At 54.6% G+C, this 56488-nt stretch carries 55 protein-coding genes, 3 tRNA genes and 1 other RNA gene (2 of these 59 cut by a window edge); 27 read left to right on the top strand and 32 right to left on the bottom strand.

Annotated elements, in window-relative coordinates:
• The 6 genes from btuC to HZZ01_RS05915 all read left to right on the top strand — a co-directional run.
• Positions 1-799: the 3' portion of a vitamin B12 ABC transporter permease BtuC gene (gene btuC / locus HZZ01_RS05940; protein ID WP_179895898.1), read on the top strand. The gene continues 185 nt to the left of window position 1, outside the view; 799 of the gene's 984 nt are visible here — the last part of the coding sequence; its start codon lies beyond the left edge, outside the window; its stop codon occupies positions 797-799.
• Between the two features lie 49 nt (positions 800-848).
• The gene (locus HZZ01_RS05935; protein WP_179895897.1) at positions 849-1394 is read left to right on the top strand and encodes a glutathione peroxidase; all 546 of its coding nucleotides are present in this window, start codon (positions 849-851) and stop codon (positions 1392-1394) included.
• Complete coding sequence (gene btuD, locus HZZ01_RS05930; RefSeq protein ID WP_179895896.1) at positions 1395-2144, top strand: vitamin B12 ABC transporter ATP-binding protein BtuD; 750 nt, start codon at positions 1395-1397, stop codon at positions 2142-2144.
• A gap of 68 nt (positions 2145-2212) precedes the next feature.
• Complete coding sequence (locus tag HZZ01_RS05925) at positions 2213-2671, top strand: C40 family peptidase (RefSeq protein ID WP_179895895.1); 459 nt, start codon at positions 2213-2215, stop codon at positions 2669-2671.
• 294 nt (positions 2672-2965) lie between these two features.
• On the top strand, positions 2966-3712 hold the full coding sequence (locus tag HZZ01_RS05920; protein ID WP_179895894.1) for an EAL domain-containing protein: 747 nt from the start codon (positions 2966-2968) through the stop codon (positions 3710-3712).
• A 79-nt stretch (positions 3713-3791) separates the two neighbouring features.
• Positions 3792-5243 carry a YdiU family protein gene (locus tag HZZ01_RS05915; protein WP_179895893.1) on the top strand — a complete coding sequence of 484 codons (1452 nt, stop codon included), beginning with the start codon at positions 3792-3794 and terminating at the stop codon, positions 5241-5243.
• A 6-nt stretch (positions 5244-5249) separates the two neighbouring features.
• On the opposite strand, the gene HZZ01_RS05910 is transcribed toward HZZ01_RS05915, so the two are convergent.
• Together HZZ01_RS05910 and HZZ01_RS05905 are read right to left on the bottom strand one after the other, a co-directional pair.
• Positions 5250-6296 (bottom strand): 3-deoxy-7-phosphoheptulonate synthase, encoded by a 1047-nt coding sequence (locus tag HZZ01_RS05910; RefSeq protein ID WP_179895892.1) that lies wholly within the window; start codon positions 6294-6296, stop codon positions 5250-5252.
• A gap of 152 nt (positions 6297-6448) precedes the next feature.
• Positions 6449-7276 (bottom strand): pyruvate, water dikinase regulatory protein, encoded by an 828-nt coding sequence (locus HZZ01_RS05905; RefSeq protein ID WP_179895891.1) that lies wholly within the window; start codon positions 7274-7276, stop codon positions 6449-6451.
• 437 nt (positions 7277-7713) lie between these two features.
• On the opposite strand from HZZ01_RS05905, the gene ppsA reads away from it, so the two are divergent.
• Entirely contained in the window at positions 7714-10098 is a 2385-nt protein-coding gene (gene ppsA, locus HZZ01_RS05900; protein ID WP_179895890.1) for a phosphoenolpyruvate synthase, read from the top strand.
• A gap of 69 nt (positions 10099-10167) precedes the next feature.
• Here the strand turns inward: ppsA and rprA are convergent.
• Both rprA and ydiK read right to left on the bottom strand, forming a co-directional pair.
• Positions 10168-10275: antisense sRNA RprA (gene rprA / locus HZZ01_RS05895), an RNA gene on the bottom strand.
• A 292-nt stretch (positions 10276-10567) separates the two neighbouring features.
• The gene (ydiK, locus tag HZZ01_RS05890) at positions 10568-11686 is read right to left on the bottom strand and encodes an AI-2E family transporter YdiK (RefSeq protein ID WP_370463416.1); all 1119 of its coding nucleotides are present in this window, start codon (positions 11684-11686) and stop codon (positions 10568-10570) included.
• 205 nt (positions 11687-11891) lie between these two features.
• Here ydiK and HZZ01_RS05885 point away from each other — a divergent pair, with 205 nt between their 5' ends.
• Entirely contained in the window at positions 11892-14945 is a 3054-nt protein-coding gene (locus HZZ01_RS05885; RefSeq protein WP_179895889.1) for an FAD-binding and (Fe-S)-binding domain-containing protein, read from the top strand.
• A 33-nt stretch (positions 14946-14978) separates the two neighbouring features.
• Here the strand turns inward: HZZ01_RS05885 and HZZ01_RS05880 are convergent, their stop codons facing one another.
• Positions 14979-15383: a hypothetical protein gene (locus HZZ01_RS05880; protein ID WP_179897069.1), complete on the bottom strand. Its 405-nt coding sequence runs from the start codon at positions 15381-15383 to the stop codon at positions 14979-14981.
• A 388-nt stretch (positions 15384-15771) separates the two neighbouring features.
• On the opposite strand from HZZ01_RS05880, the gene sufA reads away from it, so the two are divergent.
• From sufA to HZZ01_RS05845, 7 genes are read left to right on the top strand one after another with little or no spacing between them, the layout of a single operon-like run.
• On the top strand, positions 15772-16146 hold the full coding sequence (gene sufA / locus HZZ01_RS05875; protein ID WP_179895888.1) for a Fe-S cluster assembly scaffold SufA: 375 nt from the start codon (positions 15772-15774) through the stop codon (positions 16144-16146).
• A gap of 7 nt (positions 16147-16153) precedes the next feature.
• Positions 16154-17647: a Fe-S cluster assembly protein SufB gene (gene sufB / locus HZZ01_RS05870; RefSeq protein ID WP_010245634.1), complete on the top strand. Its 1494-nt coding sequence runs from the start codon at positions 16154-16156 to the stop codon at positions 17645-17647.
• 42 nt (positions 17648-17689) lie between these two features.
• Complete coding sequence (gene sufC, locus HZZ01_RS05865; RefSeq protein WP_090961543.1) at positions 17690-18436, top strand: Fe-S cluster assembly ATPase SufC; 747 nt, start codon at positions 17690-17692, stop codon at positions 18434-18436.
• Positions 18411-19691: a Fe-S cluster assembly protein SufD gene (gene sufD / locus HZZ01_RS05860; protein WP_179895887.1), complete on the top strand. Its 1281-nt coding sequence runs from the start codon at positions 18411-18413 to the stop codon at positions 19689-19691. Before sufC ends, sufD begins: the two co-directional genes overlap by 26 nt.
• A complete protein-coding gene (gene sufS / locus HZZ01_RS05855) occupies positions 19691-20914 on the top strand; it encodes a cysteine desulfurase SufS (RefSeq protein WP_136197886.1) in 1224 nt (407 codons plus the stop codon). The genes sufD and sufS overlap by 1 nt, the downstream gene beginning before the upstream one ends.
• A gap of 21 nt (positions 20915-20935) precedes the next feature.
• Entirely contained in the window at positions 20936-21352 is a 417-nt protein-coding gene (gene sufE / locus HZZ01_RS05850; protein ID WP_179895886.1) for a cysteine desulfuration protein SufE, read from the top strand.
• A gap of 58 nt (positions 21353-21410) precedes the next feature.
• Positions 21411-22436 (top strand): L,D-transpeptidase family protein, encoded by a 1026-nt coding sequence (locus HZZ01_RS05845; RefSeq protein ID WP_179895885.1) that lies wholly within the window; start codon positions 21411-21413, stop codon positions 22434-22436.
• Positions 22437-22516: 80 nt separating this feature from the next.
• Here the strand turns inward: HZZ01_RS05845 and HZZ01_RS05840 are convergent, their stop codons facing one another.
• From HZZ01_RS05840 to HZZ01_RS05815, 6 genes are all read right to left on the bottom strand, one after another.
• Positions 22517-22753: a major outer membrane lipoprotein gene (locus HZZ01_RS05840; protein ID WP_003853216.1), complete on the bottom strand. Its 237-nt coding sequence runs from the start codon at positions 22751-22753 to the stop codon at positions 22517-22519.
• 303 nt (positions 22754-23056) lie between these two features.
• The gene (pykF, locus tag HZZ01_RS05835) at positions 23057-24469 is read right to left on the bottom strand and encodes a pyruvate kinase PykF (protein WP_090961529.1); all 1413 of its coding nucleotides are present in this window, start codon (positions 24467-24469) and stop codon (positions 23057-23059) included.
• A 344-nt stretch (positions 24470-24813) separates the two neighbouring features.
• Positions 24814-24890 (bottom strand) — tRNA-Val (locus tag HZZ01_RS05830).
• Positions 24891-24910: 20 nt separating this feature from the next.
• Positions 24911-24987, bottom strand: a tRNA-Val gene (locus HZZ01_RS05825).
• Between the two features lie 3 nt (positions 24988-24990).
• Positions 24991-25067, bottom strand: a tRNA-Val gene (locus HZZ01_RS05820).
• A 152-nt stretch (positions 25068-25219) separates the two neighbouring features.
• Complete coding sequence (locus HZZ01_RS05815; RefSeq protein ID WP_179895884.1) at positions 25220-26593, bottom strand: MATE family efflux transporter; 1374 nt, start codon at positions 26591-26593, stop codon at positions 25220-25222.
• Between the two features lie 202 nt (positions 26594-26795).
• On the opposite strand from HZZ01_RS05815, the gene HZZ01_RS05810 reads away from it, so the two are divergent.
• The gene (locus HZZ01_RS05810; RefSeq protein ID WP_179895883.1) at positions 26796-27455 is read left to right on the top strand and encodes a riboflavin synthase subunit alpha; all 660 of its coding nucleotides are present in this window, start codon (positions 26796-26798) and stop codon (positions 27453-27455) included.
• 223 nt (positions 27456-27678) lie between these two features.
• Here the strand turns inward: HZZ01_RS05810 and cfa are convergent, their stop codons facing one another.
• Both cfa and punC read right to left on the bottom strand, forming a co-directional pair.
• Positions 27679-28827 (bottom strand): cyclopropane fatty acyl phospholipid synthase, encoded by a 1149-nt coding sequence (gene cfa / locus HZZ01_RS05805; protein ID WP_179895882.1) that lies wholly within the window; start codon positions 28825-28827, stop codon positions 27679-27681.
• 309 nt (positions 28828-29136) lie between these two features.
• Positions 29137-30339, bottom strand: coding sequence for a purine nucleoside transporter PunC (gene punC, locus HZZ01_RS05800; RefSeq protein ID WP_179895881.1), 1203 nt, complete (start codon positions 30337-30339; stop codon positions 29137-29139).
• A gap of 107 nt (positions 30340-30446) precedes the next feature.
• Here punC and punR point away from each other — a divergent pair, with 107 nt between their 5' ends.
• Complete coding sequence (gene punR / locus HZZ01_RS05795; protein ID WP_179895880.1) at positions 30447-31352, top strand: DNA-binding transcriptional activator PunR; 906 nt, start codon at positions 30447-30449, stop codon at positions 31350-31352.
• Here punR and purR read toward each other — a convergent pair.
• Positions 31349-32374: an HTH-type transcriptional repressor PurR gene (gene purR / locus HZZ01_RS05790; protein WP_179895879.1), complete on the bottom strand. Its 1026-nt coding sequence runs from the start codon at positions 32372-32374 to the stop codon at positions 31349-31351. The genes punR and purR overlap by 4 nt on opposite strands.
• A gap of 280 nt (positions 32375-32654) precedes the next feature.
• Here purR and HZZ01_RS05785 point away from each other — a divergent pair, with 280 nt between their 5' ends.
• A complete protein-coding gene (locus HZZ01_RS05785; protein WP_095707274.1) occupies positions 32655-32744 on the top strand; it encodes a YnhF family membrane protein in 90 nt (29 codons plus the stop codon).
• A 46-nt stretch (positions 32745-32790) separates the two neighbouring features.
• On the opposite strand, the gene HZZ01_RS05780 is transcribed toward HZZ01_RS05785, so the two are convergent.
• On the bottom strand, positions 32791-33600 hold the full coding sequence (locus tag HZZ01_RS05780; RefSeq protein ID WP_179897067.1) for a C40 family peptidase: 810 nt from the start codon (positions 33598-33600) through the stop codon (positions 32791-32793).
• A 365-nt stretch (positions 33601-33965) separates the two neighbouring features.
• On the opposite strand from HZZ01_RS05780, the gene HZZ01_RS05775 reads away from it, so the two are divergent.
• Positions 33966-34301, top strand: a complete 336-nt coding sequence (locus HZZ01_RS05775) for a Grx4 family monothiol glutaredoxin (protein WP_170933470.1) — start codon at positions 33966-33968, stop codon at positions 34299-34301.
• A 43-nt stretch (positions 34302-34344) separates the two neighbouring features.
• Here HZZ01_RS05775 and rnt read toward each other — a convergent pair whose 3' ends face one another.
• From rnt to HZZ01_RS05755, 4 genes are all read right to left on the bottom strand, one after another.
• Complete coding sequence (gene rnt / locus HZZ01_RS05770; protein WP_179895878.1) at positions 34345-35013, bottom strand: ribonuclease T; 669 nt, start codon at positions 35011-35013, stop codon at positions 34345-34347.
• Positions 35014-35133: 120 nt separating this feature from the next.
• Entirely contained in the window at positions 35134-35541 is a 408-nt protein-coding gene (gene gloA, locus HZZ01_RS05765) for a lactoylglutathione lyase (RefSeq protein WP_008926200.1), read from the bottom strand.
• 116 nt (positions 35542-35657) lie between these two features.
• Positions 35658-36755: an alkene reductase gene (locus HZZ01_RS05760; protein WP_179895877.1), complete on the bottom strand. Its 1098-nt coding sequence runs from the start codon at positions 36753-36755 to the stop codon at positions 35658-35660.
• A 50-nt stretch (positions 36756-36805) separates the two neighbouring features.
• Positions 36806-37402, bottom strand: a complete 597-nt coding sequence (locus HZZ01_RS05755; protein WP_179895876.1) for a TetR/AcrR family transcriptional regulator — start codon at positions 37400-37402, stop codon at positions 36806-36808.
• A gap of 174 nt (positions 37403-37576) precedes the next feature.
• On the opposite strand from HZZ01_RS05755, the gene HZZ01_RS05750 reads away from it, so the two are divergent.
• From HZZ01_RS05750 to HZZ01_RS05735, 4 genes are all read left to right on the top strand, one after another.
• Positions 37577-37816 (top strand): DUF1289 domain-containing protein, encoded by a 240-nt coding sequence (locus tag HZZ01_RS05750; protein WP_179895875.1) that lies wholly within the window; start codon positions 37577-37579, stop codon positions 37814-37816.
• Between the two features lie 68 nt (positions 37817-37884).
• Entirely contained in the window at positions 37885-38781 is an 897-nt protein-coding gene (locus HZZ01_RS05745) for an aldo/keto reductase family oxidoreductase (protein ID WP_179895874.1), read from the top strand.
• An 84-nt stretch (positions 38782-38865) separates the two neighbouring features.
• Complete coding sequence (gene sodC / locus HZZ01_RS05740; protein WP_179895873.1) at positions 38866-39384, top strand: superoxide dismutase family protein; 519 nt, start codon at positions 38866-38868, stop codon at positions 39382-39384.
• A gap of 130 nt (positions 39385-39514) precedes the next feature.
• Complete coding sequence (locus tag HZZ01_RS05735) at positions 39515-39982, top strand: hypothetical protein (RefSeq protein WP_179895872.1); 468 nt, start codon at positions 39515-39517, stop codon at positions 39980-39982.
• Here the strand turns inward: HZZ01_RS05735 and HZZ01_RS05730 are convergent, their stop codons facing one another.
• Genes HZZ01_RS05730 through HZZ01_RS05720 form a run of 3 tightly spaced genes read right to left on the bottom strand, consistent with a single transcriptional unit; the run spans position 39983 to position 43079 of the window.
• Positions 39983-41983 carry an FUSC family protein gene (locus HZZ01_RS05730; RefSeq protein WP_179895871.1) on the bottom strand — a complete coding sequence of 667 codons (2001 nt, stop codon included), beginning with the start codon at positions 41981-41983 and terminating at the stop codon, positions 39983-39985. It abuts the gene before it with no gap.
• Positions 41980-42837: an HlyD family secretion protein gene (locus tag HZZ01_RS05725; protein ID WP_179895870.1), complete on the bottom strand. Its 858-nt coding sequence runs from the start codon at positions 42835-42837 to the stop codon at positions 41980-41982. Before HZZ01_RS05725 ends, HZZ01_RS05730 begins: the two co-directional genes overlap by 4 nt.
• 5 nt (positions 42838-42842) lie before the next feature.
• A complete protein-coding gene (locus HZZ01_RS05720) occupies positions 42843-43079 on the bottom strand; it encodes a DUF1656 domain-containing protein (protein WP_010245554.1) in 237 nt (78 codons plus the stop codon).
• A 150-nt stretch (positions 43080-43229) separates the two neighbouring features.
• On the opposite strand from HZZ01_RS05720, the gene slyA reads away from it, so the two are divergent.
• On the top strand, positions 43230-43667 hold the full coding sequence (gene slyA, locus HZZ01_RS05715) for a transcriptional regulator SlyA (RefSeq protein ID WP_136198598.1): 438 nt from the start codon (positions 43230-43232) through the stop codon (positions 43665-43667).
• A gap of 40 nt (positions 43668-43707) precedes the next feature.
• On the opposite strand, the gene slyB is transcribed toward slyA, so the two are convergent.
• Positions 43708-44175 (bottom strand): outer membrane lipoprotein SlyB, encoded by a 468-nt coding sequence (gene slyB / locus HZZ01_RS05710; protein WP_179895869.1) that lies wholly within the window; start codon positions 44173-44175, stop codon positions 43708-43710.
• A 282-nt stretch (positions 44176-44457) separates the two neighbouring features.
• On the opposite strand from slyB, the gene anmK reads away from it, so the two are divergent.
• Complete coding sequence (gene anmK / locus HZZ01_RS05705; protein ID WP_179897065.1) at positions 44458-45579, top strand: anhydro-N-acetylmuramic acid kinase; 1122 nt, start codon at positions 44458-44460, stop codon at positions 45577-45579.
• Between the two features lie 47 nt (positions 45580-45626).
• Here anmK and HZZ01_RS05700 read toward each other — a convergent pair whose 3' ends face one another.
• The 3 genes from HZZ01_RS05700 to HZZ01_RS05690 all read right to left on the bottom strand — a co-directional run bounded on the left by HZZ01_RS05700 (position 45627) and on the right by HZZ01_RS05690 (position 47921).
• Positions 45627-45860 carry a DUF4060 family protein gene (locus HZZ01_RS05700; RefSeq protein ID WP_003850264.1) on the bottom strand — a complete coding sequence of 78 codons (234 nt, stop codon included), beginning with the start codon at positions 45858-45860 and terminating at the stop codon, positions 45627-45629.
• 226 nt (positions 45861-46086) lie between these two features.
• A complete protein-coding gene (locus tag HZZ01_RS05695; protein WP_179895868.1) occupies positions 46087-47298 on the bottom strand; it encodes a diguanylate phosphodiesterase in 1212 nt (403 codons plus the stop codon).
• 98 nt (positions 47299-47396) lie between these two features.
• Positions 47397-47921 carry a GNAT family N-acetyltransferase gene (locus HZZ01_RS05690; protein WP_179895867.1) on the bottom strand — a complete coding sequence of 175 codons (525 nt, stop codon included), beginning with the start codon at positions 47919-47921 and terminating at the stop codon, positions 47397-47399.
• Positions 47922-48217: 296 nt separating this feature from the next.
• Between HZZ01_RS05690 and HZZ01_RS05685 the strand changes: the two genes are divergently transcribed.
• Positions 48218-48451 carry a hypothetical protein gene (locus HZZ01_RS05685; RefSeq protein ID WP_179897064.1) on the top strand — a complete coding sequence of 78 codons (234 nt, stop codon included), beginning with the start codon at positions 48218-48220 and terminating at the stop codon, positions 48449-48451.
• A gap of 152 nt (positions 48452-48603) precedes the next feature.
• Here the strand turns inward: HZZ01_RS05685 and HZZ01_RS05680 are convergent, their stop codons facing one another.
• From HZZ01_RS05680 to HZZ01_RS05670, 3 genes are read right to left on the bottom strand one after another with little or no spacing between them, the layout of a single operon-like run.
• Entirely contained in the window at positions 48604-49752 is a 1149-nt protein-coding gene (locus tag HZZ01_RS05680) for a sugar MFS transporter (RefSeq protein ID WP_179895866.1), read from the bottom strand.
• Positions 49749-50291, bottom strand: coding sequence for a TetR/AcrR family transcriptional regulator (locus HZZ01_RS05675; RefSeq protein WP_179895865.1), 543 nt, complete (start codon positions 50289-50291; stop codon positions 49749-49751). Before HZZ01_RS05675 ends, HZZ01_RS05680 begins: the two co-directional genes overlap by 4 nt.
• 3 nt (positions 50292-50294) lie before the next feature.
• Positions 50295-50453 carry a hypothetical protein gene (locus tag HZZ01_RS05670; protein ID WP_179895864.1) on the bottom strand — a complete coding sequence of 53 codons (159 nt, stop codon included), beginning with the start codon at positions 50451-50453 and terminating at the stop codon, positions 50295-50297.
• Between the two features lie 381 nt (positions 50454-50834).
• Between HZZ01_RS05670 and HZZ01_RS05665 the strand changes: the two genes are divergently transcribed.
• Positions 50835-51110: a hypothetical protein gene (locus HZZ01_RS05665; protein WP_136198166.1), complete on the top strand. Its 276-nt coding sequence runs from the start codon at positions 50835-50837 to the stop codon at positions 51108-51110.
• Between the two features lie 116 nt (positions 51111-51226).
• Here the strand turns inward: HZZ01_RS05665 and HZZ01_RS05660 are convergent, their stop codons facing one another.
• From HZZ01_RS05660 to treY, 3 genes are all read right to left on the bottom strand, one after another.
• A complete protein-coding gene (locus HZZ01_RS05660) occupies positions 51227-51991 on the bottom strand; it encodes an SDR family NAD(P)-dependent oxidoreductase (RefSeq protein ID WP_179895863.1) in 765 nt (254 codons plus the stop codon).
• A 127-nt stretch (positions 51992-52118) separates the two neighbouring features.
• Positions 52119-54194 (bottom strand): glycogen debranching protein GlgX, encoded by a 2076-nt coding sequence (gene glgX, locus HZZ01_RS05655; RefSeq protein WP_179895862.1) that lies wholly within the window; start codon positions 54192-54194, stop codon positions 52119-52121.
• 57 nt (positions 54195-54251) lie between these two features.
• A protein-coding gene (gene treY / locus HZZ01_RS05650; RefSeq protein ID WP_179895861.1) for a malto-oligosyltrehalose synthase crosses the window boundary here: on the bottom strand, positions 54252-56488 show its 3' portion. The gene runs 292 nt beyond the window's last position; 2237 of the gene's 2529 nt are visible here — the last part of the coding sequence; the start codon falls outside the window, past its right edge; it ends in the stop codon at positions 54252-54254.

Below are 56488 nucleotides of genomic sequence, written 5' to 3'. Positions count from 1 at the left end.
CAGCCTGGCGGTGGTGCTGGTGGGCGCCTCTCTGGCGGTATGCGGTGTTGTGATGCAGGCGCTGTTCACCAATCCGCTGGCGGAGCCGGGCCTGCTTGGTGTCTCGAACGGAGCCGGTATCGGTCTGGTGCTTGGCGTGCTGCTGGGCAGTGGCTCACTGTGGAGCCTGGGACTGGCGGCGATGGCAGGTGCGCTGATTATTACACTGATTCTGCTGCATTTTGCGCATCGTCAGCTCTCGGTCGCCCGGCTGTTGCTGACCGGCGTGGCTCTGGGGATTATCTGCAGCGCCATCATGACCTGGGCGGTCTACTTCAGCACCAGTCTCGATCTGCGTCAGCTGATGTACTGGATGATGGGGGGATTCAGCGGGATTGACTGGCGCTACGGCTGGATGCTGCTGGCCCTGCTGCCTGTGATGCTGGCGCTGGGGGCGACCGGACCGATTCTTAATCTGCTGGCCCTGGGCGAGACCTCTGCCCGTCAGCTCGGGCTGTCACTCTTTTACTGGCGGAACCTCCTGGTGCTGGCGATGGGCTGGCTGGTAGGCATCAGCGTCGCGATGGCCGGTGCCATTGGCTTTGTCGGGCTGGTGATTCCGCATCTCCTGCGCCTGAGTGGCATCAGCGACCACCGTTATCTGCTGCCGGCCTCGGCGCTGGCGGGCGCGGCTGTGCTTTTGGCCGCCGATATCGTGGCACGTCTGGCGCTGACCTCGGCAGAATTGCCGATAGGTGTCGTCACAGCGACACTGGGCGCGCCACTGTTTATTATTTTACTGGTGAAATCTTCGCGCTAGCTTCGGCTGGTTATTCTGGATCCACAACAGCATCCACAAAGGAAATAGCATGAACATTTATGAGACTGAACTGGTTACGCTCGACGGAGAAAAAACTACGCTGTCACAGTGGCAGGGTCAGGTCCTGCTGGTGGTCAATGTTGCCTCGAAATGTGGCCTGACGGCGCAATATGAAGAGCTGGAGAATCTGCAGAAAGCCTGGCAGGATCAGGGCTTCAGCGTACTCGGTTTCCCCTGCAATCAGTTTCTGGAGCAGGAGCCGGGCAGCAGTGAAGAGATCAAAACCTTCTGTAGCACAACCTATGGCGTCACGTTCCCGATGTTTGCCAAAACCGAGGTCAATGGCGAAGGTCGTCATCCGCTCTATGCTCAGATGATTGCGGCCCGGCCAGAAGCCGTGCGTCCGGAAGGAAGCGGTTTTTACGAGCGTATGGAGAGTAAAGGGCGCGCCCCGAAAGCGCAGGGCGACATTCTGTGGAATTTCGAAAAATTCCTGATTGGCCGTGACGGCTGCGTGATTCAGCGTTTTGCACCTGACATGACGCCGGAAGATCCGATCATTCTGGAAACCATTAAGCAGGCGCTGGCAAAATAGATGCTGTTGCGCCTGCAACAGGCAGCCGTTGCCGGACGGCTGCTACCACTGACCGGTGAGCTTGCCGCCGGTCAGCTGTTGCACGTGGCAGGGCCGAACGGGGCAGGCAAAAGCACCTTACTTAGCGTACTTGCCGGACTGCAACCCGCCTCAGGCACAGTAAGGCTGGACGAAAAGCCACTGAGTGACTGGAACGGCGCGGCATTGTCCAGGATTCGCGGCTGGTTGCCACAACAGCAGGCGCCGCTGAGTCAGATGCCGGTCTGGCACTATTTGCGTCTGCATCTTAAACAGGCGGGCTCGCAGTCCGATGCCCGACTCACCACGCTGCTGGAACGGCTTCAGCTGCAGGATAAATTATCCCGTTCGCTGACCCGACTCTCCGGTGGTGAATGGCAGCGCGTCAGGCTGGCGGCAGTCTGTGCGCAAATTGATCCCCTCATCAATCCTCACGGGCGGCTACTGATCCTCGATGAGCCGCTGACGGCGCTGGATATCGGCCAGCAGAAAGCGGTCGACGATCTGATTGCGGAGCTGTGCGCGGCAGGTATCAGCGTAATCGCCAGTAGTCACGACCTTAACCACAGCCTGCAACAGGCCGATCGGGTCTGGCTGATGAACAGGGGCCAGGTGGTTGCGCAGGGCGAACCGGCTAAAGTCCTGACGCCGCAGCGCCTGACTCCGCTCTACCAGATAGCATTCCGGCAGATTCAACTCGAAGGACGTACGCTATTAACTGTGCTGCCCTGACACTTGCTACCTGGCGGGCTTTACCGCTACATTAAGCCGGTTGCAACTTCTGATAAGGACATTTGGCAATGCGCCTGGGTTTGCTGATTTTAGTTCTGCTGCTGACGGGATGCAGTCATCACGCTCCGCCGATAAATGGCCGTCTATCCGATTCGATCACCGTGATAGCGGAACTGAACGATCAGCTCGGCCACTGGCGTGGCACGCCTTATCGCTATGGCGGCATGAGTCGTAACGGTGTTGACTGCTCTGGCTTTGTCTATCTGACCTTCCGTGACAAATTTGCGTTGCAACTGCCACGCACCACCTCAGCCCAAAGCGATATTGGCACGCAAATCAGCAAAGATGACCTGCTGCCCGGCGATTTGGTGTTCTTCAAAACCGGTCGCGGCGAGAATGGCCTGCATGTGGGCATTTATGACACCGATAACGCCTTTATCCACGCTTCAACCAGCCAGGGGGTGATCCGCTCTTCGCTCGACAATGTCTACTGGCGAAAAGTGTTCTGGCAGGCGCGCCGTATTTAAACGCAGCCAGCCAAATCTGACTTAAGTCCAATTTTAAATAGAGTTAAAACAGAGAATAAAAGTATTATTTTAAATGACTGTTATTGAGCATGGATTTTAATAAACATAATTAATGCTTATTTAATTCCACTAATAACCGCTATTTTAGCGCGACTATTTGGCTTAAGCGTGATCGACGGTTGTCAAACGGCAGTGGAAGGGTAAAGAAGTTCGTCTCTTCAATGATTTGGCGCTCTTGCCTGCGCCTGACCATTACTATACGATATCTCCATCGCCGCTTATTCTGGCATTAAAATGAAAATTCATCTCTCGGCCGACTATCAGTCGGAAATCTGGTTTTATCCTGTCTGTGATGTTCACGGACGGTTGACCGCTGTCGAGCTGGTAACGCAATTTGTGCATGAAAATGCCCCCATCACTCTGCCGCAGGATCTGTTGCTGCCGCAGCTTGAGGAGTCGCAGCAGTTGCGCCTGCTGCAAAGTCAGATTGGACTGCTGGAGCAGAATCGTGCGTTATTTGAAGCGCATTCGGTGTCAGCATTTATCCGTATTGATGAAGGTATGGCCCGGACGCTCCTGGCGAGTGAATTAGTCATGCGCAAAATAAAGCAGCTGCCGTTCATTCTGTTGAATATCACTGAAACGTTTCCGCAACTGAAGCTGGGCAAAAATAATCCCCTGCTGGCTGACCTGCATGCTGAGTTTAATTTAGCAATTTCCCATTTCGGGGCGGGCAAGACTCCCTCGAATGCGGTCTACGATAATTTATTCAGCTGCATCTGCCTGGACAAAGAATTTATTCATTCGCTGGCAAAACGCGCTTCATTCGTGCCATTTATCCAGAGCATTATTGATAATTTCCGCGCTCACTGTGACCGCCTCATTATTTGTGGCGTTGACGATGAAATGCTGTTCGATAAAGTCAGCCAGCTTGACGGTGCCGACTTCCAGGGGGCACTTTTCTCCGTGGTTAAATCTGATGCACTGCGTTCGTTGCTCTGCGCCGACGATCGTATGCCATCCTCTCAGCATCCCGGCTGATACTTCCTGTTAATCCCCGCTATCAGCGTTACACTAGAGAACTAATCTACGTATCGCTGAGCAGCGCATGGGAGAAACAATGTCCTCAGACAAAGCCTCTTTTGACAACACCTGGTTCCGTGAACTGACAGGGTGTTACACCGCGCTTACCCCTACACCGCTGACAGGCGGACGCCTGCTGTATCACAACGCACCGCTTGCCACTTCAATGGGACTGGATAGCGCGCTCTTTGACGGTCGCGGTCATGATGTCTGGCACGGCGCGGCCCTGCTGCCCGGCATGCAGCCACTGGCGCAGGTGTACAGCGGCCATCAGTTTGGTGTCTGGGCAGGCCAGCTGGGCGACGGGCGCGGCATTTTGCTGGGTGAACAGCGTCTTGATAATGGCAGTAAGCTGGACTGGCATCTCAAAGGCGCAGGTCTGACACCTTATTCACGCATGGGTGATGGTCGTGCCGTAATCCGTTCCAGCGTGCGGGAGTTTCTTGCTTCGGAAGCGCTGCACCATCTGGGCATTCCCACCACGCGCGCACTGACTTTGTCGATAGGCGATGAGCCGGTCTACCGCGAAACTCCCGAGCACGGTGCGATGCTGATGCGCATTTCACCGAGCCATCTGCGGTTCGGCCATTTCGAGCATTTCTTTTACAGCCAGCAGCAGGAGAAAGTGCAGCAGCTGGCCGACTACGCCATCCGTCATCACTGGCCGCACCTGGCAGAGGAAGCGGACCGCTATCAACAGTGGTTCACCGACATTGTGTTACGCACTGCGCGGCTGATTGCGCTGTGGCAAAGTGTGGGTTTTGCGCATGGGGTGATGAACACCGACAACATGTCGATTCTTGGCCTGACCATTGACTATGGCCCGTTCGGGTTTCTTGATGATTATCAGCCTGACTTCATTTGCAATCACAGTGATTATCAGGGGCGCTACAGCTTTGAAAATCAGCCGATGATTGGCATGTGGAATCTCAACCGGCTGGCACATGCGTTATCGGGTCTGCTGACAACCGAGCAGCTGCGGACGGCGTTGAGCGCTTATGAACCTGAATTGATGCGGGTCTGGGGTGAAAGGATGCGGGCGAAGCTCGGCCTGCTGACCCAGCAGAGCAGCGACAATCAGATTCTCACGGATCTGCTGGCACTGATGACGCAGGAGCACAGCGATTATACCCTGACATTCCGGCTGCTGAGTGAGACTCAACAGGCTGAAAGCCGCTCACCGCTGCGCGATGAATTTATCGATCGTGAGGCATTTGATGGCTGGTATCTGCGCTATCGCAACCGTCTCATGGAGGAGCAGGTGAGCGATGAAGAGCGTCAGGCAGTCATGAAGGCCGCCAATCCGGCGGTGATTCTGCGCAACTATCTGGCACAGCAGGCAATTGAAGAGGCGGAGCGGGGCGAGCAGGGTGCGCTGGCACATTTGCATCAGGCGTTACAGCAACCCTTTAGCGATGAGACAGCCGCTGAGTATCGTCAGCGGCCGCCAGACTGGGGCAAGACTTTAGAGGTGAGCTGCTCCAGCTAATCCAACTCAGAGGCGGTGAGAAACCGCCTCTGCCAGCAGGGAGAGCACCTGTTCGCTCTCCTGCCAGCCCAGACAGGGATCGGTTATCGACTTACCATAAACCAGCGGTTCGCCGCTCACCACTTTCTGATTGCCTTCTTCCAGGAAGCTTTCAATCATCACACCGGCAACGGCCCGCGATCCCGATTTAATCTGCTCTGCCACCTCTGCCGCGACATCCATCTGGCGACGATGCTGCTTCAGGCAGTTCGCGTGACTGAAGTCGATCACCAGCTGCTGAGGCAGATTAAACGCCGACAGACTTTCTGCGGCGGCGGCGACATCACTGGCATGATAGTTAGGCTGCTTGCCGCCACGCAGGATCACATGCCCATGCGGATTGCCGCTGGTTTGATAGATGGTCATCTGGCCCAGCTTATCCGGCGACAGGAACATGTGGCTGGCGCGCGCAGCACGGATCGCATCCACGGCAATCTGTACGTTACCATCGGTACCGTTTTTAAAGCCGACCGGGCAGGAAAGTGCCGAAGCCATTTCGCGGTGGATCTGGCTTTCCGTGGTGCGGGCGCCAATTGCGCCCCAGCTGATGAGGTCGGCAATAAACTGGCCGATCACCATATCCAGAAATTCGGTAGCGGTAGGCAGACCCAGCGCGTTGATATCAATCAGCAGCTTGCGGGCGATGCCGATACCCCGGTTTACATCATAGCTGCCATCCAGATCCGGATCGGAGATTAAGCCTTTCCAGCCCACTACCGTGCGCGGCTTCTCGAAGTAGGCTCGCATCACAATCTCCAGCCGGTCTTCATAGCGGCTGCGTAACGCGTTCAGACGCTCAGCATAGTCCAGGGCCGCTTTTGGGTCGTGCAGCGAGCAGGGGCCGATCACCACCAGCAGGCGGGGATCTTCACCGGTCAGAATACGGGCAATACGTTTACGGGCAGCAGTGACATTGTCAGCGATTGCCGCAGAGACAGGATGTTCGGCCGCCAGGCTGGCGGGGGTAATCAGACTACCAATGCGTGCGGTACGCAGTTCGTCGGTTTTATTCATGAGATTCTCGAAAACGGTTCTTCGCAGCGGTGAAATACCGGGAAGTGATGATGGTCACAATAAACCATTAGCCTGCGAATTCAACCCGGGATTTGATAATGAAATCAAAAGCGACGGCAGCGCCGCTTTACAACGCCGACCCGAATAGCGTTCTAGTACATGCGGCGCGTCAGGCCCATGATGTCGAGAATTTTGGTGGCTATCTCCTCTACCGAGTAGTTGGTGCTGTTGAGATAGCGGATCTGATGGGTGCGGAACAGCGCTTCGACTTCGCCCACTTCCAGTCGGCACTGACGCATTGAGGCGTAACGGGTATTTTCCGCCCGCTCCTGACGTATTGCCGCCAGGCGTTCCGGATCGATGGTCAGCCCGAACAGCTTATTCTGGTGTGCACGCAGCGCTGGCGGCAGTTTGAGGTTATCCATATCGTCAGCAATGAAAGGGTAGTTGGCGGCGCGAACACCAAACTGCATCGCCAGATAGAGGCTGGTGGGCGTTTTGCCACAGCGCGAGACCCCCAACAGGATCACCTGTGCATCCTCCAGCCCGCGCAGCGAGATGCCGTCATCATGCGCGAGGGCATAATCGATCGCTGCAATGCGCGCATCATATTTACCCAGATTACTGGCATCCAGTCCGTGGGTACGGTGAGCGACCGGTGCAGGCGCTAAACCTAACTCCTGCTGTAGCGGGGCGACCAGTGCCTGCACGATATCCTGACAAAAGCCCTCGCTCTGCACGATGATGTCGCGCACTTCCGGGGTTACGATGGAAAAAAACACCAGCGGCCGGACACCGCTCTGCTGATAGAGCGCGTTAATCTGGGCTTTAACCGCCAGCGCCCGCTGGACGTTTTCTACAAACGGCAGCGTCAGACTGGTGATATTAACCGGAAATTGCGACAGCACCGCATGACCCAGTACTTCAGCCGTAATTGCCGTACCATCGGAGATATAAAAAACGCTTCTGTCAGTTGTCATAACGAAATCAGCCTCAGACAAGAGTGAGCAATCAGCATGAGCCATGCGATTAAATAAATCATCTCTGATTTTAATTTCTGGAAGGTTTGTCCGGATTATTTACCTGCTTTTTCATTACGATAATAAAAAATGAAAAGGTGTTTCGCTTCGCCGGAATACTTTTTATCTGATATTGCACCGCAAATAGCCACGCAACTGTTGCGCAACAAAACAGAATGGTTAAGTGGCTGAAAATGTGCCATTTCCAGTTGCATCAAGTGGTTAGCGGAAAATAGCTTCTTTGCGCAACAACAAAATAATCCGCTCACAATTCCGAAACTGTTGCTGAAATTCTGCTTTAACGATTCAACACATCGTTATTGAAGGAGGGATATGCCAGGCTGAAGACAGATAACTCCCTGTGTCTATTCATTAATAATTGATAAAGGATAAGCTCAATGTCCACGAAAGGCGAACAGCCACTTGTGCTCTGGTATAACCAGCTTGGCATGCATGATGTTGACCGGGTAGGAGGCAAGAATGCCTCTCTGGGTGAAATGATTACTAATTTGTCGTCGCTGGGTGTTTCCGTGCCCAATGGTTTCGCGACCACCTCCTGGGCCTTTAACCTTTTCCTGGACCAGAGCGGGCTGAACCAGCGAATTTATGCGCTGCTGGATGAGACCGATATTGATGATGTGGATGCGCTGGCAAAAGCGGGTAAGCAGATTCGTCAGTGGGTGGTGGAAACGCCGTTCCTGCCGGAGCTGGAGTCCGCCATTCTGGACGCCTATAAGCAACTTTCGGCCGATGACGATGCTGCGTCGTTCGCCGTCCGCTCCTCTGCCACCGCAGAAGATATGCCCGATGCCTCCTTTGCCGGCCAGCAGGAAACCTTCCTGAATGTGCAGGGAATCGACGCAGTGATGGTCGCAGTGAAGCATGTCTTTGCCTCGCTGTTTAATGACCGTGCTATCTCTTATCGCGTGCATCAGGGTTACGATCACCGCGGCGTTGCACTCTCGGCGGGCATTCAGCGCATGGTACGCTCTGACCTGGCCTCTTCAGGGGTGATGTTCACCATTGATACCGAGTCCGGCTTTGATCAGGTGGTCTTTATCACCGCCGCGCTGGGACTGGGTGAAATGGTGGTGCAGGGTGCCGTTAACCCGGATGAGTTCTATGTCCACAAGCCAACCCTGGCAGCCGATCGTCCCGCGATCGTGCGCCGCAACATGGGCTCGAAAAAGGTTCGCATGGTCTACGCCGATTCCCAGGCGCATGGCGAGCAGGTGCGAATTGAAGATGTGCCGGAAGCTGAACGAGACCGTTTCTGCCTGAGCGATGAAGAAGTGCAGGCGCTGGCAAAGCAGGCCGTGCTGATTGAACAGCACTATCAGCGCCCGATGGATATTGAGTGGGCTAAAGATGGTCACACTGGCAAGCTGTTTATTGTTCAGGCGCGTCCAGAAACCGTGCGTTCTAATGGGCAGGTAATGGAGCGTTACACGCTACAGGGTCAGGGTAGCGTCGTGGTTGAAGGCCGTGCTATCGGTCATCGTATTGGTGCCGGCGTGGTGAAGGTCATTCACGATATCAGCGAAATGAACCGTATTGAAAAAGGCGACGTGCTGGTGACTGACATGACCGACCCTGACTGGGAACCGATCATGAAAAAGGCATCAGCAATTGTCACAAATCGTGGCGGACGAACCTGTCATGCGGCGATCATCGCCCGTGAGCTGGGCATTCCGGCAGTCGTCGGCTGTGGTGATGCCACCGATCGGCTGAAAGAGGGCCATCAGGTCACCGTCTCCTGCGCCGAGGGCGACACCGGCTACGTCTATGATCAGCTGCTTGATTTCGATGTCACCAGTTCGCAGGTCGATTCACTGCCTGAACTGCCGCTGAAAATCATGATGAACGTCGGTAACCCCGATCGTGCCTTTGATTTCGCCTGTCTGCCTAATGAAGGTGTCGGTCTTGCGCGTCTGGAATTTATTATTAACCGCATGATTGGCGTCCATCCTAAAGCGCTTCTGGAATTCGATCAGCAGACGCCGGAACTGCAACAGCAGATCCGTAAAATGATGAAAGGATTTGATAATCCGGTCGAGTTTTACATTGCTCGCCTGACTGAAGGAATTTCCACCCTTGGCGCGGCATTTGCGCCGAAACGCGTAATTGTCCGACTTTCGGACTTTAAAACGAATGAATATGCCAACCTGGTGGGCGGCGAACGCTACGAACCAGAAGAGGAAAACCCGATGCTGGGATTCCGTGGGGCAGGTCGTTATGTGGCGGACAGCTTCCGGGATTGCTTTGCGCTGGAGTGTGAAGCGGTGAAACGTGTTCGCAACGAAATGGGCCTCACCAACGTCGAGATCATGGTTCCGTTTGTGCGCACCGTGGATCAGGCGCAGGCCGTGGTGGAAGAGCTGGCGCGACAGGGTTTGAAGCGTGGCGAGAACGGGCTGAAGATCATTATGATGTGTGAGATCCCGTCCAATGCCCTGCTGGCAGAACAGTTCCTGCAATATTTCGACGGCTTCTCTATTGGTTCCAACGACATGACTCAGCTGACGCTGGGGCTGGACCGCGACTCCGGCGTCGTCTCTGCGCTGTTTGACGAGCGTAATGAAGCCGTGAAAGCGTTGCTCTCCATGGCGATCAAAGCGGCGAAGAAGCAGGGGAAATATGTCGGAATTTGTGGACAGGGCCCCTCCGACCATCAGGATTTTGCCGCATGGCTGATGGAAGAAGGCATCGACAGTCTGTCACTGAACCCGGACACCGTGGTGGAAACCTGGGTGAGTCTGGCGCAGCTCAATAAAACCGCCTGACACCCGTTGTAGCAATCCTCTCAGGCCCGCATTGCGGGCCTTTTCTATTCATCGCTGGCCTGATTCAGGCAAAAAAAAAGCCCATCACAGGGGATGGGCAAAGACTACACACAGCAATTCTTTACGCTACTCAGGGGAATTAGTTTGTCTGGAAATCATCGGTTTGACTTCGAACATAGGAAACATGTTATTCATACGGCTGGCTGGCGTCTTTAAGAATCCTCTTATTAGTTTAAAGCCGATAATCTTTTGTCACCTTTACTTTGCCATTTGGCTTAAGAAACAGTGCAGAAAGTAATCTTTTTTAGCCCTGAAAGGTCACTTTTCGGCCAAAGATGGCTTTTTTCTTAAAAATCGCTAATGAAAAACAGAATTTATCTGATTGGTGAGAGTAGGTGCGGTTAATGATCATTAACCGCACTAATCAATGCTAAAAAGGGGGATTAACGCGGCGCGTTACCGCATCGCATCAGACGACAGGCGGGGTACCCTCGTGATCGGCCAGGGCATCAGCCGAGGCCATCGGGTCATTATCCGGGGCTGGCGCTTCATGAACCCAGACGGAAACCAGACGGTAGGAAACCGCCAGAACCACCGGGCCGATAAACAGACCAATCATGCCGAACGCGAACAGGCCACCAATCACGCCTGAGAGGATCAGAATCATCGGCAGGTCTGCGCCCATACGGATTAACATCGGGCGCAGAACGTTATCCATCGTGCCGACCACACAACTCCAGACCAGCAGCACGGTTCCCCAGGTAGTATCGCCGCTCCAGTAGAGATAAATGATGGCAGGAACCAGCACCAGCAGTGGACCGAGCTGTACCAGACAGCAGAGGATCATCAGCACCGTCAACAGCGTGGCATAAGGAATACCGGAGATCGCCAGTCCGATACCGCCCAGCACACCCTGCACCAGCGCCGTTACCACCACGCCAAGCGCTACGGCACGGATTGACTGGGCTGCCAGCTGTACGGCGGCATCACCGCGTCGCCCTGCCATGCGAAACGCGAAGTGACGGATGCCCTGGGCAGCCTGTTCGCCACGCCAGTAAAGCAGCACGCTGAACAGTAACATCACGCCCAGATGGATCATAAAGCGTCCGAAATGACCGGCCTGAGCCACAAAAAAGCCTGTGGTGCGGCCGATGTAAGGCTGTATTTTCGCCATCACGCCGGCACCACCGCTAGCCACCAGCGTGTCATAACTGACATACAGCTTTTTGCCAACCATCGGAATTTCTCTGAGCCACGTCAGTTTCGGCATCGTGTGGCCCTGGGTAACCCAGGCAATCACAGGCGCACTGTTATCGATCAGGCTGCTGACCAGCAGGGCGATAGGAATAATAAACAACAATAGCAGCAGCAGTGTCATGACGATCACCGCCAGTGAACGGCGTCCCCATAACAGTCGCTGGAATTTCAGCATCAATGGCCAGGTGGCAATCACCACCATGCTGGCCCAGGCAAAGCCCAGAATAAACGGCTGCACCACCCATAAGCAGGCGACGATCAACAGCAGAATGAACATCAGGGTGAAGAGTATTTGTGGTAAATCCATATCCCGATACTGGCTTTTCATCATTGACTCATAACCTCGTCTTAATCCTTCATCTTCGGGTATTAGGATGCCCGTTTTTATCATGATCTATTTACCAGGGATTAAACAGCGCCGTGGTGAAAGGTTTTTGCCTTTTCTGAAAAAAGGGCAGACGCAGGAAAAATATGATAAAACGAGAAATCGCTCACGCATAAACGCAAACGTTTACAACACCTTCGGTCAGACAATCATGATCCCACAGATTTCGCAGGCGCCGGGCCTCGTTCAACTGGTGCTGACGTTCCTTGAATCACTGAAAGAGCAGGGGTTTACGGGTGACATGGCGACCAGCTATGCCGATCGCCTCTCACTTTCCACTGATAACAGTATCTATCAGCTGCTACCCGACGCGGCGCTCTTTCCGCGCTCAACGGCGGATGTTGCACTGCTCGCCCGCGTGGCCGGAGAAGCGCGTTTCACCAGTCTGGTGTTTACCCCGCGTGGCGGCGGCACTGGCACCAACGGGCAGTCGCTGAATCAGGGGATTGTGGTGGATATGTCGCGCTACATGAACCGCATCCTGGAGATCAATACGGATGAGGGCTGGGTGCGGGTCGAAGCGGGAGTCATCAAAGATCAACTGAATGCGTGGCTGAAGCCTTTCGGTTTTTTCTTCTCGCCAGAGCTTTCCACCAGTAACCGCGCAACGCTGGGCGGGATGATCAATACAGATGCGTCGGGTCAGGGTTCGCTGGTGTATGGCAAAACTTCGGACCATGTGCTGGGTCTGCGCGCCGTGCTGCTGGGCGGCGATATCCTTGATACGCGACCCATGGCAACTGCGCTGGCTGAAACCCTGGCTCAGACAGCCACACCTGAAGGGCGGCTCTATCAGCAGGTCCTCACGCGTTGCCGCGAGCAGCGTGCGCTGATTCTGGAAAAGTTTCCTAAGCTGAATCGGTTTCTGACCGGATATGACCTGCGACATGTGTTCAGCGATGATATGCAAACCTTTGACCTGACGCGCCTGCTGTGTGGCGCAGAAGGTACGCTGGCTTTCGTCACAGAAGCGCGGCTCGATATCACCCCACTGCCGAAAGTGCGGCGACTGGTGAACATCAAGTATGACTCTTTTGATTCTGCCCTGCGCAATGCGCCCTTAATGGTAGAAGCGCAGGCGCTTTCAGTTGAAACCGTTGACTCTAAAGTGCTGAATCTGGCGCGGGAAGATATCGTCTGGCACTCGGTGCGTGAATTGATTGCTGACGTACCCGACAAAGAGATGCTGGGTCTGAATATTGTTGAATTCGCCGGTGACAACGCAGTGCTGATCGATCAGCAGATTGAACAGCTCTGCACCCGCCTTGACGCGCTGATGGCGCAGCAGCAGGGCGGCGTAATTGGCTATCAGTTCTGTAACGATCTGGATGGCATTGAGCGCATCTATAACATGCGGAAAAAAGCGGTGGGTCTGTTGGGGAATGCCAAAGGCCGCGCTAAACCGATCCCATTTGTGGAAGATACCGCCGTCCCGCCGGAAAAACTGGCGGACTACATTGTTGAGTTTCGCGCGTTGCTGGACAGCCACGGTCTTAGCTACGGCATGTTTGGTCATGTCGATGCAGGCGTCCTGCACGTGCGCCCGGCGCTGGATATGTGCGATCCGCAGCAGGAGATGATGATGAAACAGATCTCCGACGAAGTGGTGGCGCTGACCGCGCGCTACGGTGGCCTGCTGTGGGGCGAACATGGCAAAGGTTTCCGCGCCCAGTACAGTCCGGCATTCTTTGGCGAGACGCTGTTTAACGAACTGCGCCGCATCAAAGCGGCCTTTGATCCTCTTAACCGACTCAATCCCGGCAAGATCTGTACGCCTTTTAACAGCAACGACGAGATGATGCAGGTTGATGCAGTGAAGCGCGGAACCTTCGATCGACAGATTCCGGTCACGGTCCGGGATGAATGGCGTGGGGCGATGGAGTGCAACGGCAACGGGTTGTGTTTTAACTTTGATGCCCGCAGCCCGATGTGTCCCTCCATGAAGATCACGCGCAACCGCATTCACTCACCCAAAGGGCGGGCGACGCTGACGCGGGAGTGGCTACGGCTGCTGGCCGAACAGGGCGTCGATCCCCTGGCACTGGAAAAGCAGCTGCCGGAAAACAGCCTGTCACTGCGCGGGATGATTGCCCGTACCCGCAACAGCTGGCACGCCAGTAAAGGGGAGTATGACTTCTCACACGAGGTGAAAGAGGCGATGTCAGGCTGTCTGGCCTGCAAAGCCTGCTCAACCCAGTGTCCGATTAAAATTGACGTGCCCGCGTTTCGTTCGCGCTTCCTTCAGCTCTATCACACCCGTTATCTGCGTCCGGTGAGCGATCATCTGGTGGCGGCGGTTGAAGGCTATGCGCCCCTGATGGCGAAAGCCCCGAACGTGTTCAACTTTTTCCTGCGCCAGCCGTGGGTGAAAGAGTTAAGCAAGACGCATATCGGCATGGTCGATCTGCCTCTGCTCTCAGCGCCTAATCTGAAACAACAGCTCAGCGGTCATCCCGCCATGAACATGACGCTGGAGCAGCTCGAAGGGCTGTCGGCCACTGAGCGCGCCAACTGCGTGCTGGTGGTACAGGATCCTTTCACCAGCTTCTATGAGGCACAGCTGGTTAACGATTTTGTCAGGCTGATTGAGAAGCTGGGCTACCGTCCGGTGCTGCTGCCGTTCTCGCCAAATGGCAAAGCACAGCATGTGAAAGGCTTTCTGCAACGTTTCGCCCGCACCGCAGCCCGCACTGCCGATTTTCTTAACCGGGTAGCAAAACTGGAGCTGCCTATGGTGGGTGTGGATCCCGCTACCGTGCTGTGTTATCGCGATGAGTATCGTCAGACGCTGGGTGAATCACGCGGCGACTTTAGCGTATTGCTGGTGCATGAATGGTTAGAGCGTGCGCTGGCAGAGCGTGACGTGCAGGTCACGGGCGGGGAGTCATGGTATCTCTTTGCGCACTGTACAGAGGTAACCGCGCTGCCTTCCACACCGAATCAGTGGCAGGGGATCTTTGCCCGGTTTGGTGCGAAGCTGGAAAACATCAATGTGGGGTGCTGCGGCATGGCGGGCACCTACGGCCACGAAAGTAAAAATCTCGAAAACTCGCTGGGGATCTACGCGCTCTCCTGGCATCCTCAGCTCCAGCGATTGCCGCGCCAGCGTTGCCTTGCCACCGGCTATTCATGCCGCAGTCAGGTCAAACGTGTGGAAGGCAACGGCATGCGCCATCCGCTTCAGGCATTGTTAGAGATAATGTAAAAAAATTGTGCGCGACGTCACGCCGTGGCTGGATTAGAATATCCAGCCTGCGTGACGTACAAAGTCACTTTGCAGCACGGTGGCTTTGTTCCATTCTCCGACCATGGCCAGTTGATGGCAGAGTCGGGTCAGGGACAGTCGCGCCAGTTGATAAGCCTGAAGGCGAAACAGGCGATCGCGATCGTTGTTTCCCATCTCCTGCACCAGTCGGTGATGCAGTTTACCCAAGGCATGCAGGTAACTCTGATCGTCACCGTTCATCTGGCAGACTTCTGCCATATCCTGACAGGCATCATTAAACTGACGTAGTTGATGGATCGTGCAGTCGATCCGGTCAAGCTTTGCCTGCTCCATATAAAAGTCGACGGTAATGTCACGCACGGAAAAGCGGTATTCGTCGATTTTGTGCTGCAACCAGGCTGAAACAGAGAGGGTCATTGCGTCGCCCTGAATGTGAATGATAATAATTATCATATTCATCCATTCTGGGATTGCAATTGCCGGGCAGAAAAATTTATCGATTTATCCTGCCTGTCGGTATAATCGGAAATAACAATCTGTTTACATCGAAGAAAGGCGTAACCTATCAATAAGCACTTTTATCAAAAATGGCTATTTTAAAAAGAGTGATTTATTAATAGGTTATCACTGGCTTATTGATGCTGATTTTCCCACCGCAGGGTGAGCTGAAGCAGCTATGCTTAATAAATAAGCAGGTAAAATAGCACTAGATGATTATCCCTGCAAAACAAGAGGTTGAAGTGATTGGTCAGATCACTACCATAGGGGGATAACCTGAAAAGGTCCGGACTCAAGAGGTATCAACATGGCATCTGTTAATACAGACTCTTTCTCACCCGACGATTTTGTCTGGAAAGGGCTGACGCTGACTGAAACCGCAGCGCAACAAATACTCAATCTGGCGGCTCAGGACCCTGATGTCAAGGGTCTGCGCCTTGGCGTGAAACAATCTGGCTGCGCCGGGTTTGGCTACGTCATGGACATGGTTAAAGAGCCCGTCGAAGACGATCTGCAGTTCTCATTCCACGGTGCAACGTTGTTTGTGCCGCTTCAGGCGATGCCATTCGTTGATGGCACCGAGCTGGATTATGTTCGCGAAGGCCTGAATCAGATTTTTAAATTCAATAACCCTAAAGCTCAGCACGCCTGCGGGTGCGGTGAGAGCTTTGGCGTCGAGTAAGTGAAATATGTCACGACACAGCGAAACATCTGACGATGTACAAATCTGGGAAGGCAAGCTCAACTACAAAGAGGGCTTCTTTACCCAACTGCAGACCGAAGAATTTGCCAACGGCATTAATGAAGATGTGGTGCGGGCAATCTCGGCCAAGCGTAACGAGCCAGAGTGGATGCTGGAGTTTCGTCTTAAAGCTTTTCGTGCCTGGCTTGAAATGGAAGAGCCACACTGGCTGAAAGCCCACTACGAAAAACTCGACTACCAGGATTACAGCTACTACTCTGCGCCGTCCTGCGGCAACTGTGATGACAGCTGTGCTTCCGAACCGGGCGCCTTGCAGGCTTCAGGCAGCGCGCCAGCCAGCGACTATCTGACGCAGGAAGTGGAAAACGCGTTTAATCAGCTGGGTGTGCCGGTACGTGAAGGTCGCGAAGTGGCGGTTGACGCCATTTTTGACTCCGTTTCGGTAGCAACCACTTATCGCGGCAAGCTGGCGGAGCAGGGGATTATCTTCTGTTCATTCGGCGAAGCGATTCAGGAGCATCCTGAACTGGTGAAGCAGTATCTCGGGACGGTGGTTCCGGCTAACGATAACTTCTTTGCCGCGCTGAACTCGGCGGTTGCCTCTGACGGCACCTTCGTTTACATCCCGAAAGGGGTGCGTTGCCCGATGGAGCTGTCGACCTATTTCCGCATCAATGCGGCAAAAACGGGTCAGTTCGAACGCACCATCCTGATCGCCGATGAAGACAGTTATGTCAGCTATATCGAAGGTTGTTCTGCGCCAGTGCGTGATACTTATCAGCTGCACGCGGCCGTCGTGGAAGTGATCATCCACAAAAATGCCGAAGTAAAATATTCGACTGTTCAGAACTGGTTCCCAGGTGGCGAAGGTGAGGGCGGTATCCTGAATTTCGTGACCAAGCGCGCGCTGTGTGAAGGTGACCACAGCAAGATGTCCTGGACGCAGTCGGAAACCGGTTCGGCTATCACCTGGAAATACCCGAGTTGCATTCTGCGCGGGGACTATTCGGTAGGCGAATTCTATTCAGTAGCACTGACCAGTGGGCGTCAGCAGGCCGATACCGGCACCAAGATGATCCACATTGGTAAAAATACCAAATCGACCATTATCTCCAAGGGGATCTCGGCCGGTAAAAGTCAGAACACCTATCGCGGGCTGGTGAAGATCATGCCAACCGCCACCAATGCCCGTAACTTTACCCAGTGTGACTCGATGCTGATCGGTCCGGATTGCGGCGCACATACTTTCCCGTATGTTGAGACCCGCAACAACACCGCTCAGCTGGAGCATGAAGCCACGACCTCACGTATCGGCGAAGATCAGATGTTCTACTGTCTGCAACGCGGTATCAGTGAAGAAGATGCGATCTCCATGATCGTGAACGGCTTCTGTAAAGACGTATTCTCGGAGCTGCCACTGGAATTTGCCGTGGAAGCCCAGAAATTGTTAGCCATCAGCCTTGAGCACAGTGTGGGCTGATGCCGTCACACGCCTTGCCGGAAGCAATGTGAAGGAATAAGAATGTTAAGCATTAAAGATTTGCAGGTCAGTGTTGAAGATAAAGCCATTCTGCGTGGCCTGAATCTCGAAATTAAACCGGGCGAAGTGCATGCCATCATGGGCCCGAACGGCTCAGGTAAAAGTACGCTGTCAGCGACGCTTGCAGGCCGTGAAGATTACCAGGTTACGGGTGGTTCGGTCAGCTTTAAAGGTAAAGATCTGCTGGAACTGGCACCTGAAGAGCGTGCCGGTGAAGGCATCTTTATGGCGTTCCAGTATCCGGTAGAGATTCCTGGCGTCAGTAACCAGTTTTTCCTGCAAACCTCGGTTAACGCGGTGCGCAAATATCGTCAGCAGGAAGAGCTGGATCGCTTCGATTTCCAGGACTTTATTGAAGAGAAAATTCAGCTGCTGAAGATGCCGGAAGATCTGCTGACCCGATCAGTCAACGTTGGCTTCTCCGGTGGTGAGAAGAAGCGTAACGACATTTTGCAGATGGCGGCGCTGGAACCGGAGCTCTGCATCCTGGATGAGACCGACTCCGGTCTGGATATCGATGCGCTGAAAATCGTTGCCAATGGCGTAAACAGCCTGCGTGACGAGAAGCGTGCCTTTATCATCGTGACTCACTACCAGCGTATTCTGGATTACATCAAGCCAGACTTCGTTCATGTTCTGTATCAGGGCAAAATCGTGAAATCTGGCGACTTCTCGCTGGTGAAACAGCTGGAGGAGCAAGGTTATGGCTGGCTTACCGACGAAGAGTGATTCTGCGCTGCAACAGTGGCATCACCTGTTTGAGTCGCGTGGCGACGTGCGTTCTCTGCAGGCACAGCAGCACTGGCAGCAATTGATGCGTGTTGGCCTGCCAACCCGCAAGCATGAAAACTGGAAGTACACGCCGCTGGATACGCTGCTTTCCCAGCAGTTTGTGCTGCCCGATGCGCCACAGACTCTGAGCGCTGAACAGGTTGATGCTCTGGCGCTGCCGCTGGATGCGATCCGTCTGGTTTATGTCGACGGTCAGTTCCAGCCTGCCTTTAGCAGCCGCGACGTTGAGCTGTTTGAGGTTCAGCACAGCGTAGCCGCCGAGCGCCGTCCGCTGCCCGCAGCGGTCCAGCCGGAAGTCTTCCTGCACCTGACAGAAAGTCTGGCGGAAGAGGTTACGACCCTGCGTCTGCCTCGTGGTAAATCCGCTGCGCGTCCGATCTACCTGCTGCATATCACCAGCGGCCAGCAGACGGGCATGAATACGGTTCACTATCGTCATCATCTGCAGCTGGAAGAGAGTGCTGAAGCGGAAGTTATTGAGCACTACGTTTCACTGGATGAGCGCGCCCATTTCACCGGCACGCGCTTTACCTTTGCCGTCGGCGACAACGCAAAGCTGACCCACACTAAGCTGTCCTTTGAAAGCAGTGCCAGCTATCACTTCGCTCATAACGATCTGGTGATTGGCAATGATGGCCAGGTCAGCAGCACCAGTTTCCTGCTGGGTGCCGGATTGTCGCGTCATAACACCAGTACTCAGCTGAACGGCGAAAATACCACGCTGTCGATTAACAGCCTGGTGTTGCCAGTGAAACAGGAAGTGGCCGATACCCGCACTTACCTGGAGCACAACAAAGGTCACTGTATGAGTCGCCAGATGCATAAAACCATCGTGCGTGACAAAGGCCGGGCGGTGTTTAACGGCCATATTAAAGTGGCACAGCATGCGCTGAAGACTGACGGACAGATGACCAACAACAACCTGTTGCTGGGCAAACTCTCTGAAGTGGACACTAAACCGCAGCTGGAAATTTACGCAGATGACGTGAAGTGCAGCCACGGTGCCACCATCGGTCGTATCGATGATGAGCAGATGTTCTATCTGCGTTCGCGCGGTATTGAAGAGGATGCGGCGCAGACCATGATTATTCATGCGTTTGCCGCAGAGCTGACCGAAACACTGGAAAACAGCGTGATGCGTCAGGCTGTGCTGCAGCGCATTGCTGAACGTTTTCCCGGAGGCGACATATGATGAACTTCGATCTCGAACGCATCAGGGCTGATTTTCCTATCCTGAAGCGTGAGGTCAACGGTCATCCGCTGGCCTATCTTGACAGTGCGGCCAGTGCACAGCGTCCACTCTCGGTAATTAATGCCGAGAGTCATTTCTATCAGCACGGCTATGCGGCCGTGCACCGTGGTATCCATACGCTGAGCCAGCAGGCGACCAGCGACATGGAGAATGTGCGCGATCAGGCTGCCCGTTTTATCAATGCGCAGTCACAGGAAGAGATTGTCTTCGTCAAAGGCACTACCGAGGGCATCAATCTGGTGGCGAACACCTGGGGCAGCAGTAACCTCCAGGCTGGCGACAACCTGATCATCACTGAGATGGAGCATCACGCCAATATCGTTCCCTGGCAGATGCTGGCCCAGCGCACCGGCGCAGAAGTGCGCGTCCTGCCATTGAATGACAGCGGTGAACTGGCGCTGGAGCAACTGGCGGGGCTGATCGACAGCCGTACGCGGTTGCTGGCCGTCACGCACGTTTCAAACGTACTCGGCACCGTTAACCCGGTTAAGGCGATTGTGGCACAGGCCAAAGCCGCTGGCGTGGTAACACTGGTGGATGGCGCGCAGGCGGTTATGCATGACAAAGTCGACGTGCAGGATATCGGCTGCGACTTCTACGTCTTCTCCAGTCATAAACTCTATGGTCCAAACGGCGTAGGTATTCTTTACGGCCGCAAAGCGCTGCTGGATGAGATGCCACCGTGGGAAGGCGGCGGTTCGATGATTGACCGCGTCATGCTGCCCACCGGTACCACCTGGAACAGCGCGCCGTGGCGTTTTGAAGCGGGTACGCCGAACACCGGCGGCATTATCGGTTTTGGTGCGGCACTGGCCTATGTGCAGGCGCTGGGACTGGATACGATTCATCAGCGCGAAACGGCTTTGATGAATTATGCGCTCGATAAGCTGGGCACCGTTCCGGACATTCAGATTTATGGCCCGCAGTCACGTGCTGGTGTGATCGCCTTCAACCTGGGCAAGCACCATGCTTATGACGTTGGCAGCTTCCTGGATCAATATGGTATTGCCATCCGCACAGGACATCATTGCGCGATGCCGCTGATGCAGCACTACAACGTCCCGGCGATGTGCCGCGCCTCCTTCACTTTCTATAACAGTGAAGAGGAAGTGGATCGTCTGGCTGCTGGTCTGACGCGCATTCATCGTCTGCTGGGCGGCTGAACAGTTTTAACGGAGTAAGTGATGGCGACTTTGCCTGAAAAAGAGAAACTGGTCCGCAACTTCAATCGTTGCGCCAACTGGGAAGAGAAGTATCTCTACATCATCGAGCTGGGTTCAAAGCTTCCGGAATCTTCTGAAACCTTACACCAGCCAGAAAACGTGATTTCGGGTTGTCAGAGTCAGGTGTGGATCAGAATGACTCCGCAGGAAGATGGTTCGATTTCGTTTGAAGGCGACAGCGATGCTGCTATCGTTAAAGGGCTGATTGCTATCGTATTTAGTCTTTATCAGAATCTGCAACCCGCCGAAATCCTGGCGCTGGATGTGCGCCACTGGTTTGGCGAACTGGCCCTGATGCAGCACCTCACGCCCACACGGTCGCAGGGGCTTGAGGCGATGATTCGGTCTATTCGCCATACCGCTCAGAACCTCAGCTAAGGTACACTCGACAGACGCCATCCGGCGTCTGTTTTTTTATCTGACGAGAAAAAATTGCATGAAACCTGCTTTACGTTTAGCCGGTGCATTGCTGCTGACCTGCTTTGGGCTCTCTGCACCCGCGTTCGCCACCGAATATCCGCTGCCACCGCCTGACAGTCGCCTGATTGGCGAAAACGTCCTGACTCAGGTTCCTGATGATAAACAACCACTCGAATCAATTGCGTCACGCTATCAGGTCGGCCTGCTGGGCATACTGGAAGCGAATCCCGGTACCGATCCCTGGCTGCCCAAAGCAGGTACTCAGCTGACGGTACCCCTTCAGATGATCCTGCCCGATACGCCGCGCGAAGGGATTGTGGTGAATCTCGCCGAGCTTCGCCTCTACTACTATCCCAAAGGGGAAGATAAAGTCATCGTCTATCCCATCGGCATTGGCCAGCTGGGTGCGGCAACGCCAGTCATGGTGACGCAGATCAGCCAGAAAATCCCGAATCCCACCTGGACGCCCACCCCGAATATCCGCAAACGTTACGCTAAAGAGGGCATTACGCTACCTGGCGTGGTCCCAGCCGGACCGGACAACCCGATGGGGCAGTTTGCCATGCGTCTGGCACGCGGCACTGGCCAGTACCTGATCCACGGCACCAATGCGAAGTTTGGCATTGGCATGCGTGTCAGTTCAGGTTGCATCCGCCTGCGTTCAGAGGATATCGAAGCGCTGTTTAATGCTGCACCTAAGGGCACGCGTGTTCAGATCATTAATCAGCCGGTGAAGTATGCCGTGGAGCCGGATGGGAAACGTTACGTGGAAGTGCATCAGCCACTGTCGCGTAACGACAAAGATGATCCGCAGACCATGCCAATTGCGATCACCAGTGACCTGAAGAAGTTCATGAAAAATGAGAAGAGTGATAGTGCGCTGATTAAAGCCAGCTTGACGCGTCGCTCAGGCATGCCTGTGCTGGTCAGTAATGGAGAGCCAGTACAGAGTGAAACCGTGCCGCCTGCGGGGCTGGAGAGTGCGTCTGTGGGTGCAGAAAGCCCTGTTATACAAAATGAAGGTAAAGCGGTTCAACCCTGAAACAATGCGTGCCTGAGAAGGGCACTGAATTCAGGCAAAAAAAATGGCGCCATAAAGGCGCCATTTTTAAACCAGAACTCTTACTTACGGTAAGAGTGAGCCTGGTTGTCCAGACGCTGGTTAGCGCGAGCTGCGTCATCTTTAGCAGCCTGAACGTCTGAACGCACTGCGTTCACGTCGTTGCTCAGCTGGTCAACTTTAGCGTTCAGAGTCTGAACGTCTGAAGACAGCTGGTCGATTTTAGCGTTGCTTGAGCAACCAGCCAGCATAGTTGAAGCCAGAACTACCGCGCCCAGTACCAGTTTAGTACGATTCATTATTTATACCCTCTAGATTGAGTTAATCTCCATGTAGCGTTACAAGTATTACACAAAGCTTTTTAAGTTGAGAATAAATTTTTGATGAGAACATGCTTAAATTTGATCGTTCGCTCAAAGAAGCAGCGAATCACAGAACATGATAGAAAAATTTAGCTAAAACAGAGGGATTTAATCGGATTAACCTTCATATAAAGTGTAATCGGATTGTTATTTTCGATTGGATTTATCTGGCACTTGCGTTAAGTACAAATAAAAAAAGCGCCTGACTCAGGCGCTTTAAAATAACAGATAAAGAAAGTTTTACAGGACGTGTACGGATGCGGTATTGGTAGTTCCGCTTGGTACTAATGCACCTGACACCAGCACCACGACATCGCCTTTCTGACCATAGCCACTTTCCAGCGCTGCTTCTTTACCCAGACGATAAAAATCATCGGTTGAAGCGATCTCAGTTACCAGACGCGTCTCAATGCCTTTGCTCAGGATCAGCTGACGGGCAGTGGTCGGATTGGTGGTCAGCGCCAGGATAGTCGCGTTCGGGAAGTATTTACGTACGGCTTTAGCCGACTTACCGCCTTCTGTAGCTACCACAATCAATGGTGCTTCCAGCTTCTCAGCTGTTTCAACAGCACCACGGCAGACCGCTTCGGTGATACGCATTTTGCGGTTATCACTCTGGCTGTCGATGCGGGACTTCATTACGCGGTCGGTACGCTCACAGATGGTCGCCATGATGGTGACCGACTCCAGCGGATAACGGCCTTTGGCGCTCTCACCAGACAGCATAACGGCATCGGTTCCGTCGAGGATGGCGTTGGCGACGTCACCGGCTTCTGCGCGGGTAGGGCGCGGGTTCTTGATCATGGAATCCAGCATCTGGGTGGCAGTGATAACCACTTTGCGTGCTTTATTACATTTTTTGATCATCATCTTCTGCGCGAAGATCACTTCTTCAACCGGGATCTCAACACCCAGGTCGCCACGCGCAACCATGATGCCGTCTGAGGCTTCGAGGATTTCGTCGAAGTTGTTCAGGCCTTCCTGGTTTTCGATTTTGGAGATGATCTGGATGTGCTCACCGCCGTTCTGTTTCAGGTGCTCACGAATTTCCAGCACGTCAGAACGTTTACGGATGAAAGAGGCGGCGACAAAGTCCACACCCTGCTCACAACCAAAGATCAGGTCGCGCTTATCTTTTTCAGCCAGTGCTGGCAGCTGAATGGAAACGCCCGGCAGGTTAACGCCTTTGTTCTCACCCAGGTCGCCGTTGTTCAGGACTTTACATACCACTGTGTTTTCAGTGACTTCGGTTACTTCCATGCCGATCAGGCCATCATCAACCAGCACAGTGTTGCCAATTTTCAGGTCAGCTGTGAAGCCCGGGTAGGTGACCGCAACGCGCTCGCTGTTGCCAATCACACTCTGGTCGGTCGTAAAGGTGAAGGTCTGACCCGCTTTCAGAGCAGCGTCGTTGCCGCCTTCCAGTTTCATGGTGCGGATTTCAGGGCCTTTGGTATCCAGCAGGATGGCGGCCTGACGGCCGGTTTTTTGCATTACGGCACGCATATTGGTGATGCGCTGGCCATGCTCAGCATAGTCGCCGTGAGAAAAGTTAAGACGCATAACATTCATGCCAGCTTCAAGGAGCTGAGTCAGCATCTCTTCGGATTCGGTTTTCGGGCCAATTGTACAAACGATTTTAGTCTTTTTCATGACGGATTTTCTGTAAGTTGTGATGGATGAATAAGGGCGGAATTCGATGGCAGCGCATCGAAGTGAAATTTCTGATTGAGACTGAAATGGGCAGTACTGAGTAAGAATAGGTGACGAAGGCCAGGCGTGCAGGGAAGTTGTGCGGTTACGGTTGGTAACCACCACGCTGTTGTTGCGCAAATCATTTGAGTTATCGCAGTATGCACGTGATCGCTGAAACCTTTCAAGTAAGCAACGCGGGACAGTATAGACGCTAAGTATGCGAAAACCAATCAAAAAGCAGAGGAGGTAAGCGATGCAGATCAATAAAAGGGGTGTTGCGCAAACTGCGGAAATTCTGAAAGTGGTGCGCTCTAATGGACTCGAACCATCGACCCCCACCATGTCAAGGTGGTGCTCTAACCAACTGAGCTAAGAGCGCATTTTGAATCTTTTGAATAGTGGTGCGTCCGAGTGGACTCGAACCACCGACCCCCACCATGTCAAGGTGGTGCTCTAACCAACTGAGCTACGGACGCACTTGGTGCGCTCTAATGGACTCGAACCATCGACCCCCACCATGTCAAGGTGGTGCTCTAACCAACTGAGCTAAGAGCGCAACATGCTGTCAGGGCGACAGCGGGGACGAATATTAACGGCAGCGTGTAAGGCTGGCAAGGGGAAAATAGTTTTTTCGCCGTGACTGCGCAGCAACTGTGCTAACCGTCGTTTTTTTCATCATTGCGGGCCACGCATGACCCGCCTATTTAGCTATCGCGCCGCGCGCTTAAGAATGATTTCAGCAGGGAATTGCTGTAACCGTCTGATGCGCCAGAGCATCATGATGGCCGCTGAGGTCAGGCCGATGATAAAGCCGCACCAGAAGCCCGCCGGTCCCATCCGGGGCACAATCCAGTCGGTCAGCGCCAGCAGATAGCCAGCCGGCAGCCCCAGTAGCCAGTAAGCGATAAAGGTAATAAAGAATATTGACCGCGTATCTTTATAGCCGCGCAGGATCCCGCTGCCAATCACCTGAATCGAGTCTGAGAACTGATAAATCGCCGCCAGCATCATCAGCTGTGCCGCCAGCGTTACCACGTCGGGATTGTCGTTGTAGAGCAGGGCAATCTGATGACGAAACGTCACGGTAAAAATCGCGGTCAGTGCCGCCATGCTGATCCCAACACCCTGGGCGGTCCAGGCCGCGACGCGGGCTTGCTCGGTGGAGCCCTGACCCAGGCGATACCCGACGCGGATAGTGGTCGCGACACCCAGCGACAGCGGCAACACGAACATCAGTGAACTGAAATTCAGCGCAATCTGGTGACCGGCCACATTAACGATGCCCAGTGGTGAGACCAGCAGAGCCACAACGGCGAACAGCGTGACCTCAAAGAAGAGCGCCAGCGCCACCGGCAATCCCAGCGTCATCAGGCGGCTCAGAATCGGACGCGAAGGAGGTGACCAGCGGCTCTCCATCCGGATATCGCGCATGCTACCCATCCGGCGTACCCAGAAGCGCATACAGATAAACATCACCCAGTAAACAGAGGCGGTCGCTACGCCACAGCCGACACCCCCCAGGGCAGGCATGCCGAAGTGACCATAAATGAAGATATAGTTAAGCGGGATGTTGAACATCAGCCCCAGAAAGCCCAGCACCATGGCGGGTTTCGTCTTCGACAGCCCCTCGCACTGATTGCGCAGCACCTGGAAGAAGAGATAGCCAGGCGCGCCGAATAGCAGGGCATGCAGATAGCCTTCTGCTTTGAGCGCCAGCGCCGGATCAATGTCATGCATCGCCCGGATGAGATAACCGGCATGCCACAGCAGCACCATAATCAGCAGGGAGACGAAGAAGGCGAGCCAGTATCCCTGGCGGATCTGTTCGCCGATGCGTTCGCGGCGACCTGAACCGTTGAGTTGCGCAACGGTGGGCGTCAATGCAAGCAGAAGACCATGACCAAAAAGGATGGCCGGAAGCCAGACAGAGGTGCCGACAGCAACGGCGGCCATATCCGTGGCGCTGACAGCGCCGGCCATAATGGTATCCACAAATCCCATTGCGGTTTGAGCCACCTGAGCAAGGATGACCGGAATCGCAAGGGCCAGCAATTGACGCGCTTCTGTTAAATACTTCTGCACGTTAACACCTGACTTGTTGAATGAATTAAAAGGGCAGAAAAGCCCAGGAAATTGCGCGAGCTAGTGTAACTGGCGTAACACTATTCGCCAATCTTTGTCACACAATGCGGTTTGCCACAGATTAAAGAAGCGGTGCGGGCTGAATTCTAACAGCTGACCTGAGCTGTGATAAACTAACGCAAACTTCGCAGAGGCAAAGACTATGTTTACCGGTATTGTGCAGGGCACCGCAGAAATCGTGTCCATTGAAGAGAAAGAACTGTTTCGTACCCACACTGTCAGACTGCCGGAAGAACTGTTACCGGGTCTGGCGCTCGGCGCATCTGTCGCTCATAACGGTTGCTGCTTAACCGTGACGGCAATTGACGGCGACCGCGTTAGTTTTGATTTAATTAAAGAGACATTGCGGGTGACCAATCTTGGCGATTTACATCAGGGCGATGTCGTCAATATTGAGCGTGCAGCCAAATTCAGCGATGAAATAGGCGGCCATCTGATGTCAGGTCATATTATGACCACCGCTGAAATCTGCAAGATTATCCAGTCAGAACATAATCGCGAAGTCTGGTTTAAAATCCAGGATCCGATGCAGATGAAATATATTCTGCATAAAGGTTATGTCGGCATCGACGGTATCAGCCTGACGGTAGGTGATGTGACTAAGACCAAATTCTGCGTCTATCTGATCCCCGAAACGCTGGAGCGCACGACTCTGGGCGCGAAGACGTTTGGCGATCGGGTCAATATTGAGGTCGACCCGCACACGCAGGCGATCGTAGAGACCGTTGAGCGGGTATTAGCACAGCGCGATGCCGCGGCGGCGATGAGCATGCTGACCGGCCAGCCTGACGCCGAGAGCTAATAAGCGGCAAAGATTGCTGGAGAGCCAATCCGGGTGAATCTGGCAGCGATATAGTAGCCTGAAGCACAGGAAACACAGTCAGAAGAGGCAAGCGTCCCCCGCCACGGATAACGGGTTTTGTGTCTTTTCAAATCTTACTGTGTTCCTGTGCCGTTCCACGCTCAGAACTTAACAGGCCCTTATTTTAAAGCTTTTAGCGCGGCAGCCTCTTCTTAACATCACCCTACCGCGCCACCCGTAGTCCCCCCTCAACGCCGCGACTAAACACAATCTGCCACAGCTGAATATCACGCGCCCGGAAGGCACCGGCACAGGCATTCAGATAATAGGAGAACATCCGCTTAAAGCGTTCGCCATATTTATCGGCCAGCTCTGGCCAGGCCTGTAAAAAGCGTTCATGCCAGGCCATCAGTGTTTTATCGTAATCGGCACCAAAGTTATGCCAGTCTTCCAGAATAAAGTGGGGTTCGCTGGCATCCGCCACATGACGAACTGAAGGCAGGCAGCCGTTTGGGAAGATATATTTATCAATCCACGGATCGACGCTCATATCGGTTTTAATCGCGCCAATGGTGTGAAGCAGGAAAATACCGTCAGGCTTTAAATTACGATCGACCACATCAAAATAGGTGGCGTAATTTTTCGGCCCGACATGTTCAAACATCCCCACCGAAACGATGCGATCAAACTGCTCATTCAGGTCGCGATAATCCTGCAACAAAATCGTGACGTCTAATCCGCTACAGCGCTGCTGCGCCAGTTTCTGTTGTTCAGCGGAAATTGTCACGCCATGCACTTTGACGCCGTAATGACGTGCGGCAAATTCCGCGAGCCCGCCCCAGCCACAGCCAATATCCAGCAGCGACATCCCGGGTTCCAGCGCTAATTTACGGCAGATCATATCCAGCTTGGCTTCCTGCGCCGTTGCCAGTGTCGTGGCATCTTTCCAGTAGCCACAGGAATATTGCATATACGGGTCGAGCATCAGTGAAAAGAGATCGTTACCGAGATCGTAATGCTCTTTACCAACAATCCACGCCCGTTTTTTTGACTGCAGATTGGTTAAGCGTGCAGCGGCAATGCGTAGTGTATCTTTGAAATGATGAGGAAGCTGCTGATCGAGTTTATGTTTGAGCACCTGGTGGAAGAAAATATCCAGCCGGTCGCACTCCCACCATCCATCCATGTAGCTCTCACCGAGCCCAAGCGACCCCTCCTGCAGAACACGTTTAAAAAAACCGGGATGAGTAACATGAATATCCCAGGGACGTGAACCATTGATTTCGATATCCGCTTTTTCCAGCAGTTCGTGAACGATGCGATACCAATGGTTCTCTTCTGGGCTCACTGCGTCTGCATACGATGAACTCATAGCTTTTCCACCACCTGTCCAATCTGAACCTGAACAAAGAGTAGCCAATTTCGTCAGGCATTGAGAAACGTTACGGATGACTCCGCACACCGGTTATTGTGTGATACAGAGGACTGGAATAGCCTGCAGCAGGTCGGTAGGGTGAGAATAACGCGCGCGAATACCGTCCCGGCAACAGGGTGCCAATCAGATTATTACGTTATTATATTGTTGATTTATTACAGATTTGTTGACCCGGATGAGTATATTCTCACGCGGGTCAATATTCAATAACTTATTGTTAGGATGCTAACTAAAAAAGTCACTGTGTTAATGATTATCCTGGCAGGCAGGTTGCGCAGAGGCAACAACAGTTTGTGCGCTTGCGGCACGCTGCATGGCGTAACCGATCAGCGCGAGCACAATAGTCGCCGTCATGATGAGTGTGGTGGTAAACAGCGCCTGAGTTAATCCGGCCGATACCGCCAGGCTGGCGGCGAAACAAAGTCCTAACTGAAGAGTATTTTGCAGCGCAGCCGCTTTGCCGGTGGCATCCGGAAAGGGCATCAGCGCACTGGAAACCACAATCGGATAGATCGCACCGTTAGCCAGCGCCATGCCGCAGAACGGAACCATCAGGCTCACCAGCGTGCTGTTGCCTGCAAGTGCAACAGCAAACAGCGCCAGAATGCTCAGGCTGTAGATGCTCAGCAGCCAGGGCAGCAACTGTGCGCCGTTAAAGCGGTTGAGCAGGGCGCGACAGCCGAAGCCGCCAATCAGGAAGGCGAGTGTCTGTGGCACATAGCTCAGGCCGATATCGGCGGGCGAAAGACCCAGCTCCGCCAGAATAAATGGCGAGCCAGTCAGCCAGGCAAAGAAGCTAGCGGAACAGGCGGAGTAGATCAGCACGTTGCCGCTGTAGATCCGGGATTTCAGCAGTGTGAAAAAGCCGGGTTGCGCCCTTTTTTCACCTGCGGCTTTGCGAACGGTAGGCAGACGCAGCGTGGTCAGAATCAGCGCTACCGCAATCAGGGTCAGCACCAGGAAAATCGAACGCCAGTGGAAATGGCCGATCAGCCAGGCGCCCAGCAACGGGGCCAGCGCCGGAGAGAGCGCAACCAGCGGCATAATGGTGGCGAAGACTTTGTTGGCGCGCGCGGCAGGGTAGCGATCCACCACCAGCGCCTGCCAGCTCACAGCCGCAGAACAGACGCCAATCGCCTGCACAAAGCGCAGCGCCAGCATCAGATAAATATCATTTACCCACAGCATGCCCGCACAGCCGACGCCAAACATAGCCAGTCCGGCCAGCAGCACAGGTTTACGGCCAATGCGATCGGAGAGCGGTCCCCAGAAAAGCTGACCGACGGCGAAACCTCCCAGAAAGAGACTCATACTGGCGCTGATCAGGCCGGGTGAGGTGTTAAAGGTTTGCTGCATCGCACCAAAGGCGGGCAGGTACATATCCGTGGCTAAAAAGCCGAGCATGCTCAGCAGGGCAAGGTAAGGCATAAATCCTTTATTCGACAACATCTCATTCTCATTTTTGCAGGATAAACGCGGCAGAGTGTAAAAGGTGCGTTTGCTGCTGTGAAACGGTAATATTTGCCGATTGCTGTTAAAATTTTTGAAGGCAGATTATGTGGTCAGAATATGCATTGGAAGTGGTTGACGCGGTTGCGCGTGGAGGGAGCTTCAGCGCCGCCGCGCAGGAGCTCCATCGGGTACCCTCTGCCATCAGCTATACGGTGCGCCAGCTGGAAAACTGGCTGGCAGTACCGCTGTTTGAACGTCAGCATCGCGAAGTGGTCCTGACCCCGGCGGGCGAGCATTTTGTCCGGGAAGGGCGAAGCGTCATCAAAAAAATGCTTGCCACACGGCGACAGTGTCAGCAGCTGGCCAACGGCTGGCGCGGGCACCTCAGCATTGCCGTTGACCGTATCGCCAAACCTCAGCGAACCCGGCAACTTGTCAAAGATTTCTATCGCCATTTTCCCGATATGGAGCTGATCATTCATTATGAAGTCTTTAACGGCGTCTGGGATGCGCTCGCCGATGGACGGGTAGAAGTGGCCATTGGGGCCACCCAGGCGATTCCGGTGGGCGGACGTTTTGCGTTTCGTGATATGGGCACCCTCAACTGGCGCTGCGTAGTTGCACCCGATCACCCACTGACACAGGCGAGCCAGATTGATGACGATACGCTGCGTAGCTGGCCTTCGCTGGTGCTGGAAGATACCTCGCGTGCGCTGCCGCGCCGTATGACGTGGACGTTAGATAATCAGCGCAGACTGGTGGTGCCGGAATGGCAAACCGGGCTGGAGTGCGTGCAGGCGGGATTGTGTGTGGCGATGGTGCCGGGACATCTTGCAAGGCCACTGCTCGACTGCGGCGATCTGGTTGAACTGACCTTGCCGGTGGCGTTTCCGGACAGCCCCTGCTGTGTTAGCTGGGCCGAGGATCGCGCATCACCGGCGACAGGCTGGCTACTCAGCTATCTGGGTGATGCGCAAACGCTTAATCAGGAGTGGTTAAGCGAGGATTAACGGCGATAGTCACGGAACGGACCATCGGCCACGGAACGGCGCTCTATCAGCGTAGGGTGGACTTCAATCGTTTGTGACACTTCACGCTTACTGGTGATGCGGTCCAGCAGCATATCCAGCGCTTTCTCACCCAGCTGGGCTTTAGGCTGATGCACGGTGGTCAGAGCCGGCGCGAAGTAGCGGGCGTTGCGCACATTGTCGTAGCCGATTACCGAAATATCCTGAGGCACACGCAAACCCATCTCGTCGGCAGCGCAAATCGCGCCCATCGCCATGATGTCACCACCGCAGAACACCGCCGTCGGACGCTGTTTCTGTGACAGGATCTGCTGCATCGCCTGATAGCCCGACTCCGGCTCAAAATCACCCTGCACAATCCACTCGGCGCGCGGCAGAATACCCGCTTCTTCCAGTGCCTTCAGGAAACCGGCATGACGTCCACCTCCGGTGTTACGCTCCATCTGACCGGGAATAGCACCAATATCCCGGTGTCCACGTTCAATCAGATAGCGTCCCGCCAGATAGCCGCCCTGAAAAGCATTATCGAGTACCGTGTCGGTGAAGTCGGCGCGCGACTCGCCCCAGTCCATCACCACCATCGGAATATTGCGGTTCTCTTCCAGCATCTGCAGCAGATCATCCGGATATTCAGAGCACATCACCAGCAGACCATCGACGCGTTTCTGCGCCATCATGCTGAGGTAGGCGCGCTGTTTTTGCAGATCGTTATGCGCATTACCCAGAATCAACGTATAGCCTTTGTCAAAACAGTGATTTTCAACCGCTTCAATAATTTCAGCGAAATAGGGCGCTTCGCTGGAGGTGGCAAGCAGGCCCAGCGTCCTGGTATGGTTCACTTTCAGGCTGCGTGCAACGGCGCTCGGCGAGTAGTGCAGTTCTTTGATCGCCTGCCAGACCGCGTTACGCGTTTCTTCAGCGACAAAGCGGGTTTTATTGATGACGTGCGAAACGGTGGTCGTTGAGACGCCGGCGCGTTTCGCCACATCTTTAATTGTTGCCATGAAAATCGGACTCCAGTGCTTATCTAACTCTATGATAAGCGTAGTGTTAAACGTTTGCGTCTGCTCAGGGTTTTTTACGCAAAAATGCAGCTTTCCGGCTCGTAAACTGGCCTGGGGCGATGAATAAACGCTGTAAAAGATGCGCAAACGGAATCAGAGTTGCGCGCGTTGCGCAACAAAGGCGGGATTCTAACAAGGCTGGACGGATAAAACGAGATTTTTACCGGGCTGTGTGGGAAAATGCCATATCCCTACACATTGTGTGACTAAGGAGCAAGCAATGAGTACCGATCTTAAACTGGCGTTAATGACCACCGTGGGCTGTCTGCTGATGATTGTGGCCTTTAGTTTTACCGCCATTCTGCACTAATAAAAAAGCCGGGAATATCCCGGCTTTTTTCTGCCTGTAATGCTGCTCAGCGTATGGTTTTTGGCGTCATCACCCGACGAGCGCCGATGTAGTGGCGCTGCCAGTAATCTTCACCTAATGCGCTGATCTGAATATCTTTGCCGGTACGTGGCGACTGGATAAATTTGCCATCGCCCAGGTAAACGCCAACATGATCCGCAGTACCGCGCCCATTAATACGGAAGAAGACCAGATCACCTTTCTCCAGCGACTCACGCTTGATTGGCGCAGCGTCACGCAGGTGATACATCTCGTTAGCGGTACGGGGGATCTTAAACTTGACCAGATCTTTATAGGCGTACCAGACCAGACCACTGCAATCGAAACCGGTATGCGGTGACGTGCCACCCCACTGATACGGTTTACCCAACTGACCCATCAGCTTGGTCATCGCCGTTTCGCGCGCCTTCTGGTAGCGCTGACGGTGAGATTTGCTCATCTTAATTGTACCAGGCTCGCTGGCGGTGACCTCAGCCGTTTTCAGCAGACGCTCATGACCATAGCGTTTCTTCTCTTTATTTTTTTCTTTGGTTTTGCTGATACGGGCAGTTTTGAGCGAGGTCTTCTTAGCAGGCGTCTGTTTAGCGGTGAGTTCAACTTTTTTCTGTTTTTTAGTTTTGAGTTTTTGAACAGGGCTGAGGCGAGTCTTTTTCGTCACCGTTTTCACCTGGCGACGCTTGCGGCGCTCATCGTCGCGCGCACTCTTTTTTTCTGCTTTATGCGTACTGACGTTCACCGGCGCGTGCGGTGAAGCAGCAGCGACGTTGAAAAACAGTTGCGCAAAGGCCAGCATGAAAAGCGTAATGATTAAACGCATAGTCCGTTGATTAGTTAAGTTGTCAGGGCCACTACGCACCGCGACAAAGTTGAGATTAATCTGATCCAGGATCAGCGCCCAGGCCATTCTAGTCCAGTTCGTTTAAAAACTGTAATGCCTTTTAATATTAATCTTTGCAACCCACGTAATCGCGCTGAAAATGAACATTTTCAGCGTCTTATATCAACGAAATTATTACGAATTATTAAACTGTTACCAGCTGTTAATAATCATGAATTAAAGCGTCCCGAAGCAGGACTTAACAATGATGGCGATTTAATCGGGCAGCGGTCAAAATCTCGTTTTCAGTCAGGCTGCGAAGTCGCTACAATAAACAAACACGAAGTGACGAATTAAGGAAGGCAATAATGAGTACTGTAGAAAAAATTCAGCGCCAGATCGCAGAAAACCCGATCCTGCTGTACATGAAAGGTTCCCCGAAACTGCCTAGCTGTGGTTTCTCTGCTCAGGCGGTCCAGGCGCTGTCAGCCTGTGGTGAGCGTTTTGCTTACGTGGATATTCTGCAGAACCCGGATATTCGTGCCGAGATGCCGAAATTCGCTAACTGGCCAACCTTCCCGCAGCTGTGGGTCGATGGCGAGCTGGTCGGTGGATGCGACATCATCGTTGAGATGTTACAACGTGGTGAACTGCAGACGCTGATTAAAGAGACTGCAGAGAAGTTTAAAGAAGCAGAATAAAAAAAGGCCGACATCACGTCGGCCTTTCTCATTGCGGCATCCCTTATGCGGATGTCGTGGCTTCTGTATCACCTTCCGCAAAGGGCAGTGGCCAGCCACCTAACCGTTTCCAGCGGTTCACCAGCTCGCAGAACAGCGTCGCCGTCTGCTGCGTGTCATAGAGCGCCGAATGCGCCTGCGTACTGTCAAACTCCATTCCTGCCGCAATACAGGCTTTCGCCAGCACCGTCTGACCCAGCACCAGTCCGCTCAGAGCCGCGGTATCAAAAGTGGCAAACGGGTGAAACGGATTACGCTTCAGGCTGGCACGCTCTGCGGCCGCTGACATAAAGTTCAGGTCGAAGGTGGCATTATGCGCCACCATAATGGCGCGATTGCAGCCGCTATCTTTAATGCCTTTACGCACCATTTTGAAAATGGCGTGCAGCGCTTCATATTCACTCACTGCACCGCGCAGCGGATTACTCGGGTCGATACCGGTAAAAGCCAGCGCTTCCGGATGCAGCAGCGATCCAACAAAAGGTTCAACGTTGAAGTGCAGCGTCTGGTCAATCTGAATCCATCCCTCTTCATCCATTTTCAGCGTGATAGCGGCAATCTCCAGTAACGCATCGGTTTGCGCGTTGAAACCGGCGGTTTCGACGTCGATCACCACCGGATAGAAGCCACGGAAACGTTGATTGAGTGCATTGGGGGAATTCGATTCAGACATCAGGATCTCGTTGCAGAAAAAGGGCAGCGCGTATTATGGCAAAAAACGGGGCCGGGTGCAGCAGATGAAGCGAAGAGAAGGGGATTCAGCCCACCCGGACGGGCAGGCTGAGGAGCAGGTTTAGTTGCCCAGGCCGTTGCCGGCATCTTTATTTTCGATCAGCTCGATTTTGTAGCCATCGGGATCTTCAACAAAGGCAATAATGGTGGAGCCGCCTTTAACCGGGCCGGCTTCACGCGTCACGTTGCCGCCATCTTTGCGGATACGTTCGCAGGCCGCTGCTGCGTCATCAACGCCCAGCGCAATATGACCATAAGCATTACCGAGGTCATACTTATCGACGCCCCAGTTGTAGGTCAGCTCGATCACCGCACCTTCGCTCTCGTCGGTGTAGCCCACAAAGGCCAGGGTATATTTATATTCGGTGTTTTCGCTCTGACGCAGCACGCGCATGCCCAGCACACGGGTATAGAAGTCGATAGAACGTTGCAGATCGCCAACGCGCAGCATGGTATGAAGTAAACGCATAACATCCTCTTTAAAATAAAACGCCATCGCCGGATGACCCAGGCGATAAGTATAGCGATGAAAATCGCCCTTGAATAATGGCTGCCGCCATCGTCCCGGACGGCAGCCCAAAACGGTTACAGCGTCGGGTAGTCGATATAACCTTCAGCGCCGCCGCCGTAGAAGCTTTCCGGACGCTGTGGATTGAGTGGGGCGTCCTGCTGCAGACGCTCAACCAGATCCGGGTTAGCAATGTAATCACGACCAAACGCAACCGCATCGATCAGACCGCGACCGATCAGATCGTCCGCTTTCTCAACGGTGTAGGCACCGGCACCAATGATGGCACCCGGGAAGAGATCACGCACTTTCTGACGGAAGGCGTCGGTGTAAGGCTGACCACCGGCCCAGTCTGGCTCTGAAAGGTGCAAATAGGCAATGTTGCGTTTCGCCAGCTCTGCGATGTACCACAGCGCCGCTTCTTCTTCATCCGGGCCGTTGTCCAGATTCTGGAAGCTGCCGATTGGCGAGACGCGAATACCAATACGATCGGCTGACCAGTTAGCGATGACCGCATCAACCACTTCCAGCGCAAAGTGACCGCGTTTTTCGATGCTGCCGCCATATTCATCGGTACGCTGGTTTGAATCTGGCGCCAGGAACTGATGAATCAGGTAGCCGTGCGCGGAGTGCAGCTCAAGCAGGTCAAAGTCGGCTTCACGCGCGTTAGCCGCAGCCTGACCAAAATCTGCCACGATCTGCTGAATCTCGGGCACAGTCAGTTCACGTGGCGTCGAAGTATCTTCGCGATAAACGCTGCCATCTTCAGCACGCAGTGAAGTACGGGTGCCTGCGGCAATCGCCGATGGAGCGACGGGGGCTTTGCCTTCCGGCTGCACGCTGTTGTGAGAGATACGACCGGTATGCCATAACTGTACTGCGGTGTGACCGCCAGCCTGATGCACACCTTCGTTAATCGCTTTCCATGCCGCAATCTGTGGCTGTGTATGTAAGCCCGGCGCACCGGCATAGCCCTTCGCCTGGAAAGAGATCTGGGTCGCTTCGGTGATAATCAGCCCTGCGCTGGCACGCTGGCGGTAATATTCCGCCATCATCGGGGTAGGGATGTCGCCTGGCTCAATGCTGCGCAGACGGGTCAGCGGTGCCATGAATACGCGGTTTGGGACGGTAATTGCGCCGACTTTCAGCGGACGAAACAGCTGGGTACTCGCCATAATAGCTCCTGATTAGTAGACCAGTCGTCTACAAACATGTTTTTTAAAAATCAGTGAATTTTAAGCCACTGTTCGATGGTACTTAGTGCCAGACGCAGTGGCTGCGCCTCGCGGGAAATTTTGCTCTGCAGACTGGCGCCGAGCCACAACAGCGACAGTAATTCTGCCATTTGCGCGGGAGGCTGTGGCAGGTTCAGCGTCTCCTGCTGCTCTGCAGCGATGAGTGTCCGGGCGTAGAGCGCAGTGATCTTCGCCGCGCCCTGCTGCAATGCGTCACGCATTGGCTCAGAGAGATCGCACACTTCAGCGGAGACTTTGACGCCCAGACAGCCAACAATATGGCCCTGCTCCACAAACAGCTCAACGGCAGCACGAAAGTGATTAAGCAGGCGCTCACGCGGCGTGCCGCTGGTCTGATTAAGCTGTAACGCTACATCCTGCAGGAAACGCGCAAAGTAGCGTTCCAGTAACGCCACGCCAAACGCCTCTTTAGAGCGGAAATAGTAGTAGAAGGAGCCTTTCGGCACCGCCGCCTGCGTCAGCAGTTCGCTGAGGCCCATTCCGGTAAAGCCGCGCTGCAGACAGAGTTGCTCACCTGTCTGGAGCAGGTGTTCGCGGGTTTCATTGCGTTGTAGCGTCTTATTCATAGCAACGAGGTTAGTAGACCAGTCGGTCTAATGCAACCTTGCACCAGGCGTTTGGCACAGAGTGTTCACCTGTCCATGAAAGAAAAGGATAATTGTGACCGGTCAGGGCTTACTTCCTGTGTAAACAGGCTACGCTTTTTAGTTAACTGTTTATTCTGTGAATCCGGAGTCGTGGTGGCCGAGCAGCTTGAGTTTTTCCCGGTTCCCAGTCCCTGTCGCGGCATCTGCCAGACGGATGCGCGCGGCTACTGCCTGGGATGTTTACGCAGCCGCGATGAGCGGTTCAACTGGCTTCGCTTCAGCGATGCCCAGAAGCGTGAGGTCATCCGTCTTTGTCAGCAGCGTCGTCAGCGTCTGCAGCGGCAGCAGAAAGGCGACGAGACGCCCGAACCGCAACAGCCGGAGTTATTCTGACGACGTTGCGCTTTCCGTTATACTCTCTGACACATTAATTGCAGCCCACGCGCAACAGGGAGAACGTCATGTTAGAACCGCAAGCCATCGCCTCACAGGGGCCCGATTTTTCACCGCTGATTATGGGGTATTGGCGTCTGATGGAGTGGGGTATGTCGCCTCAGGAGCGGGTCGCGTTTATTGAGCACCATCTGGAGCTGGGTATTACAACTGTTGATCATGCGGACATCTACGGTGATTACCAGTGTGAGGCGGCCTTTGGCGAGGCACTGAAACTGGCACCCGGACTGCGCGACCAGCTACAGATTGTGACCAAGTGCGGCATTGCCACCCGCGCCCGGCCTGAGCACCAGATTGGTCATTACATTACTGATAAACGTCATATCCTGCAGAGTGCTGAAAACTCATTACGCCATTTCCACATCGATCGGCTCGATTTGCTGCTCATCCATCGGCCCGATCCGCTGATGGCGGCTGATGAGGTCGCTGAAGCCTTTATGGCGCTGCATCACAGCGGCAAGGTTCTGCATTTTGGCGTCTCCAACTTCACACCATCACAGTTTTCCCTGCTGCAATCCCGTCTGCCGTTCTCGCTGGTGACGAATCAGCTGGAGATCTCACCGGTTCAGCAAAGCGTGCTGCTTGATGGATCGCTGGATCAGTGTCAGCAGCTGCGCATTCGTCCGATGGCCTGGTCCTGTCTGGGTGGTGGTCGCCTGTTTAACGATCCCCATTTCCAGCCGCTGCGTAACGAACTGGAAGCCGTGCGGCAGGAAACCGGTGCCACCAGCCTGGAGCAGGTGGTCTATGCCTGGATACTGATGCTGCCATCGCGCCCGCTGCCGATCATTGGTTCAGGTAGAGCAGCGCGGGTCAGCGAGGCTGCCGGGTCACTGAACGTAATCCTGACTCGCCAGCAGTGGTTCCGGATTCGCAAGGCCGCCCTGGGATTTGATGTGCCCTGAAGCGTAAAACTGCGTCAATTTTCAGCAAAATAGCGCAACAGCGACCAGACTTATCTCAACCCCTGGGATGCAAATGGAGTCACCATGAAAATGAAAGCAGTTGCGCTATCCGCTCTGATCGCCTGCGGTGCAGCACAGGCTGCCAGCGAGCAGGTTACGATCCATCAGGTTACCGCTGAAGGGATTGGAAAATCGCTGGGCACCGTAACGATTGACGAGACACAGTATGGTCTGCAGTTCACACCGGATCTGCAGGGGCTTCAGCCGGGCATTCATGGTTTCCATGTTCATGCCAAAGGCAGCTGTGAGCCGGGCGAGTCTGACGGAAAAAGGGTCGCCGCTGGTGCAGCTGGTGGGCACCTTGATCCGGCCAGCAGCGGTAAACATCTGGGGCCCTATGCAGAGGGACACCTGGGCGACCTGCCTGCGGTCTATGTCGATGACAAAGGCAACGCGACCTATCCGGTGCTGGCACCGCGTCTGAAATCGTTAAAAGAGATTAAAGGCAAAGCGCTGATGGTGCATGTCGGTGGGGATAATCATGCCGACCATCCTAAACCGCTGGGCGGCGGCGGTGCGCGGTATGCCTGCGGTGTAATCTGAATTTTCGGGCGGCAGGCAATGGCCGCCCGCTTTTCTCCTGACTGTTTATGAATTGTTGTACCATCCCTGACATTTCCCCCCTATGATATTGATTCAGGTAAGAAAGCGTGATGGGGAAAGGAGCAGGAAAATGAAATTTAAGGGCGCATTACTGCTGTGTCTGCTGCTGGTGGGATGCGATAAACCCAATGAGACGCAACTGGTTACTGAAACCGGACGGGAACTTCAGCGCACCATTGACACCAGCCCGATGCGTGTCACCTGCGAAAAGATCGCCAAAGGCCGGGAATGGCTGAGCCGCAACATGGTGCGCAAGCTGGAAGCACAGGGCTGTGATCAGGTCTTTCGCAGCGCCACCGAAACCAATTTCACTGATACCACCATCAATCGGCGCACTATGACCATGGTGTGCGGCGGCATCCACGGTCAAAGTTTTACCGGCACCGACCTCACACGCCGGTTCATCTTCTCACCCGATGAGAAAGCGCTGGTGATCGAACCTATGACTGAAATGGATAAAACCCGCTTCGAAGGCCATAAAACGCTACAACAGTTGCAGGAGGATTTTAACCGGCAGCAGCAGCAATATTGCCAGTAATCACGCCGGTACCGCCTGCTTCAGCTGTGCCAGCGAACAGCGTAATCGCCAGATAATTCCCGCCAGTTCGCTGGCCTCGTTGTTTTCCAGCGCCAGTAATGTGGCAATGGTCTCTTCCAGTTCCGTCAGCATCCGATCCAGCGAGCTGTGGCGCACGCCGCGGCTGCTGATAATCTGCTGTAAATTTTGCAGGCTGTTATCACGGAACGTCATCAGTGCTGCCGAACCGGCGCGCCATTCACGCAACTGCCAGACAATATGCGAGCAATTAAGCAGCACCACACCCCAGCGCAGTAGCCAGACGCGCGCCTGCTCATCACGGCTGTGACTGAGCTGGCTGATACGGTGGTAAATCTGCGATTCGAAACGACTCTCGCTGAGACGGGGCCGTTGCCGCAGTTGATCAAGAAATGCCAGCCGCAACGCCCGGATATGCCGTCGGCTGCGTCGCGCATCAGAACTGGGCCGCAGAATCTGGAACGCCAGCCAGGCGAGCAACACGCCGCAGACTTTGGCGATGTTATCGTTAAAAAAGTCCTGATAATCCCAGGTGGGCGGATTCGTCACCGCAATAAACGAGCCCATAAAGACGATGAACTGTCCCCACATCCCAGCCCGCTGTTTCTGCTGCAGCTTGAAGAGTTGCAGGGTCACCAGCAGCGGAAATAAAAACAGTAAAAACTGCCATAGCTGACTGATCTGCACCATCAGGCCAAACTTCATCACAAAGCTAAACGCAAACAGCCATAGCAGAGTTTTCAGCAGCAGCGTAACGCTGCCGCCGGGTGAGGGCACGGAAGCATAAAGCACGCAGGCAATGGCGGTCAGGGTGAGCGCGGAAGCCCCGGAAGACCATTGCGTATTGATCCAGAATGCGCAGCCCAGCACGATCACACAGAAGGTCCGCAGGGCGCTCCAGCCCGCTTCGGCACTGTCACTGTCGCGCGCCAGTGCCGGAACCGGCGGCGGCTGAAAGCGGGTATCGGCATCGGCGCGATCGAGCAGTCGAATCCAGCGTAGCACGTTGAGGTACATCCAGCAGAAGTAGCGCAGCCGCTGACAAAAGGCACGTTGCCGGTAGTCGCCATCCGTCGCAGGCGTCACGCTGCGCAGAATTTGCGCCAGACGATATTTATCGCACGCGGGTTTTGCCAGCTCAGCCAGCAGGCGTTGCAATGCCTCAAACAGCGCATCAGGCGCGTCCGGCCAGTTCAGTAACATACGGCGCAGGCTGGAAAGTACGCTGGTGAGTCGCAGCTGCTGGTGCAGCACATAGTTCAGGACGTTATTCTGTCGGCGAAAGCGATAGTGGCTCCAGAACGCCTGAATCCGCAGCAGATTCATGGTCAGGATCTGGCTGATGACGTTTTCATGCGCGACACGAATGGTATCGCTTGCTGAGGGCTGCAACAGTAACACCGCATGCTCCAGCAACCGGGCGTGCATTTGCTTCAGTGAGGTAATCAGCGCTTCGCCATCGGAAGTGCTCGGCAGCACCATCATCATCAATCCGGCGCAGAGAATGCCGCAAATCACTTCACAGACGCGTGCCTGCGCAATAGTCCACAGCGTAGTGATATCGGTGATATTCACGCTGCTGAAGGCGATGATGGCGGCGGTGTAACCCGTCAGTGAAAACGCGTAAGCGACATTATTCTGGTAGTGGTTTGAAATGCCGGTGCAGAGCGCCAGCCACCCCGCAATCGCAAAGGTAAACAACCATGGTTCATTCAGGGTATGTCCGGCAATCAGCAGCGCGGCGCTTGCTCCCAGCAAGCTGCCGACAATACGGCCAAAACTTTTACTGATCGCGCCGCCGACAGTGGGAAAACTGATCACGGCGGCAGAGGTCATCGCCCAGTAAGGCTCATCGAGATCCAGCCCATAGGCGATGCTCAGCGCCAGACACATCGCAATAGCATTACGCAACGCATAGCGCCACTGACCGGCGTTCGCCTTAATCCAGGGCAGTTGATCCCAGGCCAGCCACTGAAGATTCATGGCTGGATGGTGATGGTGCAGCTGGTACCGACCACTAAATCGGCATCGGCAGGAAGCGCGTTGAGACGAATGCGCACCGGCACTCGCTGCGCCAGCCGCACCCAGGGCACGTTTGGCTTAATATCGGGCACCAGGCCGCTGTCGAGCTCAATGCTCTGGTCATAGATAGCGCGGCCAATACTGTCCACCTGGCCCTGCAGCTGCATACCATTACTGTAGAGCACCACCTGTGCCGCCGCGCCAGGACGAATATGGCGCAGCTTAGTCTCTTCGAAATAGCCCATCACGTAATAAGAGTGGCTGTCGACCAGCGCAAACAGGGGAGAACCCGCGGTGGCATAGTTGCCGGGCCGCAGCGTCAGATTAGTGATCCAGCCATCCGCCGGAGCGGTCAGCGTGGTCTGCTGCAGATTCCAGCGCGCCCGTTCCCATTCAGCCTGCGCGGCTTTGGTACTGGCGGCGGCGGCACCAGAGCTTAAGCGTGCCGCATCAAGATCCTCGGCGGAGATAATGTTGCGTGGCAGGCTGCTGCGTCGGTTAAATTCATGCTGCGCTTTCGCCATGTCCGCCTGCGCTTTGCTAAGCTGGGCGGCGGCGTTGTCGAGGGCGATCTGCCACGGCACCGGGTCCAGCGTGAGCAGTTGCTCGCCCTTGTGTACAAACTGATTGTCTTTCACCTTCAGTTGCGTAATCCGGCCCGATACCTGAGGCGTGATATCGACCAGCTCTGCCCGCACTTTCCCGTCACGGGTCCAGGGCGACTGCATGTAGTAGTTCCACAGCCAGCCAGCGGCCAGCAGCGCGAGGGCAAACACAATCAGCGTGGAGAAATATTTTACCGCGTTAAATTTCATATCGATTATCCGTGACCGATGAGCCAGAGTGCGGCGGTAACGCACAGCACAAACAGGGAGAGATCAAACAGGGTGGGATGCCAGACATCGCCGGAGTAGATCCAGCCGCGCACCAGCGGGTGGATCAATAGCCAGAAAAAGAAGCCGAGGATCACCGCTTTGAATATTGGCGGAAAAAACAGTGAGGCGCCCACGACCAGGTCAGTCAGCGGATTCGCACCTGAAAAAGCAGGAGTGAGCACGTGATAACATCCTTCGTTAACCCAAACGGCAGACTTGAAGCGCTGCCACGTTATCGTGGCCTTGTCCGGGATTTGTAATTTTTCCTGTAAACTCGCAGAATAGTGTAAAATCTGGCTTGATAGCTAGCAAGCTAATTATAAGGAGATGAAATGGATACGCCCCTCGGAACGGATTTATCTCGCCTGGTGCGCATCTGGCGCGCGTTGATTGATCAGCGGCTCAAGCCGCTTGAGCTGACTCAGACTCACTGGGTGACGTTGCACAATATTCATCAACTGCCGCCCGAACAGTCGCAGATTCAGTTAGCCAAGGCGATTGGTATTGAACAGCCCTCGCTGGTGCGCACGCTGGACCAGCTGGAAGAGAAAGGACTCATTACCCGTTCGACCTGCGCCAACGATCGTCGTGCTAAGCGCATTAAGCTGACGCAGCAGGCGGAGCCGATTATCGAACAGGTTGAGAGTGTGATTGATGAGACGCGGGACGACATTTTGTCTGGCATCAGTCGGGAAGAGATCAGCCAGATGGTGACGCTGATCGCCCGGCTTGAGAAAAACATTCTCGAACTTCAGAACAAAGAGAAATAAAAAAACCGACGCGAGGGCGTCGGTTTTTTGTTTTACAGCATTAGCGAGGTGAAACCGTCACCTGGCTGCCGTTGGACGCCATCGCAACACGCTGGCCAACGGAGTAACGCGAGGCAGCCTGTTTCTGAACCACCATGATGGTATTGCCATCATCCTTACGGATTTCCAGCTCAACACCATCGGCTTTATTGACTGCGCCCTGTACGCCCTGGCCTGCTACGCCACCCAGAACCGCACCACCGGCTGTCGCCAGGCTACGCCCGGTGCCGCCACCAATGGTATTACCCAGGAAGCCACCCAGCACCGCACCACCGATTGCACCGATAACGTTGCTGTCATCGCCGCCCTGGATTTTCACCGGACGCACAGAAACTAAGGTACCGTACGAAACGCTCTGCACCTGTTTGGCTTCACTGGCACTGTAGGTATCACCCGACAGCGTACTGGTATTGCTACAACCTGCCAGCATAGCACCGGCCAGAGCGACCACAATTACACGCTTAATCATTTGAAACTCCTTTAGTCGAGAAGGCGCCACGTTTACCGCTGTATCCTGCACACAGTATAAGACACAAACCTGGCAAATTAATCCCTGTCCGAATAAAACACGGTTGGACCAAGCATAGACTATGCAGGATCAACAATAATTCAATCATCGATGAAAAATAGTCCCGTTACGTTATCGCTAAGCACAGTTGGATAAAAACAATTTAATCATAGAATTAGCGATCATTATTTGTCAGGCTAGCCGCAGATGAATCGTACTTCCCGCCGGAAGTAAGGAATGGCTATGAAATCAGGACGCTATATCGGGTTAATGTCAGGTACCAGCCTGGATGGGGTGGATGTGGTGCTTGCCGCCATTGATGAGAATATGGTGGCCCAGCAGGCGAGCTACTCCCATCCAATGCCACCCGCGCTGCGTCAGGCGGTGCTGGAAATCTGTCAGGGACAATCTCTGACGCTGTCACAGCTTGGGCAGCTTGATACCCGCCTGGGCCAGCTGTTTGCTGAGGCCGTGGTGACATTAATGAAGCGCGAGTCGCTGGAAGCCAGCGATATTACGGCGATTGGCTGTCATGGACAGACCGTCTGGCATGAGCCACTGGGTGACGCACCCAATACGCTGCAGATTGGTGACAATAACCAGATTGTGGCAGCAACCGGCGTTACCGTGGTGGGTGATTTCCGCCGCCGTGACATGGCACTGGGCGGGCAGGGCGCACCGCTGGTGCCCGCCTTTCACCAGGCGCTGCTGATGGATGCCACTGAACGCCGCATGGTGCTGAATATTGGCGGCATCGCTAATCTCTCCGTGTTGATTCCGGGTCAGCCGGTGCGCGGCTTCGATACCGGTCCCGGGAATATGCTGCTGGACGCCTGGATCTGGCGTAACCAGGGACAGCCCTATGACAAAGATGCGCAGTGGGCGCGCAGCGGAACAGTTATTCCGGCTCTGCTGGAGACGCTGTTGCAGGAGCCGTGGTTTGCATTGCCGCCGCCGAAAAGCACCGGGCGCGAACACTTCAATCTGGGCTGGCTGGAACAGCATCTGCGCTACTTCCCGGGTCTGGCACCGCAGGATGTGCAGGCCACGCTGGTTGAGCTGACCGCTATCACCATCACACAGCAGGTGATGCTCAATGATGGCTGCGACCGTCTGCTGGTGTGTGGCGGCGGGAGTCGCAATCCGCAACTGATGGCGCGTCTGGCTGCGCATCTTCCCGGTACAGAAGTGACCACTACCGATGCGGCGGGAATCAGTGGCGATGATATGGAAGCACTGGCGTTTGCCTGGCTGGCGTTCCGCACGCTCTCCGGGCTGCCGGGCAATCTGCCTGCGGTGACAGGCGCACGGGAACAAAGTGTGATTGGCGCAATCTATCCGGCCAATTCACTCTATCGACGTTAAGTGGGGATGGCGGGGGCTGAATGCCCCCGCAGGAGAGCAGGCGGCCGTCAGGCGGCGCCGGAGAGATGCGTCAGGTTACGAACCCCGGTTATCACCGTGGCCACCATGGTTTCACGTCGGGTAATCACCTCAACCTGGTAAAACCGGCTGCGGTAGGCGATAGAATAGATAATCGGATGGTATTTATTACCTTCTCCGTAGCGTGAGTAGTGCGCTTCGAGCGCACGGGTCGCAGCCAGGATATGGGAGGGTTCTTTATCACCGCGGATGATTTGCTTCATTCAGTTCCTCAAATGCTGTTCCTGGAGTCACGTCGCACGCAGGGCGCCGTAGCACTGGCCTAAACACTGAACATCTGACTGCTAAACATTTAATCGCTGATTTTATTATGACTGACTGTGACGCGGGAAGATGACAGAAATATGATCCCCCGGCGCTGTTAATTATTTAGCAGCAGCCGGAGAATCCAGCAAGGCAGGGAATCGCAAATTCATCCTAATCGCAGTGTTAAACCAGCTCCGGCCAGGCCACGGCGGCGATGCCATTGAGTTCAGGTCTGGAGAACAGGAAACCCTGAAACTGGGTCACGCCTGCCGCTTCAAGCCACATCCACTCTTCAGGCTGTTCAATGCCCTCCGCGATAACGCCAATCTCCAGTGAGGCGCAGCATTTCAGAATGGCATGAATGATTGCCTGCTTTGGCCCACTTTTATGCACATCAGAGATAATGGCCCGGTCGATCTTGATCTTGTCGGGCTGAATGCGGGTCAGCAGCGACAGCCCGGCAAAACCGGCACCGAAATCATCCAGCGCCAGACTGATACCAGCCGCCTTCAGCTGCCTGATAGCGGCTTCAAAGGCCTCGGGTTGCGAGATAATCTCATTCTCGGTGAACTCAACCATGATCTGCTCCGGCACCAGCCCCTGCGCAGCAATTTCGTTCAGCAAAACCGGGACGGCGTCGGGGATTTCCACCAGAGTCATGGGCAACAGATTGATCGACAGGGTCATGCCCTCGATCCCCAGATGTTTCGCCTGGGTAAAAGCGAGCTTTTTCGAATTCAGATCGACCTGATAGAGCTGCTCGCGTGATAGTCCGGCAAAGTACTCAAGCGGTGGTTCTCCCTGCGGGCCGCGAAGCAGCGCCTCCAGCGAGACAATTTCACAGGCGAAGGGGTCAACGATCGGCTGAAAAGCAAAGCTGACCTCATCTGTTGCCAGCAGCGCCGCATTGCCTTCGCGCTGCTCTGACTCATCACGAATAAACGACCAGCCCCTGGCGGAAGGGATCTCGAAATAGTTCTCTTTTTCCCGCGCTTCGACAAAAGTGCGCAGGAAATGCAGGGCGCGATCGGCATAGGTCAACTGATATCGGGTGGTGCACTTCGCCAGCACCGCTTCCAGCACCGTCTCTTTATCATGCAGCCGCAGATCGAACAGCTCCATCCCGACGTGACCAAAACGACGCGCCGGTGCGTAATCGCGCAGCAGTTCGACCAGATTATGGTGGCGCGGGTCCTGACAAATACGGCTGTAGACTGCCTTAACCGCCGCCTCAGGCCCTTCAAGCAGCTGGAAAAAGTGCGTGCCATTGAACAGCAAAATTCCGGTAACGCTGGATGATTTATTGATTTTATTCGCTTTTAACGCCAGATCATTCAGGGTTTTCAGCGGCACATTCTCTGTAATGTGGCTGCGATAAATGATTGTCGACAACATAAAGTTTTCCGGAATTTTTAATTTTTGTTAACACACTTTACCAGAAGGTTCTCCACGGGAGAACGTGGGGCCGTGTGCCTTTCTCGCCAGGGCACTATTTAGTCTTTAATCGGTAACGCTGAATCGCCCGTTCCCAGAGTGCGCTGCATAAAAACGGTATCCAGCCAGCGGCCGTGTTTGAAACCCACCGAGCGCAGAATGCCGGTCATTTCAAAGCCCGCGGCGCGATGCACGGCAATTGACCCCTGGTTCTCGCTGTCACCGACGTTAGCAATCAGCTGGCGGTATCCTGCCTGCTCAGCCCAGCTGATTGCATGCTCCAGCAGACGTGAGCCGGCTCCGCGCTTCTGAAATCCAGGGTCGATATAAATAGAGTCTTCCAGCGTATGCCGGTAGGCATAACGCGGACGATAGGGGGCCAGATAGCAAAACCCGCGAACGTCCCCGTCGCTGACGGCGATGAACCACGGCAGGCCAGCCTGCTGAATCTTTCGCATCCGCTCGCCCATCTCTGCGGCCTCAGGCGGCACCGTCTCAAAAGAGCCGGTGCCGTTAAGGACGTGCCATGCATAGATCTGCTGAATCGCCGCGATGTGGCGTTCATCTGCTTCATAAATTTCCATAACCTGCTCCGGCTTTTCATCTGAAAATCTGCACCTGGTTGAAAAACAACGGTATAGCGGGCGATTATAGGGCGCAATATAAATATGATGCGCTGCCGTTATTTCATATCTGCCATGTTTTCCAGGAATATTCCTGGCAGAACGTGGACAAAATAAAGACGCCGGTTTAGTACCACAACTGAATGGCGGTTAAGCCTATTCTGAAAACAGCATCAGTCGGGTGATTCGTGCCAGAGTTAAGGCTATTATCTTTGCGGTTTTGGTGGGGCTAAGTGATTTTGCGGAGGCGCAGCGTGATGCGATTTATTGATTTTCTGAATAGTAAGCAGGGGCTGCATGCAGCAAGAAATCACTGCTTTGAATTAAATGGTGTAGTGCTGGGTCATTTCACGGCATTATTCCTGCACGATAACCAGATTATTTTTACCAAAGATGGTAAGCAATGCGCTGTACCTTATTATCTGGGTCCCGAAGAGGATTTACTTCAGCAGAAAGTTAATCCCCGTATTAAAAATATCCGTGCGATCTGATTCGCGCGGGTGATTGTTATCACGCGATAGTCCGCCACGTAAAATGATTACTCCTCATTAGCCGGATACATATTTTCAGACTGTCTGGCATGGCATAGCAGCGACGATTTATTACATTTACCGGCGATTTTATCTCTTTCGCCGCCGTCTGCTTATTTAACTGCCTCGCCGCTGTTCTTTGCAGGTGCAATAAACAGCAACAGCAGGGCAACGATCGCAAAGAGCGTTAAGGCCGTTGTGGCACCCCAGCAGGCGTAGAGCTGACCAAACAGCAGCGATCCCACAACCTGACCTACCGCCAGCATAAAAAACAGGATGCCGACGCCCGTCGCCGGGTCTTCGGCGGTGGCGCGAGCGCCCCAGACCAACAGCACGCCTGACAGGGTAACGTAACCTGCGCCGCAGCAGGCAACCGCGATGCCTAAGCCGATAGATTCACCATGACTCATGGCCAGCACCAGCAGCGGCAGTGCCATACCACACAATGACAGCCGGTAAACCCCATTTAGCCCTATACGGGCAGCGACCAGGCCGGTTGCCGCACCCACAATGCCTGCACTTCCCGCAATCAGCCAGAGTAAGCGGGCGGTCTCTGCATCAACACCGACATGCTGACGCAGAAGCGCCGACCCAAAGCTCCACCAGGCTGCACTGACCAGGCCCGACATCAGCGCGATACCCATCAGCTGGCGCATAGTGCGGCGATAAAATCGCTGTTGCCAGTGACGCACTCTGGAGGTGCGTTCGGCCGCCTGATCCTTTAACACGCGCATGACTGGCAGCACACAGAGCAGTGATAGCAGGGCAAACAGCAGGCAGGCGGCGCGCCAGCCGCCAGGCAGCATGCTCAGGATCACTACCGTCAGGATAATGCCTGCGCTGGTACCTGCATTGATCAGTGTGTTTGTGCGCGGCTGACGTGCTGCAGGAATTCTGTGACTGACCGCTGCGGCCAGTGCGGGTGAAGCCAGACCAGAACTCAATCCGGCGATAAACAGTCCGGCCGCCAGCATCAGTACTGAAGAGGCACTGGCGAGCAGAAGCAGACCTGCCGTTGCACTGAGTGAGGCCAGTAACGCGGTCACACGTGTGCCATAGCGATCGGTCAGCGCGGCTGAAGTGAGAATAGTGAAGCAGTAAGCCGCAAAGCTGCATGCCGACAGCAACCCTGCCTGCTGTGGGGTAAACGGGATATCTGACGAGATAGCAGGCAGCATCAATCCCCATGAGAAGCGGGCCATGCCGTAAGTTGCGGCGATCAGACTAAAGCCGGTGAGGGCCAGAGCGGTAGCCGATCTCATCCGGTCACGCCGTTTTGACGCAGTAGCTGACGGGCGACCTGAGCCGCCTGTCGGGCTGCGGCGGGACCGGTGAGCAGCGCCGTAGTGATCGCGCCTTCGAAGAGTATCCAGATGGCATCACTCAGTTGCCGATCTTCAGCACCGTACAGATGCGTCACACACTGTGTGATGTAGTGGCGCATTGTGGCACGGAAGGCCAGTGCCTGCGCGGCCAGCTCACTGTCACGCTCAGCGTATTCCCCCCAGGCTTTCAGGAAGAAGCAGCCATGGGCACCGTTCGCCTTTGTCCAGTCGCCCAGCACCACAAACAGCTGCGCTATCGCCTCTGGCTGTTGCGGTGGCAGCAAGTCAGCCATAAAACGCTGCTCACGAGCACTCAGCACGGCAGAGGTTAGTGCCTCGCGTGAGGCGAAGTGGTGATAAAGCGTACGCGTAGAGACACCGGCTTCCCGACAGAGTTGATCGGTGCTGGTAGCGTGAAAGCCATGTGTGTAGAAGAGCCGCTCGGCAGCCTGAATGATATCGTTTCTCTTTTTCATTCCTCAAAAGTAAACCGATCGTTTTACTTTTTCAAGCCCATTTCTATCCTTTGAATACGGCAGTATTGATAAATCCCCGACGGCGGCTACTCTGGCGCTTCGCTTAAAGGCGTGCCGCAGGCTGTTTTTATTCTTTTTCAGTCTCTGTTTATCAATACTCATACTTACCCCGGTGGGGATGAACTTAGTTAGTTGTGACTCTAATCATAACGGAGGGTACTTGCAGGATAAATTAACCATATCACCTGTTAGTCCGTTGTTTTTAATGCATTATTTTAAGTTTAGCTGCTTTATTGATGCATTAGCATTACAACTACAACAGGGGGTGCAAAACGGAAGGGTATGTTTCAGTGCGTCGAATGCCTGAAGCGATATCATCGGCAAAAAAGGGCATATTCTCAAAGTCAGTTTGCGTTACGCAATAAAGTGGTTTTAGGGTAAATTCTCAGTTAGTTTAATAACGCTTCAGATTACAAAAAAAACCTCTTACGAATTTTGGTTCGTTTTTTTAAGATACATACAGCAACTATCAGGATGACTACCATGCTTAAAGCCAGCTACTATTATCTGTGCCCGCGTCCCATGGGTGGATGGATTTTACACAAAGAAGGTTGCGTTAATCTGTCAAAGAACGATAAACGCGTCTTTATTGGTTCGCTTTATACCCGGCAGCAGGCGCTGGCAGTGGCGAAAGTCCATCACGCCAATGCCATTCTCTGTAATGCCTGTCTGAGCACGTTTATTTGCCCGACAAGCAACAGCACGACAATTAAACCGGCGCGCGCAGCAACCCCAACCCGTCATACGCCAAAACATTAATTCACGGGCGTTAAATTCGCCGGCAACACATGGCCACATAAAAAAGAGAATAAAGCGAAATAACAGGGCGGGGCGTTCAGAATAAAAAAGGCAGCGTAAAGACGCTGCCCTGATATTTATGCCTGTTTAGGCTGGCCATTAGAGGCGGTAATTCCGCCATCGACCGGCAAATTGACGCCGGTAATATAACTGGCTTCATCGCTGGCAATAAAAAGAATGGCATGGGCGATATCATCTGCTTCACCCGCACGGCGTAGCGGAATGCGATCGTAAAAGCGTTCCATCAGCGCCTGATCCTGACTGGCATCTTCGGTCAGGTCGGTGAGGGTAAAGCCGGGGCAGACTGCATTAACCCGCACGCCATCTGCGCCGTAGTCCATCGCCAGTGCACGGGTAAAATTAGTGATCGCCCCTTTGGCTGCGTTGTAGATGCTCATGCCCCAGTCGCCGCCTAAGCCGGAAACGGAAGAGATGTTGACCACGTTGCCTTTGCTCTTTAACAGGGCAGGCATGAAATAGTGTACGCCATGGAAAACGCCATCAAGGTCGGTTTTCATCAGGGTTTTCCATGCGTCGAGTCCGACTTCATGGACGCGGCCCTGCACGATAACGCCCGCGTTATTCACCAGCACGTCAACCCGGCCATACTTCTTCAGCACGGTTTCTGACAGCTGCTTAACCTGATCGGCTTCTGAGACGTCGCACGCTGCTACCAGGTGATCGCCGGGCGTCATTCCGGCCAGCGTCTCTTCCAGTTTCTGCGCGGTACGACCTACCAGCACGACGGATGCCCCTTCTTCAGCGAAGCGCTTTGCGCTGGCTTCGCCAATGCCGGACCCGGCACCTGTCACAACCACAACTTTCTGCGTAAATCTGGACATTATGCCTCCTTATCAGCATCAATTCTCACTGTTAACAACCGGTTAAGCCTGGCAGCCATCGCCAGAAACACAAGCGCAGCGCGAAATGCGCTGCGCCAGATGACGACTTTCTAACCGGGGTTAACGGCTATGGACGTCTGAACAGGGCGAAGCTGCGTCCTTCCAGTTCGAAATCCTTTTCTTTAGTAATCACCAGACCGCGCTTCGCGGTGTCGCTGGTGGTCAGTTCCAGCACCCAGCCGCCTTCACCAAACTGCGGAATCTGGAACGGTACATTGCCTTCAAACGGATTGAACAGCATCAGGACGTCATGCCAGATGCCTTCCTCAGTCTGCAGGTCCGGCCGGCCGATATAGACGCCCAGTGTTGAGCCTTCATCCCACTGCTCAGCCTGCTGGAAGCCGCCACCGGCGTTAAACCATTTGATATCCATACCGTCGCGCCAGCTTTCACGGCGCAGCAGCGGCTGCTGCGCACGTAACGTCAGGATCTGGCGGGTGAATTCGCGCAGCGCCTCGGCAGATTCCGGCAGGTTATCCCAGTGTACCCAGGAGATTTCGCTGTCCTGGCAGTAGCCGTTGTTGTTACCCATCTGGCTGCGGCCAAACTCATCGCCTGCCAGCAGCATCGGTGTACCGTGAGAGAAGATCAGCGTGGCAAGGAAGTTGCGCTTCTGACGCTCACGCACTGCGTTGATGCCTTCATCTTCGGTCGGGCCTTCGACGCCATAGTTGTACGAGCGGTTGTCGTTGTGACCGTCGTTGTTATCTTCGCCATTGTCCGCATTTTGTTTGTCGTTGTACGACACCAGATCGTTGAGGGTGAAGCCATCGTGCGCGGTAATGAAGTTAACGCTGGCCCACGGGCGACGACCGTGCTGATCGTAAAGGTCACCGGATCCCAGCAGGCGGGCGGCAAAGTCGGTAGAGACGTTGTTGCCTTTCCAGTAATCACGTACCGTATCGCGGTACTGATCGTTCCATTCTGCCCAGCCAGGCGGGAAGCTGCCCACCTGATAGCCGCCCGGACCGATATCCCAGGGTTCGCCAATCAGCTTTTTCTGCGACAGAATCGGGTCCTGCATCACGGCATCGAAGAAGCCGCCGCGCGGGTCAAATCCATCGGGTTCACGACCGAGAATGGTGCCGAGGTCGAAACGGAAACCGTCAATATGCATCGACTCCGACCAGTAACGCAGTGAATCGAGCACCATCTGCAGCACGCGCGGATGCGAGGTGTTCACGGTGTTGCCGGTGCCGGTGTCATTGATGTAGTAACGATGCTGGTCTGGCATCGTACGGTAATAGGAGAAGTTGTCGATGCCCTTAAACGACAGCGTCGGACCCAGCTCATTGCCTTCGGCGGTGTGGTTGTAGACCACGTCGAGGATCACCTCAATGCCGGCATCATGGAAGGCGCGCACCATGTCACGAAAGCCCTGAATGCCGCGCGGCCCGAAATAGCGGGTCGCGGGCGCAAAGAAGCCCAGCGTGTTGTAGCCCCAGAAGTTTTTCAGCCCTTTATCCAGCAGATGCTGATCGTCCGGGAACCAGTGCACTGGCAGCAGTTCAACCGAGGTAATGCCCAGACTTTTAATGTAGTCGACGGTCGATTTGTGGCTCATGCCGTCAAAAGTGCCGCGCATTTCCGGCGGCAGCGCGGTGTTGAGCTGCGTGAAGCCTTTGACATGAGTTTCATAAATCACGGTTTTAGGCCATGGCACGTTCGGGCGGTTTTGATCGTGCCAGTCGAATTCATTCGGGTCGACAACCCGACACTTTGGCGTAAACGGCGCACTGTCACGGGTGTCGAACGTCAGATCTTTATCGTCGTGATAAAGATCGTACGCGAAATGGGCCTCGTTCCAGGCGATGTCGCCCGCAAGTTCACGCGCGTACGGGTCGAGCAGCAATTTATTCGGGTTAAAGCGATGGCCATTTTCCGGATCATAAGGACCATAAACGCGATAGCCATAGAGCGCGCCGGGTTTCAGCCCCGGAATATAGCCGTGCCACACTTCATGGGTATATTCCGGCAGCTCCAGACGGGCAATTTCCGTTTTGCCGCTGGGATCGTACAGGCAGAGTTCAACCCGCTCGGCGTGGGCGCTGAACAGGGCGAAGTTCACGCCCTGGCCATCAAAGTTGGCCCCCAGCAAATGGCTGTAACCCGCCGTAATTTCAAAACGCTGACTGTTTGACATTTATGCCTCGTTATTCAATGAACAGATTGACGCGTAATAAACAAATTCATTCGGATTTCACTGTGCCACCAGCACGGCGCACCACTGCGATGCCAGCTCTGTAAGCGGCAACGGGTCGCTGGCATTGAGGGTTTTACCGCTCAGTTGATCCTGATAGCGGCGATTGCCCAATGCCGCAGGCAGGTCGATGACCGTGTCAGCCCAGCGCGCTGCGGGTGGCTGATCGAGATTCTCTGGCAGCGCGTTAAACACCCGGCGTGACACAATCACAATGACCGCCTGATCCTGGTATGTGCGGGCAAAGGCGAGTACGTTATCCTGCTGCTCGCCCTCCGCTGATAGCGCCAGATAGTCACCCTGGCGGAACAGTTCAGGCTGCTGCTGACGCAGCGCCAGCAGCTTCACAATCGCCTGCTGATTGACCTGACCGCGCAGCCAGTGCGCTTCGCTGCTGTCTTGCTGTGGCGCATTAAGCATCGCGGCCAGGGCGTCGAAATCAGGTTCGCGGCGGTTATCGGGATCGACCAGACTGAAGTCCAGCGCTTCGCTGCCCTGATAAATATCGGGTACGCCGGGCGCGGTAAGCTTCACCACGGTCTGGGTCAGACTGTTGACCAGCCCGGCACGCATAAAGGGTTGCAGCGACTGGCAGAAATCACTGAGGAAGGCCCTGTTGTCAGGCGCGAGCAGGTGACGGGCATAGCCCAGCACCGCCTCTTCATAGGCGTCGTTATTGTCGGCCCAGTCGGTGCGCAGTTTGGCTTCACGCAGCGCTTTCTCTACATAAACCACAAAGCGGGCTTCCAGCGCCGCCAGACCCTCCGCATCCTGCGGCTGCAGGGTGGTTGGCCAGACGCCAGCCAGCGCTTCATACAGCATCCACTCGACCGCCGGTTCCGGTGCCGGACCATCTTTCAGGTGAACGACATGATCGTTATTCATTTCACGCCAGCGGCTGACGCACTCCGCCCAGCGCTGCGGCGCTTCGGTCAGCGTATAGAGACGCGCACGGGCATCTTCACCGCGCTTGGTGTCGTGCGTTGAGGTGCCTGACAGCGCATCGGGCTGATGTTCGCGCCGCGCCTGCATCTCTGCATGGAACTGATCCTGCGAGAAGTGACGCGCCAGCGGCTCAGCCCCCACTTCATTCAGCGCCAGCGCCATGTGCTGACGGAAGAAAAGGGTGTCCTCTACCGATTTCGCCATCAGCGGGCCGGTCAGTTGCTGAAAGCGAGTGCGGAACTGTGTGGCATCGTCGCGGGCAGCGTCGGGAATCTCAGCACGCAGAATGCGTGTCAGAAAGTCGAGCGCCTGCGTGTCCGGTGCATGGGCACTGGCTTTAACCTCGCTGACGACCTGTTGCAGCAGCGCAGTGTCGGCCGGTGTCAGGCCCTGCGGTGTGCCATAGGTGCGGTAAACCGGGAACGCCACCAGCAACTCACGCAGCGCATTTTTCAGTTCGGCTTCCGGCTGTGGCGTGTCTTCTGTATCAGCAATTTTCAGCGCCAGTTGGTGTAACCGGTTAAATTCACCCGCGAAGTTGCGGTTCGCCATCAGCAGCTTGGCAGCACGCAGCTCCGCTTTCATGTCGACGGTTTTGCCGATGACGGCCTGATATGCTTTGCGCAGGCCGCTCAGGCGATCGCTGTCGACCAGCAGATTGGCGAGCGCAGCCATAAATTCATATCCGGTGGTGCCGGAAACCGGCCACTCGTCAGGCAGCTGTTCATTGTCGCCGAGGATTTTTTCCACGGTGAGATAGCAGTCGGGACCGGCAGCCTGGCGTAACTGCTCCAGATAGCTGCGCGGATCGGCCAGGCCATCCACGTGGTCGACGCGCAATCCCTGCACTGCGCCGCTGTGCACCAGTTCGAGGATCAGCTGATGTGCAGCATCAAAGACCTCCTTATCTTCCACGCGGACACCCACCAGACCGGTCACTTCGAAGAAGCGGCGGTAGGAGAGGTCATTGGGCGCATCACGCCACGAGATCAGTCGCCACGGCTGCTGCTCATGCAGTTCGGCAATCTGTACGGCATCGCGCAGGGCGAGCACCGCCTCTTCCCGATCCTGCCAGGTCTCAGGTTTCAGCGGATAGAAATTGTCGAAGTAGGCCAGCGCCGGCTTGCCGGTCTGGGGATCACGCTGCACGCTGATCTCACCTTTTGCCAGCACCGCCTCAAAGGTGTCACCGAGGAACGGCAGCGTCAGGCGGCGTGACCAGTCGATATCGAAATAGTGCCCATAGCGACTCTGTTCGCCATGCTCAATGACATCGCGCCACCACGGGTTCT

This window comes from Pantoea sp. WMus005 (assembly GCF_013415305.1).
GTDB lineage: Bacteria > Pseudomonadota > Gammaproteobacteria > Enterobacterales > Enterobacteriaceae > Pantoea > Pantoea rara.
Note: the sequence above shows the minus strand (reverse complement) of the source record. Positions and strands in the feature narration are given on the sequence as shown.

Excerpts from the sequence above, each read along its gene's own strand:
- ppsA (WP_179895890.1), top strand. The coding sequence starts at position 7,714 with ATGTCCACGAAAGGCGAACAGCCACTTGTGCTCTGGTATAACCAGCTT.
- HZZ01_RS05725 (WP_179895870.1), bottom strand. The coding sequence starts at position 42,837 with ATGAAATTTAACGCGGTAAAATATTTCTCCACGCTGATTGTGTTTGCC.
- sufA (WP_179895888.1), top strand. The coding sequence starts at position 15,772 with ATGGCATCTGTTAATACAGACTCTTTCTCACCCGACGATTTTGTCTGG.
- punC (WP_179895881.1), bottom strand. The coding sequence starts at position 30,339 with ATGTTGTCGAATAAAGGATTTATGCCTTACCTTGCCCTGCTGAGCATG.
- sufD (WP_179895887.1), top strand. The coding sequence starts at position 18,411 with ATGGCTGGCTTACCGACGAAGAGTGATTCTGCGCTGCAACAGTGGCAT.
- HZZ01_RS05670 (WP_179895864.1), bottom strand. The coding sequence starts at position 50,453 with ATGAGTATTGATAAACAGAGACTGAAAAAGAATAAAAACAGCCTGCGG.
- slyA (WP_136198598.1), top strand. The coding sequence starts at position 43,230 with ATGGATACGCCCCTCGGAACGGATTTATCTCGCCTGGTGCGCATCTGG.
- HZZ01_RS05665 (WP_136198166.1), top strand. The coding sequence starts at position 50,835 with ATGCTTAAAGCCAGCTACTATTATCTGTGCCCGCGTCCCATGGGTGGA.
- purR (WP_179895879.1), bottom strand. The coding sequence starts at position 32,374 with ATGGCAACAATTAAAGATGTGGCGAAACGCGCCGGCGTCTCAACGACC.
- HZZ01_RS05660 (WP_179895863.1), bottom strand. The coding sequence starts at position 51,991 with ATGTCCAGATTTACGCAGAAAGTTGTGGTTGTGACAGGTGCCGGGTCC.
- HZZ01_RS05730 (WP_179895871.1), bottom strand. The coding sequence starts at position 41,983 with ATGAATCTTCAGTGGCTGGCCTGGGATCAACTGCCCTGGATTAAGGCG.
- HZZ01_RS05745 (WP_179895874.1), top strand. The coding sequence starts at position 37,885 with ATGTTAGAACCGCAAGCCATCGCCTCACAGGGGCCCGATTTTTCACCG.
- ydiK (WP_370463416.1), bottom strand. The coding sequence starts at position 11,686 with ATGATGAAAAGCCAGTATCGGGATATGGATTTACCACAAATACTCTTC.
- HZZ01_RS05755 (WP_179895876.1), bottom strand. The coding sequence starts at position 37,402 with ATGAATAAGACGCTACAACGCAATGAAACCCGCGAACACCTGCTCCAG.
- HZZ01_RS05925 (WP_179895895.1), top strand. The coding sequence starts at position 2,213 with ATGCGCCTGGGTTTGCTGATTTTAGTTCTGCTGCTGACGGGATGCAGT.
- HZZ01_RS05840 (WP_003853216.1), bottom strand. The coding sequence starts at position 22,753 with ATGAATCGTACTAAACTGGTACTGGGCGCGGTAGTTCTGGCTTCAACT.
- HZZ01_RS05760 (WP_179895877.1), bottom strand. The coding sequence starts at position 36,755 with ATGGCGAGTACCCAGCTGTTTCGTCCGCTGAAAGTCGGCGCAATTACC.
- sufC (WP_090961543.1), top strand. The coding sequence starts at position 17,690 with ATGTTAAGCATTAAAGATTTGCAGGTCAGTGTTGAAGATAAAGCCATT.
- anmK (WP_179897065.1), top strand. The coding sequence starts at position 44,458 with ATGAAATCAGGACGCTATATCGGGTTAATGTCAGGTACCAGCCTGGAT.
- glgX (WP_179895862.1), bottom strand. The coding sequence starts at position 54,194 with ATGTCAAACAGTCAGCGTTTTGAAATTACGGCGGGTTACAGCCATTTG.
- HZZ01_RS05735 (WP_179895872.1), top strand. The coding sequence starts at position 39,515 with ATGAAATTTAAGGGCGCATTACTGCTGTGTCTGCTGCTGGTGGGATGC.
- btuD (WP_179895896.1), top strand. The coding sequence starts at position 1,395 with ATGCTGTTGCGCCTGCAACAGGCAGCCGTTGCCGGACGGCTGCTACCA.
- HZZ01_RS05885 (WP_179895889.1), top strand. The coding sequence starts at position 11,892 with ATGATCCCACAGATTTCGCAGGCGCCGGGCCTCGTTCAACTGGTGCTG.
- HZZ01_RS05920 (WP_179895894.1), top strand. The coding sequence starts at position 2,966 with ATGAAAATTCATCTCTCGGCCGACTATCAGTCGGAAATCTGGTTTTAT.
- slyB (WP_179895869.1), bottom strand. The coding sequence starts at position 44,175 with ATGATTAAGCGTGTAATTGTGGTCGCTCTGGCCGGTGCTATGCTGGCA.
- pykF (WP_090961529.1), bottom strand. The coding sequence starts at position 24,469 with ATGAAAAAGACTAAAATCGTTTGTACAATTGGCCCGAAAACCGAATCC.
- HZZ01_RS05690 (WP_179895867.1), bottom strand. The coding sequence starts at position 47,921 with ATGGAAATTTATGAAGCAGATGAACGCCACATCGCGGCGATTCAGCAG.
- gloA (WP_008926200.1), bottom strand. The coding sequence starts at position 35,541 with ATGCGTTTACTTCATACCATGCTGCGCGTTGGCGATCTGCAACGTTCT.
- HZZ01_RS05685 (WP_179897064.1), top strand. The coding sequence starts at position 48,218 with ATGCGATTTATTGATTTTCTGAATAGTAAGCAGGGGCTGCATGCAGCA.
- rnt (WP_179895878.1), bottom strand. The coding sequence starts at position 35,013 with ATGTCTGAATCGAATTCCCCCAATGCACTCAATCAACGTTTCCGTGGC.
- HZZ01_RS05905 (WP_179895891.1), bottom strand. The coding sequence starts at position 7,276 with ATGACAACTGACAGAAGCGTTTTTTATATCTCCGATGGTACGGCAATT.
- sufB (WP_010245634.1), top strand. The coding sequence starts at position 16,154 with ATGTCACGACACAGCGAAACATCTGACGATGTACAAATCTGGGAAGGC.
- HZZ01_RS05780 (WP_179897067.1), bottom strand. The coding sequence starts at position 33,600 with ATGCGTTTAATCATTACGCTTTTCATGCTGGCCTTTGCGCAACTGTTT.
- HZZ01_RS05935 (WP_179895897.1), top strand. The coding sequence starts at position 849 with ATGAACATTTATGAGACTGAACTGGTTACGCTCGACGGAGAAAAAACT.
- HZZ01_RS05680 (WP_179895866.1), bottom strand. The coding sequence starts at position 49,752 with ATGAGATCGGCTACCGCTCTGGCCCTCACCGGCTTTAGTCTGATCGCC.
- HZZ01_RS05845 (WP_179895885.1), top strand. The coding sequence starts at position 21,411 with ATGAAACCTGCTTTACGTTTAGCCGGTGCATTGCTGCTGACCTGCTTT.
- HZZ01_RS05785 (WP_095707274.1), top strand. The coding sequence starts at position 32,655 with ATGAGTACCGATCTTAAACTGGCGTTAATGACCACCGTGGGCTGTCTG.
- HZZ01_RS05700 (WP_003850264.1), bottom strand. The coding sequence starts at position 45,860 with ATGAAGCAAATCATCCGCGGTGATAAAGAACCCTCCCATATCCTGGCT.
- HZZ01_RS05915 (WP_179895893.1), top strand. The coding sequence starts at position 3,792 with ATGTCCTCAGACAAAGCCTCTTTTGACAACACCTGGTTCCGTGAACTG.
- HZZ01_RS05695 (WP_179895868.1), bottom strand. The coding sequence starts at position 47,298 with ATGTTGTCGACAATCATTTATCGCAGCCACATTACAGAGAATGTGCCG.
- HZZ01_RS05910 (WP_179895892.1), bottom strand. The coding sequence starts at position 6,296 with ATGAATAAAACCGACGAACTGCGTACCGCACGCATTGGTAGTCTGATT.
- HZZ01_RS05675 (WP_179895865.1), bottom strand. The coding sequence starts at position 50,291 with ATGAAAAAGAGAAACGATATCATTCAGGCTGCCGAGCGGCTCTTCTAC.
- sufS (WP_136197886.1), top strand. The coding sequence starts at position 19,691 with ATGAACTTCGATCTCGAACGCATCAGGGCTGATTTTCCTATCCTGAAG.
- sufE (WP_179895886.1), top strand. The coding sequence starts at position 20,936 with ATGGCGACTTTGCCTGAAAAAGAGAAACTGGTCCGCAACTTCAATCGT.
- HZZ01_RS05880 (WP_179897069.1), bottom strand. The coding sequence starts at position 15,383 with ATGACCCTCTCTGTTTCAGCCTGGTTGCAGCACAAAATCGACGAATAC.
- sodC (WP_179895873.1), top strand. The coding sequence starts at position 38,866 with ATGAAAATGAAAGCAGTTGCGCTATCCGCTCTGATCGCCTGCGGTGCA.
- punR (WP_179895880.1), top strand. The coding sequence starts at position 30,447 with ATGTGGTCAGAATATGCATTGGAAGTGGTTGACGCGGTTGCGCGTGGA.
- HZZ01_RS05810 (WP_179895883.1), top strand. The coding sequence starts at position 26,796 with ATGTTTACCGGTATTGTGCAGGGCACCGCAGAAATCGTGTCCATTGAA.
- cfa (WP_179895882.1), bottom strand. The coding sequence starts at position 28,827 with ATGAGTTCATCGTATGCAGACGCAGTGAGCCCAGAAGAGAACCATTGG.